Consider the following 56296-nt stretch of genomic DNA (forward strand, 5'->3'; position numbering starts at 1 on the left):
AGGTGCGGGCGGTGCTGGCGGCCTCACCGGGCCGACGGCGCACGGAAGCCTGCTGGGCGCGCTGTGCCATGTGCTCGCGCTCGGCGAGGACGGGGCCGGCGAAGGCCAAGATCTTCTCGACCGTGGTGCCGGCGACAGCGGCGACCTCCTCGGCACTCTCGCCCGAACGAATACGGGTCTGAATGTCACGGGGCCGCAGGCTGCTGCTCGGGGTCTTGTTCACGGTTTGCTCCGATCGGCGGGTCGACACAGCCTCGAGTGCTGCACGGAGACGGTCGTCGATGTCGGCGGTGTATTCACGGTCCTCGTCATCGACGAGAAGCATGCGTAAACCATCGTCACTGACCGAGATGAGCCGCAGAAGGACGGGTCCAGCCTCATCCGGTGCCTGCTCTTCGAGCTGGCCCGGAGTCAGGGGCAATCCTTCGGCTGACATCCTCTTCTCAATTCTAGATACGGGTTGTGACGACCCTACGCCACGGACCTTCATCGTATGGGGTGCCCATGCCGCGTGGCCGTGGCATTTGGGGTTTTTGGGGCGAGCGAGGCGACCATTTGGCGGTGGAACAGACGCTGACCCTCCTCGTGCTCGACTTGGTCGGGTGCTTCGTCTTCGCGCTCTCCGGCGGTCTGATGGCGGTGCGCAAGGAGCTCGACATCTTCGGCGTGATCGTCCTCGCCTGCGTCACCGGCCTCGGCGGCGGCTTCCTGCGTGACATGGCCATCGGCGCGACCCCGGTCGCCGCGCTGTCCGACTGGCGCTACCTCGTGGTGCCGATGACGGCCGGTCTGCTGACCTTCTACTTCCACCCCGCGCTGGGCCGGCTCGGGCCGATGATCAACGTCTTCGACGCCCTCGGCCTGGGGCTGTTCGTCATCGCCGGGGCGGTCAAGGGACTCGACTACGGGCTCTCCCCGATGGCGGCCGCGATCATGGGGCTGGCCACCGGCGTGGGCGGCGGGGTGATCCGCGACGTGCTCGCCGGCCAGGTGCCGATCATCCTGCGCCGCAGCGTCTTCTACGCCATCCCCGCCTTCGCCGGCGCCGCGGTCGTGGCCTTCGGCCTGTTCCTCGCGCTGCCGCAGTCGCTGGTGATGGCCGCTGCCTTCGTCGTCTGCGCCGGCTGGCGCCTGCTGGCGATGTGGCGCCACTGGGAGGCACCGCTGCCGCGAGGCTCCGCGTCGGTCTGAACCTCAGTGGTCCGAGCAGCAGGGGATCTGGTGGCGCATCTCGAACGGCACCAGACCGGTGGCGGAGCGCTGGACCAGGAGTACGCAGCGCCCCTCGCGCCACACCGGCCGCGCGAACCCGGTGAGATCGAGGGTGTCGCCGGGTTCCAGCGAGATTCCGGCCAGGCCCTCGACGGCGTCGACGATGCTGTCCGCCTCGACGGCGGCCACCGTGGTCACGGTCTCGATCGTGGTGCGTCCCGGGTAACGGGCCAGCCGCCCGGCGCTGCGCGCGGCGGCCTCGTCGATCGCGGGGGAGTCGGTGGTGACGTACGCCTCGGGGAGCCGGTCGGCGAGAAGCGCGGTCAGCTCCTCGACCGTCGGGCCGTCGGGCCAGTCCAGGACGGCGACGAGGCGGCCGGTCGGCTCGCGCACGACATGTGTGCTGATGACGTACGCGTCCTCGGGCTGCCCCGCGCCGAGCACCTCGTCCAGGCGATGGACGAGGTGCTCGGCGGTGGCGAGGTCCCGGGCGTCGGCATCGACGGCCAGGCGTCGGGTGGTCATCGAGTCGGGACGACCCAGACCGGGTTGGTGTAGAACCACAGGTCGACCCACGGGTCGGCGTCGCCGACGACGTCGATGGCGGGACCGGCAGGGTCGATGCCGGCGCCGAGGTAGCCGGGCTGGGACCGGTTGGCGTCGGTGCCGCGGACACGCACGTAGAACGCCTCCTCGACACGACCGAGGTCGTAGCGCAGCTGGAAGGTGCCGGTGCGGCCCGAGGTGTCGGTCTGCTCGATCACCTTCGTGTCGGGCGCCTTCCAGGTGTCGCGGTCGGAGACGTACGTCGGGTCGACCGCGCCCCGGATCACGTCGACCCGGTTGAGGCTCGGGACGAACTGCGACCAGTTCGGGACGTCCTGGGCGGCGATGGTGACGACCAGCGAGATCCGGCTGCCCTTCTTCGCCTTCAGGGTGCCGCCGAGGCTCTCGGAGCCACCGTCGGAGGAGACGACCCGTACGTCGACCGACTTCACCAGCGCGCCGTGGTCGACCCAGACGCGGCCGTTGCGCAGGCCCTTCATGACCGCGCCGTAGCTGCGCTCGGAGGCGCCGACGTGGGTGCGGCTGTAGTAGCCCGGCCAGAAGTCACCGGCGGTGGTGTTGAGGGAGCCGGCGTAGACCGGGTCGCCGTAGCGGCCGTTGGCGTTGAAGGAGGCCGAGTCGGATCCGTCGGGGCGGCGCGAGGTGGTGCCCCAGTTGACGTGGGAGTCGGAGTTGGCGCTGATCGACCACGGCTTGCCCTCGGCGAGCAGCGAGTCCCACAGGCCGCCGACGGTCGAGGTGAACCAGTCGAAGCCGCCCCAGGAGCGGTAGGACTCGGCGGGGTAGCCGGGGAACGAGTTCGGGCCCGCGGAGTTGCCGTAGTAGCCGCGGGCGCTGCCCGGGCCGTAGCCGGCGGGCAGTCCTGCCGCCTGGTGGCCGGGCGCGCCCTCCCAGCCGATCGCGATCCGCGGGTCGGCGTCGCGCCAGGCACGCACCTCGTGGGGGCTGTCGATGCCGTTGCGGGCGGGGTGGTTGGCCAGGAAGAGCGCGTCCGCGACGCGGCGCTTGTCGACCTGCTTGCCGAGCCACTGGATGCCGGCGACGGCGAGCGCCTCGTTCTGCGGGGAGTTGCCGCTGGCGCCCTTGACGGAGCCGTCGTAGTCGTTCTCGAACTGCTTGAGCACCGCGACCTCGTTGGCGCCCGGCGCGACGAAGACGGTGCCGTGCTCGGCGGCCGGGATGTTCCACTCCAGACCCTGGAAGATCAGGGTGTCCTTGAGCACCTTGCGCGCGGCCACGATGTCGGGGTTGACCAGGTCGACGCCGAGCTTGGCGTGGGTCGCACCGCCGTGGTCGGTGATGACCAGCCAGTCCAGGCCGTACGCGGCGCCGTGCTGTGCCTGGTCGATGACCCGGTACATCGCATCCGAGCTGTACTGGGTGTGGATGTGGTGGTCCCCGGCCAGCCAGTGCCGGATCGTGGCCCGGTTGCCGCTCTTCGCGGTGGCGGTCGTGGCGGTCTCGGCCATCGCCGGGGTCACCCCGGTCATGCCCGCCATCCCGGCGGTCACGGCGCCCGCGATGCCGGCGGCGCGGAGCAGGTTGCGCCGGGTCACCTCGGCGGGACGCAGGTCGCTGTCGGACGCGTCCGAGGAGGCGGCGAGGGTGATCTCGTCGACCTCGTGGGAGTGAGTGTGGTCGTGGCCGTGCGCGTGGGCGTGGTGGTGCCCCTCCGGCCCGTGCGAGTGGGGGTGGTGCTCGTGTGACACGTTGAATCCTCCGCTTGGATAGGGCGTCTCCCGCGTGCCCGAGCAGCGGCGCTCAGAGCAAAGCGGCGCCGGATGGCCGCCGTACGTCCACCGGTTGCCCTCACGGTGAAATTTTGCCGAGGCGTCAGCCCCGTCGGCCGAGAAGTCACTGACGCCGACCGAGGCGTCACGCATCCTTGCAAGTAAGGCTAGCCTTACTCCCGTGATGACCACCGACCGCCGCAACGAAGACGCCGAGACGCTCGCTGACCTCCTCGGAGGAGCGCGGGGTGCGATCGACGCCACCGTCCCGCCCGTCGCGTTCGCGGCCGGCTGGCTGGTCAGCGGAGAGCTGTGGATCGCGACCGTGGTGGCGCTCGCGGTGGCCGCGATCGTGGCGATCTGGCAGTGGCGCAAGGGCCGCAAGCCGCGCGCTGTGCTGCTGGGCGTGGCGGGCGTCGCGGTCGCGGCGATGATCGCGCTGCGTACCGGCCGGGCGGAGGACTTCTTCGTGGTCCAGCTCGCCGCCAATGCGGCCAGCGCTCTGGTGTGGGCCGTCAGCATCGCGTTCCGCTGGCCGCTGCTCGGCGTGGTCGTCGGCCTGGTCCTGCGCCAGCGCGGCGCCTGGCGTCGCGACCCCGTCCTGCTGCGGGGCTATGCGCTGGCGAGCTGGGTCTGGGTCTGTCAGTACGTCATCCGGGTCGCCATCTTCGGCCCACTGTGGTGGTCGGGTGACGTGGTCGCCCTGGCGATCGCCCGGGTCGCGCTCAGTTGGCCGCTGGTCGCCCTGTGCCTGCTGGTGAGCTGGGTCGTCCTGCGGCGCTCGCTGCCCGAGGACCATCCCGGGCTGCGCCATCCTCAGGTGAGCGCGGCCTGAAGCAGGCCGTAGAGCCGCCGAGTGGCGCGCTGCTGGTCACCGTCGCGGATCACGAGCGCGAGCCCGGCACGCACCTCCGCGTCGACGATCGGCGTCGCGACCAGATCCGTCCCGGCGGCCATCGACTCGGCCAGCACGCAGACGCCCAGCCCCCGGGCGGTCAGCCCGAGCAGCGTCTCCGGGTTCGACCCGGACAGGTCGACCTTCGGCTCCACCCCCGCCCGCGCGCTCGACTGCTCCAGAGCCGTGCGAATGCCCGTGCCCGGCGGGATGCAGAGGACCGTCTCCTCGTGGAGGTCGGCGAGCCTCGGCCGGGCGCCGGCGAGGCGATGGCCGACCGGCGTGATCACGGCGAGCCGCTCGTCGCTGACGGACTCGGTGGCCAGGCCGTCGATGACGGGTCCCGCGTGGGAGATCAGGCTCAGATCGAGCTCGCCGGCCAGCGTACGTCGCTGGAGGCGGTCGGAGGTGTCCTCGACGAGCTCGACGCTGACCCCGGGATGCTCCCGGTGGAAGGTGGCGACGGCGTCGAGGAAGCCGGGGATCGTGCAGCCGGCGATCATCCCGAGGCGTACCTGGCCGTGGATCAGGTCGCTCAGCTCGTCGGCGCTCTGCCGCACCCCCTCGATCGCCCGGATCGCGTCGCGGGCGCGGGGGAGGAGCGTCTCGCCGGCGTGGGTGAGACGTACGTTGCGGGGACCCCGGACGAGCAGGTCGTGGCCGAGCTCGCGCTCGAGCTTGGCCAGCTGGGCACTGATGCCCGACTGGCTGACGTGGAGGCGCTGCGCCGCGGCCGTGAACGATCCGTGGTCGACGACGGCGACGAAGTAGCGGAGCTGACCGATTTCCATCACCATTGATGCTAGCAAGCAGCAGAACTATCTGTTTGAGTGTTTGTGGGAGTGGGGTCAGGCTGGGAGAGGAAAGCCGAACCGACCTGAGGAGATCCCGATGACCGCATCCGCTGCCGAACTCGCCGAGGCGTACTTCACCGCCTGGCAGGAGCGCGACTTCATCCGTCTGCGCGCGCTGCTGGCCGACGACGTGAGCTTCGCCGGCCCGCTCGCCACGATCGAGGGTGCTGACGAGTGCGTCGCCGGACTGGAGGGCATGGCGAAGGTGCTCGACAAGATCGAGGTGAAGGAGCGGATCGCCGACGGGCCGAGCGTGATCACCTGGTTCGACCTGCACACCACCGTCGCCGAGCCCGCCCCCACCGCCAACTGGATGCGCGTCGAGGACGGGCTGATCACCGAGATCCGGGTCGCCTTCGACCCGCGCGGGATCCTCGCCGCTCGCGGCTAGGCGACCTGCTCGTCGCGTGGCTGGGTCCGGGCGGTCTCGCGGATGACCTCGGCCACCAGGTCGGGGTCGTCGTTCATCGGCACGTGGCCGCAGCCCGCCAGCCACCGGTGGTTCGCGTGCGGGAGACGCCGTGCGGCCACCTTCGCCTGGTAGGGAAGGAGCGTGAGGTCGCGCGAGGCCCAAGCGATGGTGGTCGGGACGTACCTCTGCGTCGGCCCCGGGTAGCTGTAGCGGTAGACACCGCTGAAGAAGGTCCTGATCCCCTCGCGTGAGGCGACCATGTTGGCGGTGTCGGCAGCCGCGACGGCCGGTTCGATCTGCCCTGGGCGAGCGAAGAAGCAGCCCATCGTGACCGCACGCGCCACCCGCGACTGCAGCAGCGACCCAGCCACCGGCGCCAGCGGCTGCGCGACCGCCTGGATCCCGGCGAACAGGCCCCGGACGTAGAGGTAGTCGACTCCGTTCATCCAGAACCCGGCGGGGGAGAGGGCGGTCACCGACCGCGCGTGCCCGGCGTCGGCCATCTCCAGCGCGAGCAGTCCGCCGAGGCTGTTGCCGGCGACGTGCGGCCGCTCGATCCCGAGCTCTTCGCGAAGCTCGTTCAGCTCGTGGGCCACCGCCTCCCGCACCGTACGCCCCGCCAGATCGAACGCGGGCGACTCACCGTGTCCCGGCAGATCGATTGTGATCACCTCGAAGTCGTCGGCCAGCCGCTCCACCACCCCGCCCCACGCCTGCCTGCGGTGCGCGATGCCATGGATCAGGAGCAGCGGCTCCCCGCTGCCGGTCCGTTCGTACGCGAGCATCTTCGCTCCTTCGTTGCGTCCACGTGTCCTGCCGATGGCCGGGAGCCTACGTCCCGGCATGGCCCGAATGTGGGTCCGGCGAGCGGATGCGCTAATGTTTCACCCGCAACGCGTGATTGGCGCAGTGGTAGCGCACTTCGTTCACACCGAAGGGGTCACTGGTTCGAACCCAGTATCACGCACAAGAGCGAATTCGGGCTCTGACCTGTGGAAACAGGTCAGGGCCCGAAGCGCGTTTTCGGTGTCTTGCCTACTGTGTGCCTATTAGAGTAGGCCCGGTTGTAGGTGGATCTGGCCGCGACTCTCAGCAGAAACGTGGCGTCAAGCTCCACTGTGATGCGGGCCGCCTCGTTGATGTCTCGTCCTGTGGTACCGCTGAAACGCATCCGTTGAGATCGAAGGGCAACGATGTACTACGCGATGAGTCAGGCAGGGTCTCGGGTGCGGCCACGACCAGGAGCTTCTGGTACGTGCCCCAGTTGCACTGGCGCCGTGCGCGCCAAGTGCGGCCAGGTCAACGTCTGGCACTGGGCTCATCAATCTGGCGGTGAGTGCGATTCGTGGTCGGAGGCGATGACTGACTGGCACTGGGGATATCAGTCGATCGTGCCGGCGACCCGGTGCGAGGTTGTCATGGGAAAACACCGTGCCGACGTCGTGACCCCAGACGGATACGTGGTGGAACTGCAGCACAGCAGCGTCTCGGTCGACGATATCCGCGCCCGAGAAGCCCACTACGGCCCGAAGATGTATTGGCTGTTCGATGCTCGCGAGGCACGGGCAATAGGCCGGATCAGCCTACGCCTCCGTGCGCCCGGCTACATCGAGTTCCGGTGGTCCTACGGCCGTCGCTCGATCAAGGCGTGTCGTGCGCACGTCCTCCTCGATCTCGGCGAAGGTCTCACGCTCCGCGTCAAGGAGATCGACTCGGACGGAGGGATCTCGGGCATCGGACACATCGTCGAGACGGTCGCGATCTGGAGATGGATGCGCGACGGTGTACCGCCGAAGCCGGTCGTGGGCACAGGTGCTAACCACGAGGAACTGGTCGATCGGATCGTCAGGACTACGGCGTTTCTCGACGGTGGAGGCGTCGCAATCTCGCTCCAGGAGCCCGCCGCTGCCAAAGGTCTGGTGGCACGTGCCGCTCTGTTCCCGGGCCTCGAACCAAATCCAGCTCTTGGTGCCGCGATTGTCGCCGCGGGTCCGAACGTTCAGGGGATGCTCGGCGTCTCGAGCCTGAAGGGCCGTTGGGTCAGCGACGGCAAAGGCAGGCCAGTCGTGAGTGTCGAGTGCTGTAGCGCATGTGGCGAGCCGCACACCTTTCACGCTGGACCGTCGAACTACTCCAGTATCTGGAACAACTGGGTGCGTACGAACGAGTGGCCTCAGGTGCTAGACCGCACCTGCGTTGCGGGGCCTGGAGAGAGTCCAGCCACAGTGCCGGTGGACATCCCCAAGCCGCCGCTCGTGGCGTACGGCCGTGCTGTCGCAACTGCACACGAGTAGTTCGATCGCATTGCCCGTCCGGTACATGGCGCCAGTCTCGGTCTTCAAAGGCGCCTACGCGTGGTCGGTCGTGGGGATGCGGTGGATGAGTGCCAAGACGTCGGCTTCTTCGACCCGGATGTGCTTTCTCCCGACGCGATAGGCAGGGAGATCGCCGGCAGCGATGAACCGGCGGATCGACTTCGGGTCGAACCCGAGGAGGTCGGCTGCCTTGCTGATCGAGATGAGCCGGTGGGTTGATGCGGGATCTGTCAGTGCCATGGTCACGCCTTCGGTGCGAGTCTCATTGCGACGTACCCCTTGAAGAGCAACGTTCGCGCCTCCGGGACGGACAGACGTGCGCGGCCTGCCCGGCGCCTATTCGTCGCGTTGGCGCGCTCGGTAGGCGGCTTGGCGGTGGGCGGTGGAGCAGAACTTCGGCGTTCGACCGCCGGTGGTGCGAGGCGGGATGCGGCGGTTGCAGTATTCGCACCGAGGCGCGCTGGCCCACTCGTGGGACAGGAGCGAGTAGGAACGGGAGTCGCGCCAGGCGCCGTTGGTGAAGACGTGGTCGCGGATGGTGCCCTCGTACGAGAAGCCAAGGGACTGGATGAGCCTGATGCTGGCGGTGTTGACCGGGCCGATGTTGGCCGTCAGGCGGTGCAGGCCGAGCTTGTCGAATGCGAAGTCGATCATCGCGGTTGCGGATTCTGCGGCGTACCCCTGCCTCTGGTGGGCGGTAGCGATGGTGTACCCGAGATCGGCGGCCTTCACGCCGCCGAGGCCGAGGCGGACGAAGCCGATCAGGTCCGGGCCTCCTGTCTCTAGGGTGATCGCGAAGTAGTAATCGGACCGGGGGTGGTCCTGTTGCCGCGACAGGATGCCGTCGAGCATGTCGGCGGTCGACTCGCGCGTACGTGTGTCGAACGAGAGCCACTTGGTGACTTCGGGGTCGCCGGTGATGGCGTGCATGCCGTCCAGGTCGTCGGCGGTGAAGTCGCGAATCAGCAGCCGGTCGGTATGGAGTTGGATCGGGGCGTCGAGGGTCATGGCTGAAGCACCATGGGCGCGCGAGTGAAGGCCTCGAGCTGCTCGGCGAGCTGGTCGCGGATGCCGGACGGGGGAGCGGGGGCCAGGGCGGTGGATACGTGCTGCACGCTCTTGATGATGCCGCCGATCCGCTGCTCGCGAGGAAGGTCGAGTACGCCGGCGAGTGCCTCCTGTGCGCCTTCGAGCTCGCCGCGGTGGATCCTGACGATCGCCAGGTCACAGGCGGCGCCGGCGGCATCGCCGAATGCCCATGACTCCTGGCTCGGGTCGGAGAAGGCTTCGACGGCGGCTGATGCGACCCTCTCGGCCTCGGGGTGCTCGGGCAGCCAGGCGTACGTGTCGGCGGCGTAGTAGGCGGCTCGCTCCGGGGTGAATGTGAGGATGCCGCCGTAGTCGTCGAGGTCGGATCGCTCCAGGTGCTCGACGACCGTCTCGGCTGCGTGCACCGCGGCGGTGGCCTCGTCGGCGTTGCCGAGCCGGCCCCAGGCACGGGCGGCGGAGGCGTGTAGCCAGAGGGACGCGGACGTCGACGATGAGGCGGCGAGGCCGCGCTTGGCGTAGTCCAGCGACTCCCTGGAACGGTTGTCCCAGTAGGAGATCAAGGAGAGCAGGCCGTTGAGCCATGCGGTGACCGCGGGATCGCCGAGCTGGTCGGCGAAGATCAGGGCCGTACGTGCTTGGGTGCCTGCGCTGCGGGCGTTGCCGAGGTCGTGGGACGCCTTGGCCAGCAGGCCACCAGTGATCGCGGCGATGCCATAGAGACGTTGGCCGTCGCCTGGTCGGGTGGGACTGGTGATCGCATCAGTGACGATCTCCTGCAGCGTGATCATCGGGTTGATCAGTTCGGGCAGAGCCTGGACGGGGTACGCACGAGCCAGGTCGCGCACTTCGTCGTCGAGGAGCCGGTAATCCTCCAGTGGGGTCAGGTTGAGCCCGAGCCGTCGCATCTTCTCGGTAGCCATCTCGAGTGCCTCCATGTCCGTGGGAAGACCCGGGGCAGGCATCATTGCTCCGGGATCGGGGGGTCCGAGGAGGACCTCGACCGGCTGTTGGAAGACGCGTTCCATGGCGCGTGCCAACCCTGGTGCGGGGGTGCTGTCGAGCGCTGCGGTGCCAAGGCGACGTACGTGTGCCTCACTGATCGTGTAGCCGCCATCCACACGGATCGCCCGGGCGACCTCGCCCCAGGTCAGGCCGCGATCGGCCCTGATGGCCTCGAGGGTTGTGCGCGGTGTCCTGTGCTTGCTCATCGGTCTCTCCTCGCCTCCACTTTGCCCCCAGATGGGCGGTGGTGTCTGCCGATGTACGTCGATGTGCGCTGGATGTGCGTTGGTGTCCGTCGATCTGTCCGGTGGGTGAGAGGCACGGTAGTCGTCACCATTCGCGTTACGAATCAGTTCCTGACGATCGTAACGCGGTCTCGGTGATCGGTGAAGGGGGAGACCGTGAGCAAGGATCAGGGAAAGGCACATCTGTCCGGAGTGGCCGGCGGCGCGTCCGGAGTCGCTGGACGATCGGCGCTGTCGCTGCGGCAGCGGCGCCCGGACGCACCGAAGGTGTTCGACGACGGGTTCGAGGTCGAGGGCTTCCGGCTCATCGAGGAGTCCGGGAAGTGGGCCTCGTGGGCGGCTGCGGAGCCTGACTTGGCGGCGTACGCCGATCTCGGCGAGGTCCGTCTGGCTTGGGAACGCCGTCGCCCGAACTGCTACCTCGGCGTCGCGGCTCTGACTCGACTCGGGTCCACGCGTGGTGGAGACGATCACGACGCTGCACTCGCGGTCGTGGTCCTGCTCCACCCTGGGCTCGTGCGGATGATCCACCGCCTGAGCCCGGGACTCTGCGAGATCGACGAGGCGCGGTCGATGCTGTGGGAGAAGGTCAAGGCCGCCGAGCCGAACGCTGGACCGATGACCGTGCAGTTCCTGCTCGACCGAGTACGCCAGACCGACGTCATTCGCCCGTTCCTGCCGCGCCAGGAGCACGAGCGATCCCTCGAGGGACTCATTGCTGCGGTGCTCGATGGCACTGGCGACCAGTCAGCGGTTCTGGGCGAGACCGAGGACGAGGGGGCCGCGTCTGAGCTCGGAGAGGTGCTCACCTGGTGCGTACGACGCGAGGTGATCACCGCAGACGACTCCGCGTTACTCACCGCCCTGGTCCAAGCCGCATGCGACGGGCTCGGAACTGAGGAGGCGATGACCGCGGTTGGGACGCGGCAACAGGTCTGTCTGCGTACGATCCGGCGTCGTCGGGACCGAGCCATCGCGAAGATCCGGTCGGCCGTCCCCGCCTATCTGGCGGCGGTCGCGTGAAGCGACGTGGAGCGGCCTCTGCCGCCGTCTTGTCGGTTGCAAAATGAGTCGCACGGTGCGAGAGGATGCGTTGCGCTGGACGAACGTGGTCACTTCACTCGCCGCTGGTTGTCCCAGGGTGCCTGGGACTGGATCTACAAGAACCTCTGACAGTTGAGGTCGGTACAGGCACAGGGATCGGTCGGAGCGGCGTGGTCGCGGGTTGGAGAACGCCAGCTTCCTGTATATGGAGGGTCGCCCTGAAACTGACGAATACCCGCGCTGTGTCGGTCCCATGTGATCTCATCCTGGAGTGAACCGACACGATGAGGCCGTTAGCGTTACACACGACTTGGTTCCGAGCACCGAGCTCGAGCAGTTGAAGAGGTCCGGGGTCGTTGCGAAGGCTGGTCGGAATGCTCGCCTCGATGATCACGACGATCTACAGGGCCCCGGAGACTACCTGTGAGTGGTGTCGACACCGTCCGTGGCATCAACTACCAGCACTGCCAGGCGATTCTCACAGCCCTTGACGTGGCCGCTGACAACTCAGTGCTTGGGATCCGCGTCGAGGGAACCGTCGACGCCCTCGACCTGGAGGTCATAGCGGACGGGCCCGACCAGACCGGGCATGTCGTGGTTCGCGGCTTGCAGATGAAGTCTCGTCTCCGACCCCATACGTGGGCCCGGGCCGAGCTGCTCGCCATCGTTCACCGATGGGCTGAGCTTCCGGTGAGCGCGGACTCGGAGTTCTCATTACTCACTGACGGTGTCCTCGGGCCCTCCGGGTACGCGGTCGCTGCTGCGTTGAACGAGGCCCGAGACGGTAAGTACGACGCCGTCGCCGAGCTCCTTGGGATCGACGTCACTGACCCGCTGTGCGCGGTCATGGGACGAGCGCGTGTTGTTTCGGAACCAGGGTCGGTCGAGGCGCTGCTCCTATCAGCCGAGGTGGAGGTCCGGGCCCTACGTGGAACTGGACCAACTCACCCGGATGCCGAGACGGAAGCCACAAACCGAGTCAACGAGCTCTTCCGGGTCATCTCTACCCGCTCGGGTTTGCCCGACCCCGATGACCGCTTCATCTCCAAGGACGAAATCGTAGACATTCTCGGCGGCGTCGCTCATGTTGCCGAAGCCGACCGGTGGACCGGTTCTCTGACCGCTGAGTATCTGGCGGCTGTGGCGTCGGAGAAGATCGACGATCTCGTCGTGCCCATGTTGAGTGCCGGCTGGCAGGACTCACCGATTCGGCTCGAGGACCTGGCTTCCGTCAGTGGTCCACTTCTGATGGCCGGGCGAACCGGTTCGGGTAAGTCTACTCTGGCTCTTTTGTGGCGTCGCCGTGCTGCCGGTGCCGACCGAAGCGTTGTCGTCTGTCACGCCGAGGCGTACTTGGCGCAACGGTTGGATCGCCTGGTGGCCGATGCTGTGGGGGATTCGGTGGGTCGACCGTTGCCTCGCGGGGTGGGGCGCCAAGTACTAGGCGACCCAAGTGTGACTGTGATCGTTGATGGCATCTCGGAGGTTCCGCGCCACGTGAGATCCGAGCTAGCCGCGGAGCTTCGTACATACCTAGCCGGGCAACATGGGGCAACGTTGGTTGGGGTCGGACGCGACGAGGGGGTGTGCGCGACTGTATTCCCGGCCTCACTGACCCTACAACGGCTGTATCCGCGCGCGTTCGGTCGACCGGAAAGGCTCGCCTTGACCGCGAAAGTGCTGGGCGAACCGGACAGCAGCGCCGCCTCTGAATCCGTGGCCGTCGATGGTGTCGAGCCTCCCTTTCAGGCGGGACCTGGTGGAGGTGACGAAAAGGAGATCCCGCGAAGCTCCCAGGAGGCGTTGGCGCAGGTTGAACATGCTTTGGGCGATGCTGCCGGAAATCCGATGTTGCTCGAACTGGCGCTGCAACTGGTCGCCGGTGGTGTCCCGTTCACCGACCGCGCTTCGGTGTACGAATTGACCGTCTCGCGAATGGCCGACCGGGCCAACGCCGGCGACGTGCGTATCGCAGCTGCTGTGCTCGGCGTCGTGTTCGCCGAGCTTCTCGATGAGGGGCGGCGCTACGCCAACCCACTTGAGTGGGAACGCATGGTTGCCAGTGCGGCAGCGCTCCTTGAAGAGCGCGGCATTGCGGCCGACGTCGCCGCTGTTCGCGAAGCAGTCGCTCGCAGCGGCCTGGTCAACGCCGTCATTACCGGCATTGGGTACACGACGCTCCGGGTGCCTGTTCACGACTCGTTCGCCGACTACTTCGCCGCTCGCGCACACGCAGACGGCCTGATCTCCCTGCCAGAGACACTGCTTGAGAACGACGAGAACCGTCTGTGGCTTTCATCTCAGATGCAGATGCTCGCCGACTCTGACGCATTGGTGGTAGCCAAGCAACTGCCGTTTTCCCTGGTGCGGGTCAGCGAATCGGACCATAACGTCATCGGGGAGACGACCCCCCGACTCGTGGCCACCTTGCTGAACGCTGTCCTTCCCGACAGATCGGACGTCGAGGTGACGATGTGGCGGACAGCGAACGGAAAGGCGATGGCACAAACGGGAACCCTGGCAACCGGCTGGGTGGACGCGTCGCAGGCGCCTTCCGTCTACGCGGGCCCGACAGTGGTCGCCGAGGACGGGGACGGGCCGACCGCGGTCGCAGTACGCCTCTGGCGGCTCATCCTCAAACAGCGGCTCCGTCGCGACCATAGGTTGCGACCACGAAGCCCTCGATCGCGTCAAGAAGCCTGCGACCAGCTGCGGGCACACTGCCGCGAGGTAATCACCGCAGCGACAGCAATCCTAGCCGAAGTTGCCCCATCGGGCGCAGCTGACCGTTTGAAGAAGACGGTCGGTCCGCTCGGCATGACCGGAGTCGTCTACGAACGCCGAAGGCGTGAACTCGGTCCGGACAGGTGGCCGGTCGGATATCGGAACACAGAGGCCATCGACCTGGCCGTGGCGCCCGACTCCTCCCCGCCACCCGAAGATGACTTCTCCGCGTGGAGCGACGTGGAGTCCAGGGTCTCAACGTCACCAGAAGCCGCCGCCGCCAAGGCCGTCGGCGAGGCCATCACCAAACTGACACGAAACCACTGGCTTTGAACCAGAAACTTGGAAGGCGCATCACGTGAACCACGGAGAAGACACCTCCGCTGAATTGTGGGCAGCTACTTGGAGGTTGGCCGAGACTTGGCAGCAAACTCCCCTCGTCCAAGAACTCGCGGCAACCCTCCCCCGGAACCAGCCGCTAGATAAGCAAGGCGACAGAGCTGTCGGCATCCCCGCGCTAGTGCACCACCTGACCCTTCACGCCGGCATGATGATGAAACCGCTGATGTACGCCAGTCGTATCCCGACGCTGCTCAGCCAGCCTCTGACGGCGCGCGGCATGCCCGCAGTCAGCGAGGACCAATTGCACGAATGGTTGCAGAAGGCAGCGAAGCTAGAGGGGGCTCATCGAGTGACTCTAGGCTGGCTGCGCGCTTCGCTGGCCGGGTATCCCATTCTTCGGGCGCCCCAGCTAGCGCCCGGCACGCCTCTGACGACAGAGGAGATGACGACTCGTTACATCTGGTCGAAGGAAGAGTTTGCTTCCGGCCTGAACAAGCAACCTGCACCTCCTGCAGTGCCCGGTCTTCTCGGCGCAGATTCAAAGGGGGCATCGGATCTCGACCAAGCTGCCCGAGACGTCCGTCGAGAGCTAGCGAGGTCCAGGGCATGGATCAACTTTAACGGCGCAGTGCAGGCCTTGGATGGCGACACAAAGGAAGCGCTGCGCGCATCGCGGCGTGAATTGACCCGACGCCTATCGGCCGAGTCCCTAGACGATCACGAGCCGAATCTCGCTCTCCCGCGGGCCGAGTACAGGCTGCACACTATGAACGATGTCACCGGGTCGCTCACCGGCCCGGCGCGGATCTATGCCCAAGCCTTCGGCGAGGTGGACCGACTGCTAGACCTCACCATGGGTGACATCTTTGGTGAAATCCTGCTGTTTGGTGAACCATGGCGCATACCTGTGTTCAACGTCGAAACACCAAAGCCCGGAGAACCCATTGTCGGATTCGAGACTCCGCCGATTGGGACGTTTGTGACCACCGGCCAAGTTCTCTGGCTCGAGAATGAAGCAGTGGCAGACGCGGTCAGGGTCGAGGTGCACTCGATGAAGATCGACCGAGTCGAAGGTATGCGCGACCATTTCGAAGCGCGCGTGCTCCTCAATACTGGGGAAGGATGGCCGCCCTCGACCAACGAAACAACGAGCAACGACGGCTCGCGATAATCGAAACCAAGAGGGCGCAGACACGCTCTGGGCACACTTGGGTCCCCTATAAAGAGAACCTCATATGTCGGCGATGTATGCGGCGCGGAAGCGTACGCCGTGGCGGTCAAGATTGCCGCGGGCGCGGTCGAGACTGCTGCTGGATCAGATGTCACCTGATCCTTTCAGCAGTCCCCAAGAGCGTCTTCCACGCGGCACTACCAGCTAGCGTGGTTGGAACGGCCCGACGCACGTGGGCAGGAACGAGGTGGCGGATGTCGGTCGGAATGGCGTTGAGCGCCTCGAACGGCGTCGTGGTCTTCGCCGATGGTCGTACGAGCCACGCTGTCGGTGGTGAAGCGCAGTCGGATACGACCGTAAAGCTGGTCGCGGCGCCGCACGACCTTCCGTTCGTTGTGGTTCCGCTCGGGCGGGCGTCGGTGAATGGCGTGGTTACTGCGGACCTGGTCGAGCTGGTCTTGGACGACCTCCCATACGAGGACTTGCGGATGATGAACCTTCGTACTGTCACCCAGTATCTGGTCGCTGCTCTTATGGCTGCGGATGCCGTGTGGCCACAAGAGGGCGCCGGCGAGAAGAGCGAGTCTCTGCGGACGGGATTCTCTCTCCTGGTGGCCGGCTACGGACTTGCGACGCCCCCTGGAAACGCGACGGTTTGGACGGCGACTGTCCCCACACGCGGGGTCCCGCTTCAGCGGTCTGAGGAACCGGTCACGCTGTGTGGGTCAGGCACGGACTCGGACACACTCCTCCGCGACTTGTTCGACAGCTTCAACGACGACCTCAAGGACGGGACCTTGGTCGATGGTCAGGACACATACCGGCTCAGCGGACTCTCGATGACGCAGGTGCGCGAGCGCGCTGAAGCGGTACTCCGCACCGCGGCCGGGTCGTATCCGCGCGAGTTGCTCGATGGCGGGGTCGGCGGTTGGTGGCTGTTCGCGCAGGTCGGTTCCGACGGTTCGGTTACGGTCGATTCCGCTGACATCGGACCGATGATTGTCCGTGGTTGAGTCGCTGCCTCGACCTACAATGCCGGTGTGCCAGACCGACCTGATCTAGACGCGCTGCTGCAGTCCGATGGTGAACTGGACGGGTTCGACGGGATGGGTTGGAAGGTCGTTGCGCGGTATCGCAACCCGTGGGGCCGAATCCCGATGACCGGTGGTGGGAAGTCTCTCGATGGCGGGTCGCGGGAGTACATGGATCGTCTGCTCGCGACGCAGCGGCAAACTGACCGGGAGAGCCGTCGGCACCACTACGTCCCGCGGACGTACTTGAAGCGTTGGGGGTTCGGTAAGCAGAACCGACGCATTTGGAACTTGGACACCGTCACAGGAGAGATGCGGGCCTTCTCGGTGAACGACGTGTGTGTGGAGGAGAACTTCTACCGGGTGATCGGACCGAACGGGGAGGCGCACAACCGGGTCGAGGCCATGTTCGGTGTGGTCGATGCGGAACTGGGCCGTGTTCAATCGCTGTTCGAGCGGCTCGAGGATCCTGAAGAGCTGGAGTTCGATGACCTGATCGGTCTCGGGGTGACGATCGCGGTACAGCGGATGCGGACTGCGCAACAGCGACGTCTGCGTTTGCAGCACGATGCGTGGCTGGTCGCGCAGAACCCTGAGGAGTTCAAGTCCATCATGGACACGCTGAACCCGTTCCGTGTCGCCGGCATCCACACCGAGTTGGTGTTCAAGAGCATGTGGGAGGCGGCCGACGTGATGACGACCAGGTCGATCGAGGTGTGGGACGACCCTGAGGGCAGGTTCTGGACATGCGACGCACCTGTGCTGGTGCCGTTCCGGAACAACAAGGGCCCGAACCTGATGGCGGCGCCGCACATCCTGTGGCCGGTGACCCCGCACCGAGTCGTTGCCCTGACGAACGAGCCGTCGGGGGAGAAGGCTGTCATCCGGCCGGCGACTCCAAAGGAGCGTGGTCTCGTGCGACGCGCGATCGAGCAGGGTCGGGAGCGATGGATCTTTGCCTCGCCGGCGCAGAAGGACCGGTTGCCGAAGACGAAGAAATTCGGGCGCCGAACGCAGATGCGGATGCGGTGCTCGCAGTGGACCCCGCGCGGCCGGTACGTCGAACCTCCGGGATGTTGCGTCGAGCAGGCCGACGGGTTCTCGGCAGGTCCAGACATTGTCCTGTGCAACCAGGGGCTACACGTCGAGGCGCCGACGATGTGGGACTATGTCTGATGATAGTCAGCCTGGGCGACTAAGAGGACCTGTCGCAGCGGTGCTCGGAGTTCCGGGGGACTGATCGGATTCCTCGATGCCGAACGTCTCAGAACCCTTGGCTGACCCGAGGACATGGTCGAGCAGTGGCGGTCGTGGCCACCTACCTGGAGATCGGCACCGGACACCTCGCCGGGATGAGCCTGCCACTCAATTCGGTTGAGGTGTCCTTCCCGCCGAAGCCGCTCGCCAGGAGCGTGATCGAGAATTGTGCGCGGGCACAATGGGTGCTTGGCAGGAAAGGCGACAAGGCTGAGGGCCGGCTAGCGCGGGCGTACCTGGAGGAGTTCGACAACTCGATGGTCGCTAAACGCACCGCGGGTCACCTCGGAAGGAAGGCCGACCCCGTCCATCAGGCGGCACGTGCCCGATGGAAGGAGGTCCGGGCGCGCGTGATCGCCGCGTTCTCGGATGCCACGCCAATGACCATCGACGTCGGCGAACTAGGAGGGGAGGAGCAGCCCGGGGTCGAGGAGTGCCTGAACTGGTTCCTCGAGCTGCTTCGCGAGCATGCTGGAGGCACCTTCGACGAGAAGCAGGCCCAGGCGCTAGCCAGCACGTTCAGCAACTTCGGTGCTGACCCATCGCCGGTGAAGGCGTTCGGCGACGCGATCGCGGCAGCACTCCCGGGCACGCTAGCTCCCTCTACGGCATGAGAGGAGTAGAGCGCAGGGCATCACCGAAGTGCTGCGCTCTGCAGTTGGTCCGAGCTTGTGATCAGCGGTGACGGACGCGGTAGTCTTCTACGAGCGGCTCGATGACCGACAGAAGTTCCTGTAGTCCTTGCAGTGCTCGGTTGAGCGCAGTGGCTTGGTTCACCTCATCAGCGGCGCCCTTGGTCCGTTGCCCCTCCAGTCGGTGTTCAAAGTCGCGAGGGTCTCGAGCATCTCGGTTGTGTCGGCTGGGTGGAAAGGTCCTCGTCCAGGCATAGGCCAGCGATGCCTTGATCCCACGGACCCCGCGACGCTGGTCCTCGGTGCGGCGGGTCAGCCGTCGCCCGGCCCGATGCCCCGCAACCGCACCGATCTCGGTTGCCGTCGTTTTGGTTAGGCTCCCCGGCTGCGTTCGGCAAGGTGCATTACGGCACCGTCGTCGCAGCGGCTGCGTGGGTCGGAATCAAGACCGAGCGTGCAGACTCCATCTGTCGTCAGTTCGGCAAGGGTGATCCTTCTCCACGTCCGCGTCGTTCTGGAATGATCCGCTGGGTGCCCGTCACCGCGTCCTGCACGTGCGGTTTCCGAGGCTGTCCGATCGCAGCCTGTCGGCGTTGCTGTTGGGCGTATGGCTGGAACAACCGACGACCGCCTGCGACCGGCGGAGATACCTGTGCCCGGGGACGCCGAGGAGGCGGCCGGGCTGCTGATGAGGCTGCACCGGTTCGAGACCGTCGAGTTGGTGAAGACTCTCGATCTGCTCGACCAGGTCAGTGCCGATCTGACGATCGCCTACCGGGAGGCTGAGGCCATCCGTGCTGCGCTCGCCGTAGCCGGACCGGAGTTGCGCCGCGATGGCATGCATGTACTGGCTCAGCGGTTAGTGGGGGGTCGCAAGTGGAGGGCGGTCGAATGATGGCCACGACTCCGCCGCACGGGAGCTTCACCGTGGCCGAGCTTCAGGCAACGGTCTCGGCCTCACCTCGTACGCCCGCTCCGGCCACGCTTCATCGTTTGGCGCGGGTCCGGGCGGCGAACGCCGGTGCAGGCGCCTCGACGATCGCGTTGGCACTGGCTGATGCCGCCGACGCCGGCCAGTTGCGTACGCACCTGATCGATGCCGCTGGCCCGGTCTGGTCGGGTCTCAGTGCAGCCTCAGAGGTCGAGCTGGGTGAGGCACACGGATGGCGGCGGGGCCGTCGCGGCAAGGGGATGGTCATCGACCGCGTCGCACGGCACGCTCCGAACCCCGACCTGATTCCGCTTCCTCGGGTGATCACCAGCAGCGACCTTACCGTGGTCGACACAGGCTGGACCTGTCGAGAGCTGGACGCGTCGAGCTGCTGGCTGGTGTCAGCGCCGGCCGACGCTGAGGTGGTCGTGACCAGGGCAGGTGCACACGCGCTCGGTCAGAGCGAGGCGGTGCTCGCCAAGCTCGACGCGGCCGATGCGCTCGACCGCGTACTTGTCGTGGTGACTCGAGCGCCGAGACGACTCGGCCCCTTGTACGCCGCGGCGGGGCCCCTGTTCAGAACGCTCAACGAACGCGGCGCTGTGCACGTCGCGCCGCGCCGGGTGAACGGGTGCGGGATCGGATCTGAGCCCTCGCCTGGACCGATGCTGACCCTCGGGCGGGCCCTGCTCAGACACATCGCAGTGGGCGCCAGCGCCCGGGGCGCACTTCGTATCGAATCGGAAGGTGAAGCTCGATGATCCTCGAGACCATCAACGAGGCCAGTGCGCTCGCCGCCGACCTGCACACGATCGCCGACGTCTGCGCCAAGGCGCCCGATGGGGTCGAGACGTACGTCAACGACATCCTCGGGTGGGTCAAGTACGGCGTGATCGCGATCATCATCGGCGCCGGGTTCGCTTCCATCGGGGCGCTCGTTATCGGGAAGCTCGGATCCATGGGCCGGGCTGCGCAGGTCGGCGCCTCCGGACTGATGTGGACCATCGGCGGCGCGGTGGCGTTCGTGGTCATCTACGGCATCCTGTCCGGCATCGTCGGGAACGGGTGCTGAACCATGATCACTCCAAGCCGACTTCGCGCCTCCGTCGTCGATCCGCAGACCGAGTGGACCAGACGCCGCCTCCAAGCTCTCCTTGTCGGAGGACTTGCGTTGGTCCTCGCCCTGCTCGTCGGAGGGATCTGGTCGATCGTGATGCTGTTGCAGGAGCCGGACTCCGGTCCTGCGGACGGCGGCGAGCCCGGTGGCGCGGCAGCAGCCGATACCGCCGATGCTCGGGACGAGCTGGCCGAACGTACGCTCTCTGCCTCGACTCTGGACGAGGCGAAGCCCGGAGCGCTCTCCACTGGCACCACGGGCACGATCCGGCTGCCTGTGCCCACCGGGATGGGACCGGCCGGAGTGCTCACCGGGTACCCGGCCACCCCAGAGGGTGCGCTGGCCCAGCTCGCGGCGATCGACCAGGCCGCGCTCTCGTCGCTGCGCGTCGCCGGCGCCCAAGCGGTCATCAAGGAATGGGCCGCGTCGGGCGGACCCACGACCGAGTCCTGGTCAGGGGTGAAAGCGGTCGCCGGCTTCCTCTCCTCCGCCGGCGTGGGCGCCGACGGCGCAGATCGCTTAGTGCTCAACGTGACCCCGTCGATGGGGCTCATCAAGGGCACCGTCGGTGACGACTTCGTTGTCCCGTGCCTGAACATGGTCGTCGAGGTCACCGACACCACGGCGAACCGCGCGCCGGTCCAGGTCGCCGTCGCTGACTGTCAGCGGATGGTCTGGAGCGAGGACCGCTGGATCATCGGGCCCGGTCAAGAACCCGCCGAGGCACCCTCGCTGTGGCCAGGAACCCAGGCCTCGTACGACGCCGGCTACCAGTGGCTGGAGACCACCCCATGAGCGGCGCTCCGACGATCGCCTGGAATCCGCTCGAGTGGGCGGGCGATGCGAGCAAGGAGATACTCGCCGACGGGTTCACCTCGATGATGATGAGCGTCTGGTCCGCCGCGATGTGGCTGCTCGAGGCGGCCTTCAAGATCCTCGACGCCTTTGTCACTGTCAACGTCACCGACCCCGATCTCGCCCGGCTCTACAGCGTGACCCTGTGGGTTTCGCTCGCCATCGCGCTCATCATCGGCTTTGGACAGATCGGGCTTGCCGTCGTACGCCAGGACGGCCGGGGCTTCGGCCAGCTCATCGCCGGACTGATCCAGTACGGCGCGGTCGTGGTCTGCTGGGTCGCCGTCTGTGGCGCGATCATCGCCGCGTGCGCCGGGCTCACCCATGGCATCCTGTACACGCTCCTCGACGTGAACGACTTCTCCGGCTACACCGCCGACGACGGCTTCGTCGACACAGTCTCCGGCACGGTCGACTCAGCGGTGCTCGGCATCACCGCACTCTTCGTGCTCATCCCGGCATCATTCGGCTATCTGATCATCATGCTCGTACGCGCAGCGGCACTGCTGATCCTGACGGCCACGATCCCGATCACCGCGGCAGGGGCGCTCTCGGAAGGCACCAGGTCGTGGATGTGGAAGTCGATCCGTTGGTTCCTCGCCGCCGCGCTGATGTCGCCGCTGCTCGCGCTGGTGCTCGGCATCGGCGTGCAGCTCGCCCACGCCGGGTTCCCGGATGCCGCCAGTGGCACCGGAGAGACTCTGCAAGGCTCGACAGCCACGGCCAACATCGGCATGTCCGTCGTCGGAGCGGTCATCTTGATCGTCGGCTGCTTCATGCCCTTGGCCCTGTTCCGTCTGCTCGCGTTCGTCGACCCAGGCACCGCCTCGGGGGCATCGTTCCGATCCACGATGGCCGCCAACGGCGGGGCTGCCGGGCTCTTCTCCAAGGCTGGCGGAGGGCTCTCGGGCGCTGCCGGGTCGGGTGCAGCAACCCAGACTGAGTCCGATGGGCGTACGGCGTCCGAGGCGGGCGCCGAGGCCGAGACCGCGAACAACTTCCAGTCCTATGGGGCGAAGAGCCTCGGCGGCAAGATCGGCGGAGTCGGGGGCTGGGGTCTCAGCAAGGTCGGGGCTGGGATGGCGGCTACCGGGCGGGTCGCCCAGTACGGCGCGTCGGTCAGTGTCGACACGCTTGGTCAGGCCGGGGTCGGGTCCCAGTCCCACTACGGCGCAGGGTCGACGCAGGCTCGCCCGGGACGAAAGCGTCACCGTCGCGGTGGCAGTGGCGACGCGCGTGAGCCGTCGGGGTCGCCTGACCTGAAAGCCGACACTGGCGGCGTCACCAACGACGTACCGCCCCAAGTGGCCGAAGCGGCCGAGGACGGAGCCTTCCTCGTATGACGATCTACGGTGCGTCCGCGACTCGCGATCGCCAAGGCTGGTTCCTCGGCCTCACCGGTCCGCAGCTCTTCGGCATCATCGCCGCTGCGTTCCCGTGCTGGCTGGCGATGGCTGTGGGGGAGTGGCTCTACCTACTCGTCCTGCTCCCGCTCTGGGTGGTGCTGGTAGCACTCATCTGTATCCCGATCCGAGGCTGGTCTGCTTTCGGCTGGCTCGGGGTGCTCCTGCGCTCCGCTCTCGGCGCTGGCTTCGGCTGGACCCGCTTCCAGTCCAAGGCCGCCGCCGGCGAGGTCGACCTCGAGGAAGCCGAGTCAACCGGCGAGGCCGACCTGCCCGGGATCCTTGCCGGCATCCAGATCCATGACGGTCCACCGATGGCCGGTAGGGCGACCCGCCCAGCCCTGATCCAGAACCGTGCCTTACGGACCTGGGCCGCGACCGCCAGGATCACCCATCCCGGGATCGGTATGGCCGACGAGGACCACCGCGACCTCATGGGTGCCGGTCTCGCCGAGATGCTCGAGGCCGCTACGGCATCGGGCCAGCTCGACCTCGTCGCACTCCAGGTCCGTACGGTCCCCGACGACGGCACCGAGCGAACCTCCTGGGTGCAGCAGAACTCACGGGGCGACGAACCCGAGGCCTCTGCTGCTGCCAACGCACAGCTCGACGCCATGACGGCAGGAGCGGCGGTTCGCCGCGAAGCCTTCATCACCGTTGTCGTACGCGAGGACGTCATCGTCCGCGACGCCCGCCGAGCCGGTCGCGGAATCGCCGGCCGCGCCCGCATCATCTACTCGATCATGGCCGAGACCGAAGCTCGTCTGATGGGCTCCATCGGCTGCACCCAGGTCACCTGGCTCGACTCCGCCGAGCTCGCCGTGGCGATCCGGACCGGCTTCGAACCCGGCGACGGTCCGGCCTTGGCAGATGCTGCCCTACGGGGACAGGACGACCCGGATCTCACTGTCGGCATCCCCGTCGCGGCGGCGGGGCCGAGCAATGCCCACACGTTGATGCGGACCTACCGCCACGGGGAGTGGGAGTCCGTCTCCTCCACCATCCTGCTCCCGCGCAAGGGCGCACGGATGGGAGCCCTCGCGCGCATGCTTGTCCCCTCGCGGCCCGGCGAGCGCCGTGCACTGACTGTTCTCTACCGGCCTGTCTCGCAGCAGACGGCCGAGCGAGCCACCGGCCGAGCCGAGATGTCCGCGGCGATGGGAGCGGAGATGCGTCGCAAGGTCGGTCGCGTCGAGCGAGCCCGCGACCGTACTGCCATCAACCAGCTCCACTCGCGCGACGAGAAGCTCCAGCACGGCCGATCCCTGGTCAAGGCAACCTCCGCGGTGTCCATCACGGTCCCCGCGGCCTGGGGTGCTCCCGACTACGGCCGACGCCTCGATGCATCGATTCGACTCTGCGGCTTCGTGCCGCTCCCGTTGGACGGTGCCCATGACGCCGCTTTCGCTGTTGCCACAATCCCGCTCGGTGTCGGTTTACCGAACGGTCGTGCGTGACCCTCAATGCAGCAGCTACTGCGCCTGAGGATGCTGGCCTGGGGCAGCGATCGCGACCTTCGCCGCGACCTCGATCTGGGCCTGGGGCACTCCGCAAAGTCGGAGAATGGAAGCGGCGATGGCGTGGAGTTCCTTGGCGGCGACGTTGTCACCGTCGTCACGCCTGGCGATGACGCTCTCGACGTTGCTCAGGATCAGGTTGCCCAGCTGGTGCAGGTGGATCGTGTCGGTCACGGCCTGGGATCCGCATGAGACTGCGAGCGATCCATAGGTCTCGCGTAGCTGGCCTCGCGCGCTGGCGTACTGCTGAGCCTCCGGGGTCTGAGCGACGTCAGGGCATCCAGGCAGTTTCCCGATGTTGTGCATGAGCCTGGCGAGGGACGTCGCGTCATGAAGAGCGAGGAGATAGAGGGCTGCCTCCGGCCTCTCGATCTGATCTAGCTCGGCAACCTTGTCGAGCGTGGGCCGCACGGTCATCTCGAGCAGTTCAGCGAGGATTTCCGGCTTGCCGGCGAAGTGGTAGTAGAGCGATGCCTGGCGGATCCCGACCAGTTCGGCGATGTCGCGGGTCGAGGTGCCAGCGTAGCCCCGGTCGACGAACAGGCGAGCGGCGACGGCGAGGATCTGGTCACGTGGATGGTCGCTCGTATCGGGGCCGGGAATGTGTCTCGGTCGTCCGGGTCGTCGTGGTGCCGAGTGCCTCATCGCAGTGTCTATCGTTTCGTCGTCGAAGGTGGGTCTCTGCTGGATGACCCCCGGTATCGGCGACGTGGTTGCCGGTACCGGGGTGTCCCTTCGAGACTCGCTCAGCACCGGCGTCTCTCGTAACGGCCTTCTGTGGCCCTTCTGTGGCCCATGGCCTGCCCAATCGTTCTCGAACCTGGTTCAATGCGAGAGGTGGACACGTGGACTGGGGCCGACGCGCGGTTGCTGCGCATCGTCGCGCTCCGTATGACTGTCCGCGACTTCGCCGCCGAGCTCGGCATCACTGCCCGCACCGTCTCCAAGTGGGAGCAGATCGGTGCTGCCCGCCGTCCCAGACCCCACTTTCAGGCGATGTTCGACACCTTGCTCACCCGCGCTGAGGAGCCCGATCGAGCCCGTTTCATGGAGGCGATCGCACGCCGCGGCATCGTCGGAGAAGCGGGGGTGATCCGAGAGGGTGCTGGCGTCGACCGTCGCGAGTTCAACAAGGCGGTGCTTGCGGTTGGTGGCGCCCTCGCACTTCCAGCCTGGGCGGGCCCGCAGCCTGGCACGTCGGCCGGCGCCCTCGAGGCCAAGACCGTTGGCACGGTGCACGTGGAAGCGCTGCGGGCGGCGGCCGACCAGATCCGCCAACGCGACCAGCACGTCGGCGGCGGAGCGCTGCTGAACGAGGCCGCACACTGCCTGGCCCGGGCCAAGGCCATGCTCGACACCGCGACCTACAGCGCTGAGACAGGGACGGCGCTGATGGCGGCAACCGGTGATCTCGCGATGTGTGCCGGCTGGGTGGCGTACGACGCTGACCGGGGTGACCTCGCTCGCCAGTGGTACTCCGACGCTCTTGCGCTTGCGACCGAGGCAGGCGACGACGACCTTGCCGTCCACGCGTTGCAGAACGCGGCCCTGCTCGCGATGTCACCCAGCGGCTTGGGTTCGCCCAGCCGTGCGATGCAGCTCTCTGAGCGATCGCGGATCATCGCCCGAAACATCCGCTCCAGCCGTCTCCACGCCCTCATCGCATCCCGCACCGCAGTCGCGCACGCTGCTGTTGGAGACCACGCCAACTTCGAGCGCGCGATTGGCACCGCGTGGCGCGAGGTCGAGCACGCGGAGGGCCACGAGCCGACGACGCAGACGCCGATCTGGCTGCGCTTCGTCGTCCCTGCCGAGGTTCGCTACCACGAGGCACGCGGCCGCGCCTACCTCGGCGACCTCGACGAAGCCGCAGCTGTGTTCGAAGCCGGTGCCGAGGAGCAGACTGACCCGAGGAACGCCATGAACTACCGCGCAGCGCTCGCCGCGACTCTGGCTCGCTCCGGTGACACCTCGAGCGCGATCAGCGAAGGCGTCACCGTGCTGACCTCGCTTGAGGGAACTGTGTCTTCCTGGCGCACGCTGCGGCAGCTGGAACCGGTCCGAACCGCGGCAACCACGCACAACGATGGAGAGGACTTCCACATGCGGTTCGACAAGCTGAAGGCGATCAGCAGCAGCGGTGCTGCATGAGTGACCTCCAGCTCACCTTCCAGCGGTTCGATGCAGCAGCAGCCCGCGACGCGATCGATGTTGTCGAGCAGCTCTACGTCGCATCCCATGAAGAAGCGATCGCCAGCGGCGACCCGTTCCGCACCACCGAGACGTTCCTGCACCGCTTCGACCGCTACACCAGCACGCCAGCGTTCGACATGGTCATCGCCTACGAGTCCGGCCAGGCCATCGGTCTGGCCTGGGGCTGGCCGCTGCGCGCAGGCGGCACATGGTGGGACGGGCTCCTCATCACCGATCTCGGCGACGACTTCACCATGGAGACCGGAGAGCGGACCTTCGCACTCAGCGAGATCATGGTCGCCAGCGCATGGGAGGGCCGTGGCGTCGCGCATGCCCTCCACGACGAGCTCCTCGGCGCCCGGCCGGAGCACCGCGCCACACTCCTGGTCTCCCCGACCAACGATCGCGCATACGCCGCATACAAGCGGTGGGGCTGGGAATGCGTCGGACAGCTCCGACCAGGCTGGCCCGATGCACCCACGTTCGACGTCCTCGTACGCGACCTGTAGATCATCGCTCGGGTAGTCCACAGCCTGCGCCCTAGCGTAGAACCCGTCCCGAGCCGGTCGAGACGACATTGATGATGTCGGTGCCGATTCGACGGCAAGCCCGTTGCCTTTGGGGGCATGAGCAAACGTGTCGCACCAGGCAGCGCTCGCCGGATCGATGACCTGCTGACCGACTTCGGGACCGCGCTGCCGCGTCGAAAGTCGTTCGTGCCGGATCCAACCCCTGAACGGCTGTTCCCGAAAGCCGTCCCGCCCAAGGGCGTACGTGGAAAGGGACACGGATGGGCGGCGTCGCTGCCGCCGCTGGCGGGCTACCAGACGACGTCGGAGCAGGCGGCGGTGTTGTGGCCGTTGATCGCGGGCGATGGGTTGCCGCCGTGGGGCGCCGAGATGGGGTACGACGTTCTCTCCGGTGGGCGGTTCTACTGCGATCCTATGGGGTGGGTACTGGATGACTCGATCCCGGTAACGAACCCGAACGTGTTCATCTTCGGCAAGCCCGGACGCGGGAAGTCGGCGTTGGTGAAGGCGTTCATGCTGCGCATGATCCGGTTCGGCTACCGGTCACTGGTGCTGGGGGATGTGAAGGACGAGTACGAGGATCTCGCGCGATTCCTCGGCGTCGAGCCGTTCCGGATCGGTCCGGGGCTGCCGGGACGGATCAACCCGCTCGACCTTGGGCCGCTCGCTCACGACTGGCAGCTGCAGAACCGGCAGGAGCAGCACCGGCGGGCGACGGTGACGTTCAACAGGTGGCTGTTCTTGCTGCGCGGGCTGGTCGGGTCGCAGGGGGTGACGTTCACGCCGACTGAGGAACGCGTGATCAACAAGGTGTTGCGGCACCTGACCGGGTGGATGTCGGGGGCCTCTCGGCTGGCGCCGGTGACGATCCCGAAGGTGTGGCATGCCCTGGACGTACCAACCGATCAGCTCGTTGCGGACTGTCGCTACGAGAGCAGGCAGGACTTCTTCGACGGCACTCGGCCGCTGCGTGACGCGCTGGGAGCGTTGTGCGAGGGGTCGCTGCAGGGGATGTTCGATACGGAATCGACGTACGTCCCTGACTGGCGCGCACCGATCCAGACGCTGTCGCTGCGGTCTCTGCACGACACCGGGAACAACGTGGCTGTCGGGATCGCGCTGATGTGCCTGAATTCCTGGGGCCAGGGCATGAGGGAGATCGCGGGCAGTGGAGATCGACGGATCGTGCTGCGCGACGAGGCGTGGCTACAGACTCGACTCTCGCTCGAGGCCGTGATGGCGCTCGACGCGAACCTGCGGCTGTCGCGGACCGAGGGTGACATTCAGATCGTCACGTACCACAAGCCGTCCGATCCGCTCTCGGCCGGCGATCAGGGATCGCAGGCGGCGCAGATTGCGAAGGACCTGCTCAACCTCTCCGACATACGCATCCTGATGGGGCAGGACGAGGCCGTCGCCACCGAGCTCTCCGCGCTGCTCGGGCTCACCGACATGCAGCAACAGGTCGTCACCGGGTGGGCGATGCAGGAGAAGGGCCGGGCACTGTGGATGGTCGGCGATCTCCGGTTCAAGGTGAAGACGCTGCTCACGCCCATCGAGCAGCGCCTCACATTCACGAACGAGGCGGTCTCCTGATGCGTGCGTGGCAGGCCGCGGCGATCGTGTTGATCTTTATGGTCCCGATGCTGGTGATCATCGTTCTTGGCGCCGCGGTCACCGAGCAGCGGAGCGGGGCCTGCGGCAAGGTCGGAAGTGTCGCCGGCGGTGCGGGGGACGGCGAGGTCACCGCGGAGCAGATGCAGGTTGCGAGGCAGGCGGTGGCGGCCGTACGCGCCTATCCGATGACGAGCCAGAAGCCGCACGCTGCGGTGATCGTCCTGGCGACGGGCTATCAGGAGTCGCGGTTGCGCAACCTCGACTACGGCGACCGGGACTCGCTGGGTTTCCTGCAGCAGAGGCCGTCGCAGGGGTGGGGGACGCCTGCGCAGGTGCGTGATGTCGCGCACGCGACCCGGCGTTTCCTCGACCGGCTCGTTCTGGTCCCGACGTGGGAAGCGCGGCGAGTGACTGATGTGGCAGCTGATGTGCAGCGGCCGGCGGAGAAGTACCGGGGGTTGTATCAGCAGTGGGTGCCGGTGGCGATGCAGCTCGTCGAGCGGTTGTGGGCGACGAGCGGTGGTTCAGTGAGGGCAGCGTACGAGTCGGCCGAGAGCGTGCGGCTGACTCAGGCGAACCTGTTTGCCGGGATGCGCGCCGCGGCCTTCGACCGCGACCTGGCCCAGGTCGTCCGGGACCGGCCCGACTTCGTCACGCTTAATGAGGTCTACTCGCGAAGCCGCGTCCAGCTGGAGCCCGTCGGATACGCGTCCTGGCACCCGGCTGGCGGGCCGCGGGATCAGCGGGACACCGCGGTCCTGTGGCGGAAAGAAGCCTGGCGGGTCGTCGATCGTGGCGTCGTGCTGATGCACGAGCGGCCGGTAAAGTGGGGCACGCGGTACGTCACGTGGGTGACTCTGAGGCCGGTCTCTGGTGGCGCGAGGGTGTCGGTCATCGCGGCGCACGCGTCGCCGGGTGGTGCCGGGCGCGAAGGGCTCTACGGCGAGTTCCGGACGAGGTTGGTCGCGCTGACCAAGCAGCTCCGCGTGGCCGGCCCGGTGCTGGTCGGCGGAGACCTCAACGTTGGCTATCCCCGGCTTGCCGGTGACGCAAGGACGCAGTTCGAGGAGGTGTACGCCGGGGTCGGCGCTCGCACGACCTACTCGGTCCTCGGTCAACCAGCCGGCGGGTGGGTGACCGACAAGGGCGGCGGCACAATCGACTACATTCTCACCGCCGGTGCCACGCCGACGCGCCACTGGACGGGAGATCTCGCGGGGTCGGACCATCGGACAGTCTCGGCGACGATCACGCTCGGTAAGGCGTCGGCCGGCGGGATGTCCTGCGACAGCCTAGTGCTGACGGGCGGTGCAGGTAGCAGTGAGGCTGTTTACCCGGTTCCTTCGGCATTGGCCGGGGCCGATCGCCGCAACTGGGGCGGCCACAGCGACCACTGGGACTCCTGGCACACCGGCACGGACTTTTCGCTGCCCTGCGGCACGCCCGTGCTCGCAGCGACAGCCGGCACGATCCAGGTCGACACCTCCCAGGCGTGGTCAGGCACGTGGCTGGTCAAGGTCAGCAACGGACCGGGTCGTCTGGCGACTTGGTACGCCCACATGCAGAGACTCACGGTCTCCGCAGGGCAGCGGGTCAGGGCCGGGCAACAGATCGGCGAGGTCGGTGCCCGCGGCAACGCGACCGGCTGCCACTTGCACTTCGAGGTGCATCTGACTGGCGGCAGCAACATCTACGGCTCCGACAACACGGATCCCAGCGAGTGGTTGGCATCGGAAGTCATTGGCTGACAACTCAGCGCCTTAGGACCATCCGGCCATGTACATGCTCACCGCGGGTTGTCGCGACCACAGACCAGGTTGGAGAAGTCGATGACGTGGTGCTTCTTCGGCTTCGATGGCACGTAGCAGACCTGGAGCTTGTCGCCGGGGTACGCGGCGTCATAGGTGCCGGTCGAATCCCTGTAAGTCTGTCTGCCGACCTCGTAGCGATAGTGAACGATGTCGCTCCCTGTCGTCTCCACCACCTTCGTCACGATCGCTGTTGTGTGTCCGGTGTAATCGGTCAGGTCACGGTTGTTCGGGGTGACGACGAACCAGACGTAGGCGACGACGAGCCCGAACACGATGAATGGGACTGGGGCAAACAAGGCGAATGTCAGGCAGCCTGGACCCTTCGATCGGCCCGCGGCGGGTGCTCTGGTCATGGGGCCCATCATGCGTTCCCGGCTTGGACTTCAGCTGCGTCAACTCGCTGACGTAACAGCCAGGAGGGTCCTGTCCGATCGGTGGAGCGGGTCGTTGTTCTTGTCGGCATGACGATGGAAGCCTCACGGCGGGAGCGGTTTGCGCGGCAAACGGCGCCATTGACCTGGGAGATCCCAACGCTGATCCTGAGCGGCGCGCTCGTCGTCCTCGTAGCCACGCCGTTGGTCGTCCAGGGCTGCCTGACCTGGGTGCTGACGGGGCAGTTTGCATGGCCGACGGACCTTGTCGACGCGTTGGTCGGCATCGCTCACGGGGAGTTCGGGGTCGGGCTGCGAGCTGATGTCGTACGTCGCCTTCCGGGAGCTGAGGTCATGTGGGCGCTCGTAGTCGTCGGTGAGCTGCTCGCGTTCGCCGGGGCTGTCACGCTCCGGTTGCGGTTGCGCGACCTGATTGCCGGGCGTCGAGCGCGACACGGATTGGCGACGCCGGTGCAGGCTGCCGCAGCTCTCGGGGTGACGAGACTGCGCAGGAGCTCCCGCGTCGTACGGCCTGATCATCGGTTGCCCAGGGCTCGCGGAGGCGGTTTCGGGTCGAGTGAGGTCGGTTGGCGTCTGGGGCGGGCGGGGCGTACCGGGCCGGAACTGTGGGTGCCCTATGACCGGACGACGTGCGTGATCGGGCCGCAGGGCTCGGGGAAGACCCTGGATCTGCTGGCGCCGGCGCTGTTGGAAGCCCCGGGTGCGGCGGTCGTGACGTTGACCAAACCAGATGACCTGTTCCTTACACTTGAGGCCCGGTCGCGGGACGGTCGTCCGGTGGCGGTGCTGGATCCGTTCGGGCTGGCCCCTGGCGTACCGGAGCTGGTCTGGGACCCCGTCGCAGGCTGTGAGGACGCGATGTTGGCCGAGCGGCGAGCGAAGGCGTTCGGGGCGGGCACGGTCGAGGGAGCGTCCGCGGAGACGGGGGACCAGTCGGCGCGGTTCTATGCGGGGGAGTGCGCGAAGGTGCTGCAGGCGTACTTCCACGCTGCGGCCATCGCGGGGCTCGGGCTCGATGAGGTGCTGACCTGGGTGGCCTCGCCGCGTGAGCATCCGCAGCCGGAGGAGATCCTGCGGACGCATCCCGCGGCGGAGCCGATGTGGGACGGGTTGCTGCGTGGTGCGATCAACGGTGACGAGCGGACCGCCGCGAACACGATCACCACGGTTCAGCAGGCGATGGCGCTGTTCTTCCAGGGCTCGATCCGTGAGCGGTGCGTGCCCGCGGCGGCCCGACCGGCGACGGGCATCCGGGCGCTGATCGAGGCCGGAGGCACGATCTATCTCCTCGGCCGCGAGGATCCTTATGCGAGTGCCTCGCCACTGATGACAGCGGTGACCGAGCAGATCCTCGACGCCGCCAAGCGCCTGGGGGAGACGAGCCCGTGGGGCCGGCTGTGTCCACCGTTCCTGGCGTGCCTGGACGAGCTGCCCTCGACGGCGCCGATCCCGACGCTGGCGACCCGGATGGCCAACGAGCGGGCGCTCGGGCTGAGCTTCATCCTGGCGGCGCAGACGTGGCGGCAGTTAGTGGTCTGCTACGGCGAGGACGCGGCGCGGACGATCTACGGGCTCTCCAACAACCTGGTCGTCTTCGGCGGCGGCAAGGACATCGGATTCTATCGAGAGCTCTCGGATCTGATCGGGCAGACGACCACGACCGAGACCCGCTACTCCCGCCATGGGCAGGGGTGGTTTGGGGTAGCCGAGCCCTCGTGGGAGCGGCGACGTGTGCCAGTCCTCGAGCCGGGCGAGCTGCGGCGGATTGGGGAACTGCGGGCGCTGGTGCTGGCCGAGACGCACGAACCGATCCTCGCTCATCTACATCGCTGCATCGACGGGCGGCGTGGCCGCGAGCTCCTTGCCGCGCAGGCGCATGCCCGTGGCCGGAACAGTCAGGAAGTGAAATGAGCACGTACGCGAATGTTTCGAACCCGCCGGGCGCGATGATGCCCTTGGCCGGAGTGATGGCCGAGCCGTTCCCCTCTCCGGCGGCAAGCATTCGGTCGGCGATGGAGGCGCTCCAGGCCGCGGCTGCGGACCCGCCGAAAGACGAAGAAGCATTGCGACGCCTGGTTCAGATGCCGCGGCCGTGGGATCCCGCGACCTGTCGTGGGCGGACTCGGAGGGAGATCTGGGCCTGGCTGGATGCGGTGGCGTTGTGGATCAACACGCAGCACCTCTGGAACGTCAATCGGCCGGGCATCCCAGAGTGTTGGCCCGCGCATCCGCACCTGGTCCATGACCTGGCCGTGCTGGCGTGCTCCCGCTACTACACGAGTTTCGCGGTGACCCCGGACTCGCTCGAGGACTGGCACCGCTACGCGCTGGCTGGCTTCCTCGAACGTCTGCGCGACCGGCTCGGCGACGGCTGCCAGCCTGGCCGCCATCAGCCCAGGCCGAGGCGCGAGCGCGACGTCGCCCACGGTGCCGATGCGGTGCGCTGCGGGCGGGACGAACGGTACGCCGACGATGTCATCTGCGCTGGTGGGCCCGAGCCGCACGTCACGTTCGACGGTCGGAGAGGTGGTGGGCTGACATGAGTGTCTCTGTTCGAGGCCCGAGCGCCGAGGAGGTTGTCGCGTACGTCGCGGGTGCTGACCCAGACGATGTTGCCGATCTCTTGGAGCCGCTTGCTCCGCAAGAGCTTTGCGAGCTGGTCATCGAGTTGGCCAAACAGGTCAGCATGGACCCCGCGATCTCTGGCGGAATGACCGATCTGAGCCCTGCTGGGATCTGCACGACTGCGATCAACGCTGCTGCTGCGGCGTTCGGCACGACTCCCGAGGCCGTGCTCTCCGCCGACCGTCACCGGCCCATCACCGACGCCCGGGCGGTCGCGATGGCTGCTGCGCGGCGTACCGGCCTGACTCTGCCTGCGATCGCGGCTCACTTCGGTCGTGATCACACCGTTGTCATGTACGCCGCGGCCAAGGTCGCAGACAACCCGCGCCTCGACGTCGCTTGTGGCCGCATCGTCGGCCAGATCGCTGAGCGCAGCGGGGTTGCAGGCCCGCTGGCATCCCGCTCCGGCGTGCTCCAGGACGCCGAGCTTCGACGCCATATTCCTGAAGCGGAGCCAGCCAGCCGAGGGCCAGCTGTCGCGACGCGGCGCCCCGGAGCGCCGCGTTAGGGAGCCTGTGATGGACGCACTCGCGCCGGTGCCGTTCGGCAAGTACGAGGGTCAGCCTGTCGAGGTACTGATGAGCGACCAGCGCTACTGCCAGTGGCTGGCTGCGCAGACCTGGTTCCTGGCCCGCTATCCGACACTCCACCAGACGATCATCAACTTCGGCGGTGCTCCGCAGGACAGCCCGGAGCACAACCAGATGCAGGCCACATTCCTCCACCCGGACCGCCGTCTGAGCCTCGCACGGGTTGTTGACGGTGCCCACGACTTCGAGCGCCCGGTCGCGACGGTCACCGCATGGCAAGAACTCGACGAAATCCATCGGGCACACGGCGATCGTCTGGTAGAGACCATGACCCCGGCGTACGCCGAAAGCCACCGCTTCGAAGACCACGGCTGGGACGTCACCTTTGCTGTCACCCTTCCCACTGTGGAGGTCGAACTCGCCGGCAGAGAGGACCGCTGGATCTATGGCGGCGAGCAACTCCGGTTCTGCGTCGAGCTCAAGCCTGACCTCGGCGACGACTTTCCCGAGGTCCTGCGCCAGACCAAGCGCTACCCCGACAAGGGCATCCGCATCGTCCTCGTCCGCCGAGCCGACTTCGCGTTGGTGTCGTTCGAGCAGGTCAAGCAGATGTACGCCGCCGACGGCATCACGCTCGTCCGCGAAGCAGACATGGAGAACTCCGCGTGACTCGTCGGGTTCCGGACATGGCTTATTCGGCAGCCGGGGTCATGCAAGATGATCCTGCTCCGCAGCCGAGACGCCTGCGGAGATCTACTTCCTCGATCTCGGACGTATCCGGGGCGTGGCCCGGCTCGTCGCGGGAACTGCACTCCCAGCTCGTCGTACGCTGATGCCGTGGCGGATACGACTGAGCCTTGTCCCAACTGCGGAACGATGTTGCGCTGGGAGACTTCCCACGAGCGTTGCGACGGGTGCGGCTACATCCGCCCGTGCTGCGAAGGCGCGCCCTGCCACTGGCCGGGAGTTGCCTGACGTCCATCGGGACGCGCGCCGCGTTTGGAGTGGGCAGCCGTCGCCCGCCATTCACAGATTGTCCGAGGCTTCCGCAACGATCGCCTCGAATGCCTCCGCGTCGAGTGCTCCGTTGGTGGTGGCGTTCAGCGTCGTGATGGTGCGGCCGTCGATGACGTACGCGAAGTAGGCGGTGATGGTGCCAGAGGAACTGGTCCAAGTCTGAACCAGGCCGATGCCGTTGTCTCCCTGTCCGAGGTTCTCGGCGGTGATGGTTCCGGCGTACTTAATGCCGTCTCCGGCGGCGAGGGTGTAGGTGAGACAGGCGACGATGAGGTCGTTCAGATCGTCGACGAGGTTGCCGGGGTCGAGGTCCGGATCGTGAGTGATCGTCTGCTCCAGACGTGTGTCTCCGTTGGAGGTCACGAAGTCCGTGCGCACGTTGATGGGTGCGTCATCCCACGTCCCGCTGGTCCGCTCTGACGACACTGCCGCATGGGCGCAGGTCTTGGGGTGCAGGCCAATATCGCCGAGGGTTTCGTAGTCCTCCGGCGCGGACCCGGTGGTCCATGCCTGCGGAAGGTCGTCGAGCGTGAGCAGTGCGTCGCGCGCCTTGCTCTCGGTCATCCATGCGCGGGGCGAGTGGACCGATTCGTCGGCCTCCGAGACATGGTTCAGGGCCAGCCCAGTCGCGACAGCACTGATCGTCACGCCGGTCGCGGCGAGCGCCTTCGTGATGAGCATGGAAAGTCCCCCTACGGGCCAGGAGCGCCGTTGCGGCGAGCCGACAGACTAAGAAGCAACACGGAGGACTCCACTTCGGACAGTTGCCTGCGGGCGAGTTGGCGTGAACCGCACGAGATCCCAACCCGCTATCTGGGTTTCGGTTCGCGGATCGGGACGTCGTGCATAGTGGCCGACTCCTCATGGGTCGGAGACTTTGCGGCCTGGGCCACGAACCTCTGACCGCTCTCGACCATCAGATGGATCGCGGGTGTGAAGCGACCCTTGAGGAGTTAGGAAGCCGGCGGGCCAGGGGATAGCTAGTACCGGCAGTAGGCAACTGGCGCCACAAGGTGTGAGGGCCGCAGGCTCTAGAAGAGACCGCGGCCCTCGGCTCGGGTCGGGAAGGGGGATTGGGCGGCTACTGTCGCACTTACGGTCTCGCCTAGGTGGTTGACCACGACCGTGTCGCACCTGCGGCGCTCCCGGTCTCCTTTTCCGGTCCAGCTCTCGGTCTCGACGTGCCCGACCACGACCACGCTCGACCCTTTGCTCAGCGACCCAAGCGCCTCAACCCGCCGCCTCCACGCCTTGAGGTAGTACTTGGTCGGCTCACCCTCGACCCACTCCTCGCCGTTCTTCTTCGCGTGATTGATCAGCACCACCGCCTCCGCGACCGCGGTTCCGGTGTTGGGGTCTCGGTGAGCTCCAGGGCGGCCGCGAGCTGGCCTTCGATGCAAACAACGAACGGCATGATGTCTCACTCCTTGCTGGTTGCGGCCCTACCGGGCACATGGTTTGTCTGCGTGACCTCGTCATCGCGAGCCGGGTCAGTCCTGGTCCTGTTGGCCGCTCGGACCCGTGCTCCTACTCGCTGCTCGCGCCAGAGTGGGCAAACTCGCCCGTCTGCGGTTACTGCGGTCGACGTATTTCTGCGCCCGCTTCCCCGGGCCGCACCCCGACGTTCTGCTCGACCGCCCACCGGCAAGCCGCCGACCGCGCAAGTCACGTGGCCAGCTGAGGTCAGGCGCGGCGGCTGAGCTGTCGCTGGATTGTCTGCTGAATCGCAGGGAGCGCCGGTTCGTCGAGCCCTTCCCTGCGGATCGCGATGCGGTGGACACGACGTACGTCGTGCTCGGCGCGCCGTCACTGTGCCGCATGATCTCCTCCACGTCGAGAAGAGCGAACCATTCGAGCGTCTTGCGCGCCGCCGCGTACGGATCACGGTGGATGCCGTAATGGCGCAGGCGCACCTCGCCCGGGAAGGCCCAGCCTCCCTGGTCGAAGAAGGCGCCGGCGCCACAGGCCGCCATCAGCAGCACAGTGATCTCGGAGTCCTCGAGCACATGCAGCCACCCATTGAGGATCAAGCCTCGAGGCATCGCGAAGACGCCGGACTCCCTGTCGCCGGGGATGACATATTCCTCGCGTTCGCCGTGGGCGTCGGCGCCTACCTCGTGAAGAGGAACGAAGTCCTCGAAACGGTTGCGGGCTCCTCGGCCGCACCACCCGGCTCGAGCGCCTGTGGGGCGACGCCGAGACCCAGGCCAACATCCGGGGCACCGCCTGGGCCGGCTACCAGGCGATCGTCGAGTACGTCGACGACTTCGCCCCCGTACGCGCCCGGCAGGAGAAGGACACCGCCCGCGCCGCGCGGCTCCTGACCAGCGAGGAGCCGACCCGCCTCAAGGAACGCACCTGGTCGCTCTGCGCGGCCGCCAGCTGACCCACCCACCAGGGGAGGGCCGCCAGGCCCTCTCCACCCCGCAGGAGGAGGAACACCCGATGAGCACCATCCAGACCACCGAGCCGACCGGCCAGCCGGCCGAACCGCACTGGATCCACATTGCCGGCCGAGACCGCTACCTCGGCACCGGGCCGGTCTACGTCGCCGAGGCAGACCGAGACGGAACCCACTTCACCGCCTGGATCACGCGCGGCAACTCCACCACCACTCTCGCGGCGGGCTATCAGCTCGACGTCGCCAGCAACACCGGCCCCGGCTGGTCGACCCACGCCGAAGCCCTCGCCGAGGCCCAAGCCGACTTCGCGACCTACCTCCGAGCCACCCCCGAAGACCACGACGTCGACCTGGCCGACCAGGTCGACGAGCACAACAACACCACCAAGGAGATCGACCGATGAGCACCATCACCACCACCCGCAACCGCGCCCCGCTGGCCGGAGCCTTCGACGAGATCCGAGGCCTCAACCTCGGGCTGCTGCACCCGACCAGCGGCCCCCTGGCCCGCCTCGACTGCACCAATGGCGGCATCTCCACACCCGGCCACGACAGCATCACCCTGGTCGGCTGGACCGGCCACGACATCACCAACCTCGCCCAGCCCCTCGACTACGTCGCGGCCCTGGAGCACGACAGCCAGATCTTCACCCCCCTCCACCTCGTCGTGGCCCGTCGCGCTCGAGATCCGCAACACCTACAGCGGCCCCACCGCCGCGCTCGTGCCCGTCTACGACTTCGACGGCAGCACCTGGACCCCGGTCCCCGGCACCATGGCCGGCGGCAACTACGCCACCGGCGACAGCCGACTCGTCGACCTGGTCAGCCAGCTGACCGGCCACCACTTCTACGGCGCCGTCGCCATCCACGACCGCCTCGAGTAGCGACCACCTCGAGCCGCCGGCCTCCGGGCCGGCGGTGGGGAGGGCTCCGCCCTCCCCACACCCCACCCGCACGGCACGACCCTCCGGGCCGGCCTCACCAACAACCACCGGACGATCGGCCACGCCCGGGCAGCTCCACCGGATCTCCAGACCCAGGGGCCGGCGTACACCGGCAACGACACGGCCCACAGGCCGCGACTGCTCCGAGTCAAAGCGTCTCGTTCCTTGCTCCCACAACGCCCAATCGTGATCGCTCGCTCCACGGGTCAAGGGAAGCAGTGCCCGGCATCCGCCGGCCCTTGACCCGCTACCGCTCGCGCGATCTTGGGCTGGTTGTTGGGAGCAAGGGGCACGAGGGGTCACATCCCGAGGGTCACCTGGTCAGCTCTCCGTTTCCATCCATGCACCTCATCCAAGGGAGAAGAACCATGAACACGATCACCACCTTCGCCGGCAACCTCACCGAGGACCCGGAGCTGCGCTTCACCAACGGCGGTATCCCGGTCGCAAACCTCCGCGTCGCGGTCAACCGACGCGTCAAGCTGAACGACGAGTGGGTAGACGGCACCCCGACATTCCACAGCGTGAAGGTCTGGGGAACTCAGGGCGAGAACCTGGTCGAGAGCCTCGTGCGAGGAAACCGTGTGCTCGTGCATGGCCAGGTCGAGACCGAGAGCTGGTCCGACAAGGAGACCGGCGAGCTGCGCTACAAGGACGTCGTAGTCGTCTCCGACAGGTACGGCGAGATCGCCACCAGCCTCAAGTTCGCTACCGCCCGACCCGAGAAGAGCCGCGGCAGCAAGACCACCAACCCCGACGCACCGGCACCCGCCGACAACGCCACCCAGCTCGGCCCGCGCCCCACCGAGCCGCCGTTCTGAGAACGGCACCAAGACCTCGGGGGAGGGGTCGGCCACGAGCCGGTCCCTCTTCTGCGGCATCAACACGGCTTTTCACCTTCGACCACACAGAGAGCAGGCAATGCCGAACGCGTCGAGCAGGTCGCCGAGATCTACCAACGCGAGCTCTCCGGCTTGGTCGACATCGACCGAGGCTTCCATCGCAGGGCCCCGACTCTTGCCGCGAACCGCCAGTCGCCACTCGCAGAACGCCATTCCGAAGCAGGGGGCGGATGCATATGAGACACTAGTTACATGGCTCACTCGGGTCCCGAGTTGCGCAGTATTCAGTTCAGTTCGCGCCACAAAGTGTAAGGACATGCCATGACTAGAAGAGTCGCCCCGCGCCGCGCGACCATTGCAACTGTCGCTGAGCGAGCGGGTGTCTCCACGGCCACAGTGTCACGCGTGTTGAACGGTGGCGTGACGGTGAGTGAAGCCGTCCACGAGCGCGTGCTCGCGGCGGTGGAGGCGTTGAACTACCGGCCGAGTGATCTTACTCGGGCGGTCTTCGCTGGGCGCACGAACTCCATTGGTCTGTTACTGGCGGACCTTCATAACCCCTACTACGTGGACCTCGTCGAGGGGGTTTCGAGGGTCGCGAATCCGTCTGGGACCTTGCCTTATCTAGCGCTCAGCAACCGTGACCCGGAGACTGAGCGCAAGATGCTCTCGCTTATGGACTCCCACCGTGTCCGGGGCCTCATCACAGTTGCTCGCAAGAGCGACGATCTCGTGATGTCGATGGCCGAGGCGGGAACCGAGTGCGTTCTCATGGCTCGCGACACAGAGCCGGATCACCCTCGGATTCACGTCGTTCGGCTAGATGATCGCGCAGCCGGAAGCATGGCCTGGGAGCATCTAGCTGAGACCGGACGCTCCCGAATCCTGGTGGTGAGCCAAGACACCCCGGCCGGGAGGGATCGATTCCGGGGACTCGCAGATGCGGCGAAGCGCGATGGGGTGACGCTCCCGGTCGATGCTCCCTTCATGCTGGACAACCTGGCCGCGCCGAGCGAGAAGCTCCGAGAGCTGATTGCGTCGGAGTTCAAAAACGGAACCCTGGACGCCGTCTTCGCTGCGACGGGAATCTCGACGCTCCGTACCTTCGAGGCAATCAACTCAATTGGGCTACGCATTCCAGATGACATCGCGTTCCTCGCCTTCGAGGACTTCGCATGGGCCGAGCACATGACGCCCTCGCTGTCGACGATCGTGCAGCCCGCGGTCAAGATGGGAATGGCCGCAGCCTCGATCATCCTCGACGAACCCGGCAGTGGGCAGCGGCTGCGGTTCGAGCCGAAGCTGGTGGCTCGGTCGTCAACCGCTGTCTGACCTTCCGTGGGTACCTGATGGCGAGTTCGATCGACGCTTCGACTCTTGAGCGGTCTGGGAGGAGAACAGGGTTGACGCCCTACGGGGGGCGGGTTACATTTGACGAATGTAACTAGTTGCATGGGCCGCTGGCTGGCTCGGCCGATGGCAAGGCGCCGTTTGGCGAACTCCTGCGTCGGTCGTTTGCGCCCAGAACGCGTGGCCTTGGTCCCTGCCGCCGATGGACAGCATCGGAGTGCATCGACCACAACTTGAAGACCATTCAGCACGTGAAGGAGAGATTCTGTGGCAACGCTCGCAGAGAAGGTTCGTGATGCCGGTCTAGAGCTGCCCGAGCCGCTTCAACCTGGCGGCCACTATGAGTCGTTCAGCTGGTCAGGGCAGCAGCTGTGGGTCGCGGGCCAGTTGCCGCGAGTAGGAGAGGAGGTGCAGTTCGCCGGTGCCGTTGGCGCAGACGTGACCCTCAGTGATGCTCAGGCGGCCGCCGCCCTGTGTGCCCTAAACACGCTGTCAGTCGTGACGCAGGCCGTTGAAGGGGTGTCGGATCAGCTTCGCCTGGTCAACGTGAGTGGGTTTGTGCGGTGCGCTGCCGACTTCGTCGATCATGCCAAGGTGGTCGACGGCGCCTCTGAAGTGTTTCTGCGGGTCTTGGGCGATCGGGGTAAGCACGCCCGAACTGCTGTCGGGACGTATGCCTTGCCGCGAGGCGTCCCGGTGGAGATCGCCACAGTGTGGGAGGTGGCAAGGTGAGTCTCGGCGAGTCGCCCAGCTCACCCGAGTTCGGGATCGAAGCGATCCGCCGAGCAGCGGAGCGGATTGCCCCTTATGTCGCAAACACTCCGGTGCTCAGCTCCAAAGTGCTAGACGCTGAAGCTGGCACTCATGTGCTCGCGAAGGCTGAAGCACTGCAGGTGACCGGCTCCTTCAAGTTTCGAGGCGCTCTGAACAAGGTGCTCGCTAGCGGCCCCGGTGTTCGGACCGCTGGGATCGTCGGCTACTCCGCCGGTAACCATGCCGCGGCCATCGCCGCAGTCGGGCGCATCGTCGGCTGTCGCGCGGTCGTCGTCATCCCGACCACTGCTCCGGCCGCCAAGGTCCAGAACTGCCGGTCCTGGGGTGCCGAGGTCGTCTTCTATGACCCGGCGACCCAAGACCGGGCGGAGGTGGCCGAAAGCATCCTTGCCGAAGGCAACATGGAGTTCATTCCCCCCTTCGACGACTACGACATCATGGCTGGCGCGGGCACGGTCGGACTCGAGCTCGCCTCGGAGCTCGATGCTGCTGGTGTCACCCCGGACGCTGTGGTCGTTGGCTGTAGCGGGGGAGGCCTCGCCTCCGGGGTCCTGACGGCTATGGAGCACCACTTCCCGGGCATTGAGAAGTACATCGTCGAACCGGCCGGCTACAACAAGATGGCGCGGTCTCTCGCGGCAGGAGAGGTTTGCACGAACCCGGCCCCCGGGGCGACCGTGATGGACGGCATAAGTGGCCCAGTCGTAGGCGATCGCTGTCTCAGCGTGCTGGGCCGCTTAGGTGTTACACCTCTTTCGGTCGACGACGACGAGGCGCTCGAGGCTGTCGCTGCGGCATTCCGGTACCTCCGCGTTGTCGTTGAGCCGGCGGGCGCAGCGTCATTGGCTGCTGTCATGTCGCGCCAACTCCATCGCTCTCGAACCTACGCCAACGTCGCCCTGGTTCTCTCTGGCGGCAATGTCGATCCTGCCCTCTACGGGGGCACTATTTCCGGCTCAGGGAGGCCATTCCGAGGCGCGCTCGGCCGTTAACGACGATTCGATCGAGACGGCATAGTCGGTTGACCAAAAAGGTCGCCGATGTTCTAATGAAACTAGTTACATTCATTTGTGACTGTTCCAAACCAGGAGGAGAAACATGCGGACGCTCGTTTTGCAGAACTGCGATCTAATCGATGGGACCGGCAGCGATCTACAGCGTGGCGTAGACGTCGTGGTGGAGGGGGACACCATCCGCGAGGTCGTGCCTACCAAGCCTGGGGTGACCTACGAGAGGGTCGACGAGCTCGTTGACGTCAACGGCGGACTCGTGATTCCCGGGCTGATCAACAACCACACGCACGGCACGGCCTATGGCCCGCTGAATCCCAGCGCCATGGCCCCGCTGTCCGATGAGCAGGTACGGGCCAATCTGGATCGGCATCTGCTGGAGGGCACAACCACCCTGCTGTGCGTCGACGGCTTCAAGACCCCAGACGCCGCTGCCAGAACGAATGATGATCATCCGATCTCCGTCCGGCTCGCATCTGCGAACACGCCCGCATGCCAAGAGGCGGCGTCGATCGCTGATGGCAAGGGCCTGACCGAAGAGATCCGAGCATTCACCGCGCGTCAGGCAGTGACCGAGGGCGCCGTTGCCCTCGGCGAGATCGGCGCCGGGCACACTCTGGGCGGAGGCGGGGCGAGCTACGCATACATTCCGGCAGAGGTGGCCAAGCGGACGGGCGTCTCGATTACGCCCAGGCAGGCGGACGCGCTGAAGATCGCGGTGCTCGGTCGGCACATCTCGCAGAGCAACTTCGATCGTGACACGACCGAAGAGAAGCTCGTGGATGCCGGGCTCGCCGGCAAACTGTCGGTGGACGAGATCCGCGAAATCATCCACGGCATCATCCTGCCGTCCTTTGATATCGCGCTGCACGGGCTGAGCGAAGCCGCTGACATCGCGCTCAAGTGTGACGTACCTGTGCTGGTGCATAACGCGGCCGCGTCGATGAGCCAGGTCGCGAAGATCGCCAAGACGGACGTTGCGTTGATCGCGGGACATTCCAACCACTCGACCTTCGCGATTCCGGAGGCCCTCCAGCACGCCGAACGACTGAAGGAGTCCGGCGCCACGGTGGACGTTTCTACCTTCGACACGTTTGGCGCCCAACGGATGATCACCGGTCCGGAACTGCTGTACGCCATGTTCGCCGCCGGCCTGGTCGACACCATCTCGACCGACTATGCGGGCGGCTTCCACGACCCCATCCTGCTCGCGATCGACCACGCGGCGAAGGAGGGAGTCGTGAGCCTGCCCGCGGCGATCCAGATGGCCACCGCGAACGTGGCAGATGCTATTCCCGGCCTGGCGCCGCGTCGAGGCCGCGTCGTTCCGGGTGCCATTGCCGATATCGCAGTAACCGACCCGGGGGAGCTGGCCCGCGTGCGCACCGTGATCGTCGGTGGGCAGGTCGTCGCCCAGGCCGGCAAGCGCGTCGTCGCCTAAACAGTTTCAAACCAGACACCACGGGATGAAAGAGAGAAACAAATGAAGGTCATCGTTATCGGCGCCGGCATCTTGGGTGCTTCCGTCACGTATCAGCTCGCGAAGCGGGGATGCGATGTCACAGTCATCGAGAAGGGCATCCCCGGGGGCGCGGCCAGCGCAGCGAGCTTCGCGTGGCTGAACTCCAACAACAAGCAGCCTCAGCACTACCACAATCTTAACGCCGCTTCGATCAACGAGTGGGCCATCATCGCACGGGAGTTGCGCAGCTCGGCGTGGCTGCGCCGCGAGGGGAACGTTCATGTAGCGAGCGGCGAGGCCGAGACGAAGACTCTTGAAGAGAGAGTCGATCGCCTGCACTCATGGGGCTACGCCGCGGTCAAGATGGCACCGAGCGAACTGCCCCGCCTCGACCCGATGATCCGAGTGCGTGACGGGTATTCTCTCGCCGCGTTCTTTCCAGGCGAGGGATTCATCACCGTTCCGCTACTCATCCATGACCTGCTGAACGCAGCGAAGAGCATGGGCGCCCTCCTGCTAGAAGGCACGGGCGTCGCCGAGCTCATCGGCGACGGCGGGCGAGTCACCGGGGTAGCGCTCGAGGATGGTCGCCGCATCGCCGGCGATCTGGTCGTTGTCGCCGCAGGCGCGGGCATCGGTCCGCTTATGGCGACGCAGGGGGTCAGTGTCAACACCGAAGGAAAGCTCGGTGTGACCGTCACCACCTCGCCTGGTGCATCGGGACTGACGACGATGCTCCACCTGCCTGGCATCAGCATTCGTCCAGACACCGGCGGCCGGCTCGTAGTCCGGTCCCCGGAGAGCGACACTCACATCGACCCGGACAACTGGACTCTGCCGGACGCAGAGGTGCGGCGACTGCTCGAGGTGGCGGCGTCTGGTGTCACCGATATTGACCCGGAGAGGGTCCGCGGAGAGCGGATCTGCATTGCGGTGCGCCCCTACCCGATCGACGGATTGCCGGTCGTGGGGGCGTGGGACGGAATCGACGGCCTCTATGTCATGACGATGCACAGCGGCGTCACGCAAGGAGCCATCGTGGGACGCCTCGCGGCAGAAGAGATCACGACCGAGAACCCGTCCGATCTTCTGGCGCCGTTCCGGCCGAAGCGTGTCATCGACACGAACAAGGATTCGTCCTTCGATCCCCACGCCATCGAAGGGGAGAGCGCGCCCGTCTCTTCGTGAGCCGGCGCAGGGGCGCCGGCGTCGGGGATCTACCACGCTTAATCGTAGTAGATCGAGCCGACGTCGGCGCCCTTTCGGGCACCAACCTCCACCCGAGCTCTGGAGCGGCGGTCACGCGCAACCTTGTGAACTGTTCTAAAGGGGGCATGTCATGACCGACTGGCCAGCAAACGGACACGCGCTTGGCGATGCGAACTGTGAAGGGGTGCCGGAAGTGTTCACTCTGCACAACTTCGACGAAAGGGCATCGCAATGAGCAGCGCGATCGAGATCCCCCTCAGCCTCAGGCCGAGTGACGGACGGTTTGGTGCCGGCCCATCCAAGGTCCCGACTCGACACCTGGTCGCGCTCGCGGCGACGGCCGAGCACCTCATGGGTACATCCCATCGACAGGCAGCGGTCAAGCACACCGTTCACCGGGTCCGCGAAGGGGTGCGGGACCTGTTCGGACTTCCCGACGGTTATGAGGTCGTCCTTGGCAATGGCGGGGCTACCGCGTTCTGGGACATCGCGGCGTTCGGACTGATTCGGAACAAGAGCCAACATCTCAGCCTCGGCGAGTTCTCCTCGAAGTTCGCCAAAGTTGTTGAGCGGGCGCCGTTCCTTGCCGCGCCGTCGGTTATCGAATCTGAGCCCGGGTCGCGGCCCGCGCCACGGGCCGAGGTCGGCGTAGATGTCTACGCGTGGCCGCACAACGAGACCTCGACTGCAGTGATGGCCCCGGTCCTTCGAGTCGATGGTGCCGATGACGGTTCACTGGTGCTGATCGACGCGACCTCGGGAGCTGGCGGTCTACCCGTGGACATCACACAGGCCGACGTCTACTACTTCGCGCCGCAGAAAAGCTTCGCGGCTGACGGCGGCCTCTGGGTCGCGGTGATGTCGCCGGCGGCGCTGGAGCGCACCGCCGAGATTGCCGCAAGCGACAGGTGGGTGCCGGCATTCTTTGACCTAACCACCGCGATCGAGAGCTCCACGAAGAACGAGACCCACAACACGCCGTCGATTGCGACGCTGTTCTTGATGGCGGAGCAGTTGGACTGGATGAACGGTCAAGGGGGGCTCCCGGCGATGGTGGCCCGGACGACCGCGTCCTCAGAGGTCCTCTACCGCTGGGCTGAGAAGACGTCGTACACCACGCCGTACGTCGCTGACCCGGACCACCGTTCCCTGGTGATCGGTACCATCGACTTCGACGAATCGATCGATGCTGCGCAGGTCGCGAAGGTGTTGCGCTCCAACGGAATCGTCGACGTCGAGCGATTCCGCAAACTCGGCAGAAATCAGCTGCGCATCGCGATGTACCCCGCGATCGACCCCGCAGACGTCGAGGCGCTCACGTCGTGCATCGACTACGTGGTCCAGGCGCTCTAGGAGTAGCCAGTCCTGTTGGACTGTACGGCGACGCTCTGACGGTCACCAGGCGTTTCGGCCACCCAGTGCCAGGGAACGACCGGTCCTCACCCTGTTTACGCGAGCACTCCTGGGCCGATCTCGTCAGATTCGACGTGCTGTCCGCAGCCTTGCGACCACTCTTGGCCTCCTCCAGGCGACTCCTCACCCCAGCAGGCGTCGAGGAGCTTGAGGCCCACCACCGCGAGCCTCGTCGTGATCTGCGCTTGCGTCCCTCCTGACACGCGGCAGTGGGCGCAGCGTCGCCTTCCCTAAGGGACCCGGTGAACCGCAAGAAGTTCCGCACAATCTCTGACTTGCATGCCTTGATATGTGGTTCGCGTCACGTTACAGTCGTGATCATTGCAACTAGTTACATCACCATTAACGGAGGCCCCAAATGAGACGAACGATCGGAGCAGCTGCGGCAACATTGCTTGCTGCGTCCCTTCTGTCGGCATGCGCCGGCACATCCGCGGACGACTCCACTCTCGTGGTGGCGGGCTATGGCGCCGAGTACAAGGAGGCCTTCAACAAGGTGATTGCTGAGGCATTCACTAAAGAGACAGGCATCGAGATCGAGTACCAGGACGCGGGATCGGCATCGCAGTACTACGCGCAGACGCGGGCTTCGCGCGGGCAGCCTGGGTTCGACATCGCCGTTGGTACACAGGTCGAGACGTACCAAGGCGCAGAGGAGGGGATGCTAGCCCCAGTGACGGAGGAGGAGGTCCCGAACATCGCGAACCTTCCTGAAAGCCTCCGCAAGGCCACCCACGGCGCGGGCATCGTCCAGGACGTCCAGTACCTCGCGCTGATGTACAACGAGAAGACGTTCTCGCGGCCGCCGACCAGCTGGAACGTCATGTGGGACCCTCGCTACCGCTCGGGCACCATCATCGTCAACCCCTCGAACCTCTCTGGCGTATACCAGATCGTTCTCGCCGCCCAACTCGCAGGCGGAGGTGTCGACGACATCGAGCCAGGGTTCAAGCGGATCGCTGAGCTAGCGCCGCACGCGGCTGGCACGATCACCTCATCCTCGGAAGCTCTCCCGTACATGGAACGGGGGACGGCCACGGCATTCCCCTATCTGGACGGACGTGCCGGGATCTACGCGGAGTCGACCAACTTCGACTACACGCTCCCGCAAGAGGGCGCGATCGGGCTCCTCGGTACGCTGCAAATCCCGTCTGAGGCGTCGAACAAAGAGGCAGCATACGAGTTGATGGACTTCTGGCTCAGGCCGGAGATTCAGAAGCAGTGGGCCGAGGCGTACCACGTTGGCCCCGCAATCACCGGTCTCGATTTTGACGCTGACTTCGCCGCGAAGCATGTCACCACGGAGGAACGGCTCGCGGATCTCCAGATGCTGGATCCGCAGGTTGTGATCGAAAACCGCACTGACTGGTCACGTCGCTGGGCCGAGGCTGTGGACTGACATGGCACTTTCCTCAGAAACCCGACGCACGTCTGCTGGTCCTTCAACGACAAGGACGCCCAGGTCGGCCCGGAGTGCCGGGCTCCCAACGCTGGCGCTCCCGGCAACCGTGTGGGTCCTCGTCGTGTTCGCACTCCCCACAGGCGTGCTCTTGGCAGGCAGCTTTCTTGCATACGACGGCGCGCGAGTGACCGCGTCGATCACCGCTGATAACTACACCGCGCTCCTCGGCGATGGATACTTCCGTTTGGTGCTGTGGCGGACTCTGTGGATGTCCGGTGCCGTTGGTGCGGTTTGCGTGATGCTGGGGCTCCTTGTGGCTCACTACTTGGTGCGATCCCACTCGCGATTCCGAGGACTTGTCCTTCTTATCGTGATCTCACCGCTGGTATCCAGCGTCGTTGTCCGCACCTACGGCTGGCTGGTGCTGCTCGAGCGCGAGGGCTTGGTCAACTCGACCTTGGAGCAGCTTGGTGCCATCGACCAGCCGATGAAGCTGATCGGCAGCCAGTTCGCCATCGTCATCGGCTTGGCTCATGTCTTGCTACCGTTTGCTGTCTTCACGGTGATGTCTAGCCTGCAAGGTGTCGATCCCAGCCTTGAGCGCGCCTCTCGGGATCTGGGGGCCGGCCCGGTGACCACATTCCGCAAGGTCACCCTCCCGCTCATATCGCCGGGCCTCATCAGTGGATTCATCCTGACCTTTGCGATCAGCCTTGGCGCCTACGCCACGCCTAGGATCTTGGGAGGCGGTCAATTGCAGACCCTGGCCACTCTGGTGCAAGAACGAATGATCAGCAGCTTGGAGTGGGGACAGGCTGCGGGTATTGCTGTCATCATCCTCGCTATCGGTGGCACGGTGGTGGCATTCCTGCTGCTCATTGGCCGCCGGGCACAGGCACAGGGGGCGGCTCAATGAGTACTTCACTCCGCGACCTGCAGCGAAGCACAAGGCCATGGGTGATCCTTCGTGGCCTAGCCCTGATCCTGACACTGTGCTTCATCGTCCTCCCCATGCTTGTAGTGCTGTGGACTTCGATCCAGCCTGATGTCTATCCCACACTCCCCCCGGACGGCTTCTCGTTGAGATGGTGGCGTCAAGCACTCACCGACGAGTGGCTCGTGCCCATGGCGCTATCTGCTCAAATCGCGTTCATCGCCGCAGCGATCGCAGTCGTCATGGGTACCGCAGCGGCCTACTCGCTGGCCCGCTCAACTGGCCGTGGCCGCGGTGTACTCGAGGCGTTCTTGGCCACACCCCTCCTGGTGCCAGAAATCATCATCAGTCTTTCGGTCGTCCAGGTCGTCTCCATGGCTGACGTTAGATTCCTCCTGGGCCCGGTCATGCTGATCGCCACGCACGCCGTTATCGGTGTCCCGTTCGTCCTCCGCACGGTCGGGGTGAGCCTCGTCACGATCGACCCGGCTTGGGAGAAGGCAGCCCAAGATCTAGGCGCCTCACGGGCCCGGACGTTTGTAACCATCACGCTTCCGCTAATGAGCTCAGGAATTTTCGCGGGTGCATTGTTCGCGTTCATCCAGTCGTTCAACAACGTTGAGCTCTCACTTTTCCTCACCTCCGCGTCGGCATCGACGTTGCCGATTCAAATCCTGACCTACATGGAGTCGCAGTACTCGCCCACCTTGGCCAGTGTTGCTACTACGAGTGTCATTGGGCTTTGCCTGATTACCGCCATCGCCTCGCGGTTTGCGCGTTTGAGCGATTTCATTCAAGGAGGACGTCAATGAACAACACACTTGCACCGAAGTACGGGTCGAGCGTCTCCCTGCGCGGGATTCGGAAGGATCTAGGCGGTGCGACCGTCGTTCAGGACCTTTCGCTTGACGTCGAACCAAGCGAGTTCCTCACCCTTCTCGGCCCATCGGGTTGCGGCAAGACGACCACGCTCAACATGATCGCTGGGTTCACCGTTCCTGACGCCGGTCAAGTCCTCCTTGGGGGCAAGGACGTCACTCGCGAGCCACCGAACCGCCGTGACAGCGCGATGGTCTTCCAGCAATACGCGCTGTTCCCGCATATGACCGTCGAGGAGAACGTCGCCTACGGCCTCAAGATGCACAAGGAACCCAAGAGCGAGATCCGGGCCCGGGTAGCCGAGGCGCTGGAGCGGGTAGGACTGCAGGGCCGTGGGGGGCGCCGGCCTCTGCAGCTCTCCGGTGGGCAACAGCAGCGTGTCGCGCTGGCACGCGCCATCGTGGTGCGGCCAAAGGTGCTGCTGTTGGACGAGCCACTCTCCAACCTTGACCTCAAGCTGCGCGAGCACCTTCGCCTCGAGATCAAGCACCTTCAGCGCGATCTGGGTCTGACGACGATCTTTGTGACCCACGACCAGACTGAAGCGCTGGTGATGAGCGACCGGATCGCCGTCATGCAGGGAGGGCGAATCGAGCAGCTTGCCAGCCCTGCGGAGATTTACAGCGCTCCAGTCAGCGAGTTCGTCGCAGGATTTGTGGGGCAGTCCAACCTGCTGGAGGCGACGGTCATTGATACCTCGGGGGACAGATGCGCTGTCAAGCTGTCATCCGGTGTTGCCTTGTCGACCAGGTGCGTCGCAGGGGAACGCCCGACGGCTAACGCTCGTGTTCGGGTCTTGCTCCGTCCGGAGTCGTTGCGCCTGCTCGACTCGAGGAGCGAGGTGCAGGATCCCGTTGTCGAGGGATCCGTTGCGGAGGTAGTGAACGAGGGTGATGTCGCCACCGTCGATCTGACGCTGGGTGATGGGAGCAGGCTCCAGGTGAGTGTGCCGGATCCTGTCAGCCGCGCGTTGCCGGGAGTAGGCGATCGCGTCCGCGTTGCGGTCCCTGATGCCGCGGGTCTTGTCCTACTCCGCTGACTGTGATTCCCGTCTCCGCCGCGACCCGTCGAGGCTCGGAGGCGGTGCCTGTGCGCTTCAGACCCAGCGCTGCCGCGATGACCGGTGCTCAGGGACGGCGGCGGGCCGGCGATCCGCGGGGGAGTGGCGCCGTCATGTTGTGCTCGTTACCTGTGACGGAGCATGGCCGACCGATGACATTCGCGATCGCATCGCCTTTGGTAGGTGTCGGGCGTGACTATCCAGCGCCGAGACGTCATCTACTTGTGCGTAGTGCGTAGTCGGCTTTCCTGCGGGTCTAGGCCGTCTGCTGTGGTCTGGCGTATCCGTGGGAGTCACGCGGAACTATCTGCCGTTCATCTCTTGACGTGTGTGCTGAGTCACGACTACCTTCATGAAGACGTGTAACTAGTTACAGGCTTGGAGAGTTGGGCATGAATCGAACGATCGGAGCGCTTGTCGGCATGATGCGGCGCGACCGTTTAAGGGCGTCGTCGCGGTACGCCGAGCCAGCGGTAGCCGCGTTGCTGCTCGCATGGTCAGTGTGGATGCTTCTGATGTCCTTCCAGCTTGGCTGGTCCGATGACAGTGGCCCGGGAGCGGGTCTGTTCCCCGGCCTCATCACCGTCATGCTGGCGGTGCTGGCCGCCCTGTGGGCTGTTCAGAGCATGCGGCCGCCACGCTCTGGGCGGGACGATCCCGGGCCGGTGACCGAGGCGGGGGTCGACGACCGGTCGTCGGCGGCAGCCGCCAGCAGCGAGGCCGAGGCTGGAAGCCGCCGGACGATTTTGCTGGTGCTTCTGTGGTCGCTGATCCCGATCCTGCTGCTGAATGTCCTCGGATTCACGCTCACGGTGCTCATTTACGTGGGCGGAATGTTGATCGGCATCGGTAAGTGCCGGCCGCAGGTAGCCCTTCCCCTGACGCTTGGTGGCGCCATCGCCTTTGCCGTCCTCGCCGATCTCGTGGGGATCTATCTTCCCGACCGGATCGACTACGTAACGCTGATGGGGATGTGACCATGGAGTTCTTCTCTGACCTCCTGCTCGGCTTCGACAAGATCCTCACCCCGTCGATCCTGCTTGTGGCCGTGCTTGGTTGCGCTCTCGGCATGCTGACAGGGGTGCTGCCAGGTTTCGGCCCGCCCGCGGCCACCGCGCTCCTGCTTCCCCTGACCTTCATCCTCGAGCCCACAGCATCGATCGTGATGATCGCCGCTATCTACTACGGAACGATGTACGGCGGGACGATTACCTCGGTCCTGTTCAACGTGCCCGGCGAGGTCTCCTCCGTGGTCACCGGGATCGACGGCCACGCGATGGCGAAGCAAGGACAGGCTGGGAAGGCCCTCGCGATCGCTGCCATCGGGTCGTTCGTGGGCGGGACGCTCGCCATGTTCGGGATGGCCTTCGCAGTCCGTTTCGCCGACCTGGCGCTCAAGCTCACCTTCATCGACATCTTCGGCCTGTCGGTGCTCGCCCTGATGTTGGTGATCGCGCTAGCGGGACAATCCCTCGTGAAGGGGCTCATCTCCGGAGGAATCGGACTATTCGTCGGCACCGTTGGACTCGACCAGTTCACGGGTTCACCACGGTACGTGTTCGGAATCCCCGACTTGATGGCTGGCATCTCCTACATCGCGGTCGTCATGGGACTCTTCGGGCTATCCGAGATTCTCGGCAGCCTCAACGCCAAGCAGCCAGTCGGCACAACCTCGACCATGGGCTCTCTGCGACTCAAGTGGCAGGACCTCCGAGCGTCGTTCGGCTCGATGCTCCGGGGGACCGGAGTGGGCTTCTTCTTCGGACTCCTCCCGGGCTCCCCGTCGGCCGCCGCCGCCTTTACCTCTTATGCGGTGGAGAAACGCGTCTCGAAGTCGCCCGAGCGCTTCGGCCACGGCGCGATCCAGGGAGTGGCGGGACCGGAGACGGCCAACAACGCCCTGGCCATCTCCAACTTCATCCCACTGCTCACCCTAGGGATTCCCTCGTCGAGCACGATGGCGATGATTATGGGGGCCCTCCTCATCAATGGTCTGCAGCCGGGCCCCTTGCTCTTCGAAGATCATCCAGAAGTGGCCTGGGGACTGATCGCCAGTCTGATCCTGTCCAACTTCATCCTCCTGATCATGGCCCTCCCCATGGTGCGGATGTGGGTCAGCGTCCTGCGGGTGCCGAGCCGCATCCTGAGCCCGATCATTCTCGGGCTTATGACCGTCGGTGCGTTCGTGATGAACAGCAGCACCTTCGATGTCGCGGTGATGTGGATCGCCGGAGTGGTTGGCCTTGGTTTCCGCCACTTCCACATTCCCTTGGCCCCCGCCGCGTTGACGCTGGTGCTCGGGCCGATGCTGGAGGAGAACCTTCGCAGGGCTCTGACCCTCAACGAGAGTCTGCCCCAGACGCTGGTAGTCAACCCGGTCGCTCTCATCGCCATCGGGCTGACTGTTCTGCTGATCGTCCTCAAGACGGGCGCCGGGATCTTCCAGGCATCCAGGTCTCGGCTCGCCACGCGGGACCGGCCCGAGTCATCTGATGAATCGCCATCCGTGCGCCAAACCCTGCCGTAGCCCCCTCGGGATAGTTCCAATCACTCACTGAAAGACCGGTTAAAACGATGAACCACCTAGGAACCGCGGTAGCCGCAGCGGCACTGACGATGATGCTGTCGCTTACGGCCTGCTCATCCATCGATGCGGCCGAGGACTCGGCCAAGGAATACCCAAGCGAGTGCCAGAAGATCGAGCTCCTGGTTGGGTACGCACCCGGAGGGTCCACCGATCTCGCCTATCGGGTGCTCGCCGAGTCGCTGGAGTCGAAGCTGGACAAGGACGTTCAGGTGCTTAACCTGGATGGCGCGGCGGGCATGCAGATGATCAACAAGCTGCTCTCCGCACCCACCGATGGCTGCACGATCGCCCACTCCAGTGTCCCAGGGCACCTGCAGTACCTGTTCCCTGAGCTGAAGCTGGACTACAAGAAGGACGATTTCTCCTTCGCCGGTGCCTTCGCCAAGAGCCCCCAGCTGCTCACGGTTGCCGCCGACTCGCCCTACAAGACAGTTGATGACCTCGTGGCCAGTGCCGGTCCAGATGGTTTGACGGTGGCGGCGGACGGGCCGAAGGGCGGGGACGCTGCTCTCAACGCCCAGTTCTCGGAAAGCGCCGGCGTGAAGATCAAGCAGGTGGTTCTCGACGGAGGAAGCGACAAGCTCGCCGCGCTTCTCGGGGGCCAGGTGGACTACCAGAACGGATCGATTGGCTCGGTCGGTCCGTCGATCAAGTCTGGAGACCTCCGTGCCCTGGCGGTCTGGGGGACAGAGCGGATCGAGGCGCTGCCTGACGTCCCGACGGGTGAGGAGCTAGGCCTCGACGTCGAGCTCACTCCGACGTACGGGCTGATGGTGTCCGCGGAGACACCCGAGGCCATTCGGAAGGAGCTGGAGACAACGCTCCACGAGATCACGGAGGATCCTGAGTTCCTTGAGGGGATGAAGAAGCTCGGACTGCCCGTCGAGTTCCTGGACGGCGAGGAGTACTCCCAGCGCTGGGACGAGACAGGTGACCAGGTGACGAGTGTCGACTACAGCTCACTGCGGTAGTAACTAGTTCTATCGAGCACTTGTGATCGGTGCGACCGATCCAAGAGGACCGAAGACCTCCGGGAGAAGTGGCTGTCCCCCAACCTTCGCCCGGAGGTCTTCTTCGTGCTCGTTATGACCCGGGTTGGCTGCCGCGGGTGGTTGGTATGACTGGCGACGTGGTGTCGGATGGTGGCAGGGGAGCGGGCGCGACGACCGGTCAGCGCATCTGACCCCACACCCTGGGCGGCAGTGCCGTCACCGCCGGTGGTAGCCCTGCGGGCTTCCAGGACTTGGGTCGTGATCGCTGCCGTCTGGTCTGCGGACCCGGGGTCGCCGCCGCTACGGCATCGCCGGCAGCCTCAGCGGCCAACCGTGGAACCAACGCGGTCCCGAGATGCAGCTGACCAGAGGCAGGTCGACGTGGATCAGTCGGGGAGCTGGCCTCCGAGCTGTACCCAGTGGTCAGCGAGTGCCGGGTCGACCGGCGCTGCCAGTACCTTCGCCAAGCGGGCTTCAGACTCCCGAACGGCACGCTCGGTGGTTGCGCGAACTTCGTCGTCAAGTTGCTCGCCGGCCTTGGTCCATCCCGGAAGCCGCGCCTCGTTGCGGGCACCGCTCTGCCGTCGATTCTGCGCGTGGAGCTCGTCGGCCTGCTGCTGTACGAGTTTGAGTTCATCAGCGCGGCCGAGGTCGGTGATGTGCATTGGGGTGAGGACGATGCCGGCGGCCGAGGGCACCCCGTGCCGCAGGGCGATGCGGAGGATGTCGGAGCTGAAGACCCGATCTTTGGCTCGCTGCCACTCAAGCCTGTCGAAGTCGGCGCCTTGCTCGAGGGCCGTCTTGAAGCTCTTCGCGCCACTCGGGAAGTCGGCCGACTCAAGCTGTCCGGGTGGAGTAAGTCGGTAGAGCACGGGGAGGGTCACCTTCCAGGTCGGGCTGTGGGCACATCTTCGTGAGCACGAGGCTAGTCGCGAGCACCGACACGTCGCCGTCGAACGTCGGCGCAGCAGCGCACTACCTACCTTGCGACTCAGCGCGCGTTCAGGAGCGCCGGCTCGTCATGAGCAGTACTTTTGCTTGAGGGCGCGCACGTGGGTGCAGGGCTGCGTCTCTCCGCAGGCGTTAGATCGTGGTGGCTCGGTTGCCGGGATGGGCCGGGGAAGGTGCGCCCAGTGGGCGCGGAGAAGGGTGCGGTCGGTCTCCAACTGCGTCAGCTCTGCGGCGAGGTCTTTCTCGGTCCGGGCACCGCCGCCTGGCGCAGACGTCAGGGCTCCCGACTGCAGGGTGTTGATCTGGGCCTGGATCGCGTCTAGGACGACTTCGTGGATGTCCGGGTTCGGTGCGTTCATGGTTCCCGACGCTAGGGCATCGGAGTCGTCCAAGGAGGAAGGTTCCGGCCAACAATGGCGACGCTGAGTTCAGTGCCCGGCTTCACTGGACGGGGACGTGGTCCCAGGTCGCGCCATATGCATCTGGTGACTTCTTCATGTCCTGATAGAAGTCCCATCCCTGATCTCTGCTGGTGAATAACCGCTCGCGGGTCTTCCCGCTGCCGTCCATGGGCCTCCACGTGACGCGATAGTTGAGGTCGGGGTCCTCGTATCCGCTGGTCGGTTCGTGCCTCACGGCTTCATCGTCCCAGGGACTCTGCCCGGCCGCCAGGTCATCGCCTCCGTCAATCTCCTAGAGAAGGCGGTTGATGGCTGCGAAGAGCGTCGTTGCCCGGTCACGTTCCGCCTTGGTCGCCTTCCGGCTGCGCGTGCGGAGGAGAGCTCCCGCGGGTGCGAAATGACTGAACTTGCCGCCGTTGATGCCACGGTCCTTGAAGACGCCCGCGACGTCGCGGACCACGCGGTCTGACCCAGCGAGATCGCTGGGATCAAGCGGGCCGCCGGCGGCCAGGGCTCCCGCGTACGCGTTGTTGACGAGCTCGAGATAGGTCTTCGGGTCGAAGAGATCTTCGACATCTGCCTCAGGCCGGCCCAGGGCATCACCGACCTGGACAAGGCCTCCCGCATAGAGCTTTTCCGCCTTGCGGAGCTCAGTGATCGCCGC

General features: G+C 66.0%; 57 protein-coding genes and 1 tRNA gene (2 of these 58 running past the window's edge). 42 read left to right on the forward strand and 16 right to left on the reverse strand.

The features are described from left to right. On the reverse strand, positions 1–490 hold the beginning of the coding sequence (sepH, locus tag ACIO3S_RS24300; RefSeq protein WP_400468272.1) for a septation protein SepH. It extends 671 nt beyond the left edge of the window; the window shows 490 of its 1161 coding nt (coding positions 1–490); its start codon is at positions 488–490; its stop codon lies beyond the left edge, outside the window. Positions 491–561: 71 nt separating this feature from the next. On the opposite strand from sepH, the gene ACIO3S_RS24305 reads away from it, so the two are divergent. Beyond that, positions 562–1191, forward strand: coding sequence for a trimeric intracellular cation channel family protein (locus ACIO3S_RS24305; protein ID WP_400468274.1), 630 nt, complete (start codon positions 562–564; stop codon positions 1189–1191). Between the two features lie 3 nt (positions 1192–1194). Here ACIO3S_RS24305 and ACIO3S_RS24310 read toward each other — a convergent pair whose 3' ends face one another. After that, complete coding sequence (locus ACIO3S_RS24310; protein ID WP_400468276.1) at positions 1195–1737, reverse strand: hypothetical protein; 543 nt, start codon at positions 1735–1737, stop codon at positions 1195–1197. After that, the gene (locus ACIO3S_RS24315; protein ID WP_350718036.1) at positions 1734–3488 is read right to left on the reverse strand and encodes a histidinol-phosphatase; all 1755 of its coding nucleotides are present in this window, start codon (positions 3486–3488) and stop codon (positions 1734–1736) included. Before ACIO3S_RS24315 ends, ACIO3S_RS24310 begins: the two co-directional genes overlap by 4 nt. A 205-nt stretch (positions 3489–3693) precedes the next feature. Between ACIO3S_RS24315 and ACIO3S_RS24320 the strand changes: the two genes are divergently transcribed. Beyond that, positions 3694–4344: a DUF3159 domain-containing protein gene (locus ACIO3S_RS24320; protein WP_400468470.1), complete on the forward strand. Its 651-nt coding sequence runs from the start codon at positions 3694–3696 to the stop codon at positions 4342–4344. On the opposite strand, the gene ACIO3S_RS24325 is transcribed toward ACIO3S_RS24320, so the two are convergent. After that, positions 4326–5195 carry a LysR family transcriptional regulator gene (locus ACIO3S_RS24325; protein ID WP_400468278.1) on the reverse strand — a complete coding sequence of 290 codons (870 nt, stop codon included), beginning with the start codon at positions 5193–5195 and terminating at the stop codon, positions 4326–4328. The two genes, ACIO3S_RS24320 and ACIO3S_RS24325, sit on opposite strands and share 19 nt — an antisense overlap. A 100-nt stretch (positions 5196–5295) precedes the next feature. On the opposite strand from ACIO3S_RS24325, the gene ACIO3S_RS24330 reads away from it, so the two are divergent. Beyond that, positions 5296–5649 carry a nuclear transport factor 2 family protein gene (locus ACIO3S_RS24330; protein ID WP_400468280.1) on the forward strand — a complete coding sequence of 118 codons (354 nt, stop codon included), beginning with the start codon at positions 5296–5298 and terminating at the stop codon, positions 5647–5649. On the opposite strand, the gene ACIO3S_RS24335 is transcribed toward ACIO3S_RS24330, so the two are convergent. Beyond that, the gene (locus ACIO3S_RS24335) at positions 5646–6455 is read right to left on the reverse strand and encodes an alpha/beta fold hydrolase (RefSeq protein WP_400468282.1); all 810 of its coding nucleotides are present in this window, start codon (positions 6453–6455) and stop codon (positions 5646–5648) included. The two genes, ACIO3S_RS24330 and ACIO3S_RS24335, sit on opposite strands and share 4 nt — an antisense overlap. A gap of 110 nt (positions 6456–6565) precedes the next feature. On the opposite strand from ACIO3S_RS24335, the gene ACIO3S_RS24340 reads away from it, so the two are divergent. Together ACIO3S_RS24340 and ACIO3S_RS24345 are read left to right on the forward strand one after the other, a co-directional pair. Then, positions 6566–6637, forward strand: a tRNA-Val gene (locus ACIO3S_RS24340). A gap of 238 nt (positions 6638–6875) precedes the next feature. Beyond that, entirely contained in the window at positions 6876–7964 is a 1089-nt protein-coding gene (locus ACIO3S_RS24345) for a competence protein CoiA family protein (RefSeq protein WP_400468471.1), read from the forward strand. 54 nt (positions 7965–8018) lie between these two features. Here the strand turns inward: ACIO3S_RS24345 and ACIO3S_RS24350 are convergent, their stop codons facing one another. The 3 genes from ACIO3S_RS24350 to ACIO3S_RS24360 form a co-directional block, all read right to left on the reverse strand. After that, positions 8019–8225: a helix-turn-helix domain-containing protein gene (locus tag ACIO3S_RS24350; RefSeq protein WP_400468284.1), complete on the reverse strand. Its 207-nt coding sequence runs from the start codon at positions 8223–8225 to the stop codon at positions 8019–8021. A gap of 96 nt (positions 8226–8321) precedes the next feature. Continuing rightward, on the reverse strand, positions 8322–8993 hold the full coding sequence (locus tag ACIO3S_RS24355) for a GNAT family N-acetyltransferase (protein WP_400468286.1): 672 nt from the start codon (positions 8991–8993) through the stop codon (positions 8322–8324). Beyond that, on the reverse strand, positions 8990–10243 hold the full coding sequence (locus ACIO3S_RS24360) for an XRE family transcriptional regulator (protein ID WP_400468288.1): 1254 nt from the start codon (positions 10241–10243) through the stop codon (positions 8990–8992). Before ACIO3S_RS24360 ends, ACIO3S_RS24355 begins: the two co-directional genes overlap by 4 nt. Before the next feature lie 195 nt (positions 10244–10438). On the opposite strand from ACIO3S_RS24360, the gene ACIO3S_RS24365 reads away from it, so the two are divergent. The 12 genes from ACIO3S_RS24365 to ACIO3S_RS24420 all read left to right on the forward strand — a co-directional run bounded on the left by ACIO3S_RS24365 (position 10439) and on the right by ACIO3S_RS24420 (position 24246). Beyond that, positions 10439–11305, forward strand: a complete 867-nt coding sequence (locus tag ACIO3S_RS24365) for a hypothetical protein (RefSeq protein WP_400468290.1) — start codon at positions 10439–10441, stop codon at positions 11303–11305. 444 nt (positions 11306–11749) lie between these two features. Then, positions 11750–14383: a hypothetical protein gene (locus ACIO3S_RS24370; RefSeq protein ID WP_400468292.1), complete on the forward strand. Its 2634-nt coding sequence runs from the start codon at positions 11750–11752 to the stop codon at positions 14381–14383. A 25-nt stretch (positions 14384–14408) separates the two neighbouring features. Continuing rightward, a complete protein-coding gene (locus ACIO3S_RS24375) occupies positions 14409–15563 on the forward strand; it encodes a hypothetical protein (RefSeq protein ID WP_400468294.1) in 1155 nt (384 codons plus the stop codon). Between the two features lie 254 nt (positions 15564–15817). Further along, positions 15818–16576, forward strand: a complete 759-nt coding sequence (locus tag ACIO3S_RS24380; RefSeq protein ID WP_400468296.1) for a hypothetical protein — start codon at positions 15818–15820, stop codon at positions 16574–16576. 27 nt (positions 16577–16603) lie between these two features. After that, positions 16604–17770 carry a DUF4238 domain-containing protein gene (locus ACIO3S_RS24385; RefSeq protein WP_400468298.1) on the forward strand — a complete coding sequence of 389 codons (1167 nt, stop codon included), beginning with the start codon at positions 16604–16606 and terminating at the stop codon, positions 17768–17770. Positions 17771–17904: 134 nt separating this feature from the next. Then, a complete protein-coding gene (locus tag ACIO3S_RS24390; RefSeq protein ID WP_400468299.1) occupies positions 17905–18465 on the forward strand; it encodes a hypothetical protein in 561 nt (186 codons plus the stop codon). 625 nt (positions 18466–19090) lie between these two features. Continuing rightward, positions 19091–19378, forward strand: coding sequence for a hypothetical protein (locus tag ACIO3S_RS24395; RefSeq protein ID WP_400468301.1), 288 nt, complete (start codon positions 19091–19093; stop codon positions 19376–19378). Continuing rightward, complete coding sequence (locus tag ACIO3S_RS24400) at positions 19378–20175, forward strand: hypothetical protein (RefSeq protein ID WP_400468303.1); 798 nt, start codon at positions 19378–19380, stop codon at positions 20173–20175. The genes ACIO3S_RS24395 and ACIO3S_RS24400 overlap by 1 nt, the downstream gene beginning before the upstream one ends. Continuing rightward, positions 20172–20486: a hypothetical protein gene (locus ACIO3S_RS24405; protein ID WP_400468305.1), complete on the forward strand. Its 315-nt coding sequence runs from the start codon at positions 20172–20174 to the stop codon at positions 20484–20486. The genes ACIO3S_RS24400 and ACIO3S_RS24405 overlap by 4 nt, the downstream gene beginning before the upstream one ends. Positions 20487–20489: 3 nt before the next feature. Beyond that, a complete protein-coding gene (locus tag ACIO3S_RS24410) occupies positions 20490–21326 on the forward strand; it encodes a hypothetical protein (protein ID WP_400468307.1) in 837 nt (278 codons plus the stop codon). Beyond that, positions 21323–22729, forward strand: a complete 1407-nt coding sequence (locus ACIO3S_RS24415) for a type IV secretion system protein (protein WP_400468309.1) — start codon at positions 21323–21325, stop codon at positions 22727–22729. Before ACIO3S_RS24410 ends, ACIO3S_RS24415 begins: the two co-directional genes overlap by 4 nt. After that, positions 22726–24246 (forward strand): SCO6880 family protein, encoded by a 1521-nt coding sequence (locus tag ACIO3S_RS24420; protein WP_400468311.1) that lies wholly within the window; start codon positions 22726–22728, stop codon positions 24244–24246. Before ACIO3S_RS24415 ends, ACIO3S_RS24420 begins: the two co-directional genes overlap by 4 nt. Positions 24247–24261: 15 nt before the next feature. Here the strand turns inward: ACIO3S_RS24420 and ACIO3S_RS24425 are convergent, their stop codons facing one another. Continuing rightward, the gene (locus tag ACIO3S_RS24425) at positions 24262–25059 is read right to left on the reverse strand and encodes a TetR/AcrR family transcriptional regulator (protein WP_400468313.1); all 798 of its coding nucleotides are present in this window, start codon (positions 25057–25059) and stop codon (positions 24262–24264) included. Positions 25060–25143: 84 nt separating this feature from the next. On the opposite strand from ACIO3S_RS24425, the gene ACIO3S_RS24430 reads away from it, so the two are divergent. The 4 genes from ACIO3S_RS24430 (at position 25144) to ACIO3S_RS24445 (ending at position 30394) form a co-directional block, all read left to right on the forward strand. Then, the gene (locus ACIO3S_RS24430) at positions 25144–26457 is read left to right on the forward strand and encodes a helix-turn-helix domain-containing protein (protein WP_400468315.1); all 1314 of its coding nucleotides are present in this window, start codon (positions 25144–25146) and stop codon (positions 26455–26457) included. Then, positions 26454–27008 (forward strand): GNAT family N-acetyltransferase, encoded by a 555-nt coding sequence (locus ACIO3S_RS24435; RefSeq protein ID WP_400468317.1) that lies wholly within the window; start codon positions 26454–26456, stop codon positions 27006–27008. The genes ACIO3S_RS24430 and ACIO3S_RS24435 overlap by 4 nt, the downstream gene beginning before the upstream one ends. Positions 27009–27125: 117 nt before the next feature. After that, entirely contained in the window at positions 27126–28625 is a 1500-nt protein-coding gene (locus tag ACIO3S_RS24440; protein WP_400468319.1) for an ATP-binding protein, read from the forward strand. A gap of 611 nt (positions 28626–29236) precedes the next feature. Beyond that, the gene (locus tag ACIO3S_RS24445) at positions 29237–30394 is read left to right on the forward strand and encodes a peptidoglycan DD-metalloendopeptidase family protein (RefSeq protein WP_400468473.1); all 1158 of its coding nucleotides are present in this window, start codon (positions 29237–29239) and stop codon (positions 30392–30394) included. A gap of 38 nt (positions 30395–30432) precedes the next feature. On the opposite strand, the gene ACIO3S_RS24450 is transcribed toward ACIO3S_RS24445, so the two are convergent. Continuing rightward, positions 30433–30810 carry a DUF3592 domain-containing protein gene (locus ACIO3S_RS24450; protein WP_400468321.1) on the reverse strand — a complete coding sequence of 126 codons (378 nt, stop codon included), beginning with the start codon at positions 30808–30810 and terminating at the stop codon, positions 30433–30435. A 159-nt stretch (positions 30811–30969) separates the two neighbouring features. On the opposite strand from ACIO3S_RS24450, the gene ACIO3S_RS24455 reads away from it, so the two are divergent. From ACIO3S_RS24455 to ACIO3S_RS24470, 4 genes are read left to right on the forward strand one after another with little or no spacing between them, the layout of a single operon-like run. Continuing rightward, complete coding sequence (locus ACIO3S_RS24455) at positions 30970–32760, forward strand: type IV secretory system conjugative DNA transfer family protein (protein WP_400468323.1); 1791 nt, start codon at positions 30970–30972, stop codon at positions 32758–32760. Beyond that, positions 32757–33392: a hypothetical protein gene (locus tag ACIO3S_RS24460; protein WP_400468325.1), complete on the forward strand. Its 636-nt coding sequence runs from the start codon at positions 32757–32759 to the stop codon at positions 33390–33392. The genes ACIO3S_RS24455 and ACIO3S_RS24460 overlap by 4 nt, the downstream gene beginning before the upstream one ends. Continuing rightward, positions 33389–33982, forward strand: a complete 594-nt coding sequence (locus ACIO3S_RS24465) for a helix-turn-helix domain-containing protein (RefSeq protein WP_400468327.1) — start codon at positions 33389–33391, stop codon at positions 33980–33982. The genes ACIO3S_RS24460 and ACIO3S_RS24465 overlap by 4 nt, the downstream gene beginning before the upstream one ends. 10 nt (positions 33983–33992) lie before the next feature. Beyond that, positions 33993–34673, forward strand: a complete 681-nt coding sequence (locus tag ACIO3S_RS24470; protein WP_400468329.1) for a hypothetical protein — start codon at positions 33993–33995, stop codon at positions 34671–34673. A gap of 357 nt (positions 34674–35030) precedes the next feature. Here ACIO3S_RS24470 and ACIO3S_RS24475 read toward each other — a convergent pair whose 3' ends face one another. The 3 genes from ACIO3S_RS24475 to ACIO3S_RS24485 form a co-directional block, all read right to left on the reverse strand. Beyond that, positions 35031–35702, reverse strand: a complete 672-nt coding sequence (locus ACIO3S_RS24475; protein WP_400468331.1) for a hypothetical protein — start codon at positions 35700–35702, stop codon at positions 35031–35033. Between the two features lie 350 nt (positions 35703–36052). Continuing rightward, complete coding sequence (locus ACIO3S_RS24480; RefSeq protein WP_400468333.1) at positions 36053–36445, reverse strand: single-stranded DNA-binding protein; 393 nt, start codon at positions 36443–36445, stop codon at positions 36053–36055. A gap of 66 nt (positions 36446–36511) precedes the next feature. Then, positions 36512–37027, reverse strand: coding sequence for a hypothetical protein (locus ACIO3S_RS24485; protein WP_400468335.1), 516 nt, complete (start codon positions 37025–37027; stop codon positions 36512–36514). Positions 37028–37203: 176 nt separating this feature from the next. On the opposite strand from ACIO3S_RS24485, the gene ACIO3S_RS24490 reads away from it, so the two are divergent. The 17 genes from ACIO3S_RS24490 (at position 37204) to ACIO3S_RS24570 (ending at position 54259) form a co-directional block, all read left to right on the forward strand. Then, positions 37204–37407 carry a DUF932 domain-containing protein gene (locus ACIO3S_RS24490; RefSeq protein ID WP_400468475.1) on the forward strand — a complete coding sequence of 68 codons (204 nt, stop codon included), beginning with the start codon at positions 37204–37206 and terminating at the stop codon, positions 37405–37407. A gap of 59 nt (positions 37408–37466) precedes the next feature. Then, entirely contained in the window at positions 37467–37826 is a 360-nt protein-coding gene (locus ACIO3S_RS24495) for a hypothetical protein (RefSeq protein ID WP_400468337.1), read from the forward strand. A 318-nt stretch (positions 37827–38144) separates the two neighbouring features. After that, a complete protein-coding gene (locus ACIO3S_RS24500; protein ID WP_400468339.1) occupies positions 38145–38306 on the forward strand; it encodes a hypothetical protein in 162 nt (53 codons plus the stop codon). Between the two features lie 428 nt (positions 38307–38734). Then, entirely contained in the window at positions 38735–39187 is a 453-nt protein-coding gene (locus ACIO3S_RS24505; protein ID WP_400468341.1) for a single-stranded DNA-binding protein, read from the forward strand. A gap of 342 nt (positions 39188–39529) precedes the next feature. Then, positions 39530–40540, forward strand: a complete 1011-nt coding sequence (locus tag ACIO3S_RS24510) for a LacI family DNA-binding transcriptional regulator (protein WP_400468343.1) — start codon at positions 39530–39532, stop codon at positions 40538–40540. A gap of 285 nt (positions 40541–40825) precedes the next feature. Further along, positions 40826–41290, forward strand: a complete 465-nt coding sequence (locus tag ACIO3S_RS24515; RefSeq protein WP_400468345.1) for a RidA family protein — start codon at positions 40826–40828, stop codon at positions 41288–41290. Next, positions 41287–42324, forward strand: a complete 1038-nt coding sequence (locus tag ACIO3S_RS24520) for a threonine/serine dehydratase (protein WP_400468347.1) — start codon at positions 41287–41289, stop codon at positions 42322–42324. The genes ACIO3S_RS24515 and ACIO3S_RS24520 overlap by 4 nt, the downstream gene beginning before the upstream one ends. A 106-nt stretch (positions 42325–42430) precedes the next feature. After that, positions 42431–43783: an amidohydrolase family protein gene (locus ACIO3S_RS24525; RefSeq protein WP_400468349.1), complete on the forward strand. Its 1353-nt coding sequence runs from the start codon at positions 42431–42433 to the stop codon at positions 43781–43783. A gap of 42 nt (positions 43784–43825) precedes the next feature. Then, positions 43826–44992 carry an NAD(P)/FAD-dependent oxidoreductase gene (locus tag ACIO3S_RS24530; protein WP_400468351.1) on the forward strand — a complete coding sequence of 389 codons (1167 nt, stop codon included), beginning with the start codon at positions 43826–43828 and terminating at the stop codon, positions 44990–44992. A 252-nt stretch (positions 44993–45244) separates the two neighbouring features. Next, entirely contained in the window at positions 45245–46366 is a 1122-nt protein-coding gene (serC, locus tag ACIO3S_RS24535; RefSeq protein WP_400468353.1) for a phosphoserine transaminase, read from the forward strand. 418 nt (positions 46367–46784) lie between these two features. Continuing rightward, a complete protein-coding gene (locus ACIO3S_RS24540; RefSeq protein WP_400468355.1) occupies positions 46785–47825 on the forward strand; it encodes an extracellular solute-binding protein in 1041 nt (346 codons plus the stop codon). A 124-nt stretch (positions 47826–47949) separates the two neighbouring features. Next, positions 47950–48744, forward strand: a complete 795-nt coding sequence (locus ACIO3S_RS24545; protein ID WP_400468357.1) for an ABC transporter permease — start codon at positions 47950–47952, stop codon at positions 48742–48744. Positions 48745–48839: 95 nt separating this feature from the next. Beyond that, the gene (locus tag ACIO3S_RS24550) at positions 48840–49574 is read left to right on the forward strand and encodes an ABC transporter permease (protein WP_400468359.1); all 735 of its coding nucleotides are present in this window, start codon (positions 48840–48842) and stop codon (positions 49572–49574) included. Further along, on the forward strand, positions 49571–50680 hold the full coding sequence (locus ACIO3S_RS24555; RefSeq protein WP_400468361.1) for an ABC transporter ATP-binding protein: 1110 nt from the start codon (positions 49571–49573) through the stop codon (positions 50678–50680). The genes ACIO3S_RS24550 and ACIO3S_RS24555 overlap by 4 nt, the downstream gene beginning before the upstream one ends. Positions 50681–51093: 413 nt before the next feature. Continuing rightward, the gene (locus tag ACIO3S_RS24560; protein WP_400468363.1) at positions 51094–51678 is read left to right on the forward strand and encodes a tripartite tricarboxylate transporter TctB family protein; all 585 of its coding nucleotides are present in this window, start codon (positions 51094–51096) and stop codon (positions 51676–51678) included. A 2-nt stretch (positions 51679–51680) separates the two neighbouring features. Beyond that, positions 51681–53228: a tripartite tricarboxylate transporter permease gene (locus ACIO3S_RS24565; RefSeq protein ID WP_400468365.1), complete on the forward strand. Its 1548-nt coding sequence runs from the start codon at positions 51681–51683 to the stop codon at positions 53226–53228. A gap of 224 nt (positions 53229–53452) precedes the next feature. Next, positions 53453–54259, forward strand: a complete 807-nt coding sequence (locus ACIO3S_RS24570) for a tripartite tricarboxylate transporter substrate binding protein (protein ID WP_400468367.1) — start codon at positions 53453–53455, stop codon at positions 54257–54259. 407 nt (positions 54260–54666) lie between these two features. Here ACIO3S_RS24570 and ACIO3S_RS24575 read toward each other — a convergent pair whose 3' ends face one another. The 3 genes from ACIO3S_RS24575 to ACIO3S_RS24585 form a co-directional block, all read right to left on the reverse strand. Further along, positions 54667–55152 carry a hypothetical protein gene (locus ACIO3S_RS24575; RefSeq protein WP_400468369.1) on the reverse strand — a complete coding sequence of 162 codons (486 nt, stop codon included), beginning with the start codon at positions 55150–55152 and terminating at the stop codon, positions 54667–54669. Positions 55153–55299: 147 nt separating this feature from the next. Beyond that, complete coding sequence (locus ACIO3S_RS24580; RefSeq protein WP_400468371.1) at positions 55300–55590, reverse strand: hypothetical protein; 291 nt, start codon at positions 55588–55590, stop codon at positions 55300–55302. A gap of 334 nt (positions 55591–55924) precedes the next feature. Continuing rightward, a protein-coding gene (locus tag ACIO3S_RS24585; protein ID WP_400468372.1) for an ATP-dependent nuclease crosses the window boundary here: on the reverse strand, positions 55925–56296 show its 3' portion. The gene runs 1272 nt beyond the window's last position; only the last 372 of its 1644 coding nucleotides appear in the window; its start codon lies off the right edge, out of view — the gene reads right to left on this strand; its stop codon occupies positions 55925–55927.

It is taken from the genome of Nocardioides sp. NPDC087217, assembly GCF_044744805.1.
GTDB lineage: Bacteria > Actinomycetota > Actinomycetes > Propionibacteriales > Nocardioidaceae > Nocardioides.

Bases quoted from the DNA above. Each gene is read 5' to 3' on its own strand.
- ACIO3S_RS24310 (WP_400468276.1), bottom strand. From the start codon at position 1,737: ATGACCACCCGACGCCTGGCCGTCGATGCCGACGCCCGGGACCTCGCC.
- ACIO3S_RS24320 (WP_400468470.1), top strand. From the start codon at position 3,694: ATGACCACCGACCGCCGCAACGAAGACGCCGAGACGCTCGCTGACCTC.
- ACIO3S_RS24325 (WP_400468278.1), bottom strand. From the start codon at position 5,195: ATGGAAATCGGTCAGCTCCGCTACTTCGTCGCCGTCGTCGACCACGGA.
- ACIO3S_RS24330 (WP_400468280.1), top strand. From the start codon at position 5,296: ATGACCGCATCCGCTGCCGAACTCGCCGAGGCGTACTTCACCGCCTGG.
- ACIO3S_RS24335 (WP_400468282.1), bottom strand. From the start codon at position 6,455: ATGCTCGCGTACGAACGGACCGGCAGCGGGGAGCCGCTGCTCCTGATC.
- ACIO3S_RS24345 (WP_400468471.1), top strand. From the start codon at position 6,876: ATGAGTCAGGCAGGGTCTCGGGTGCGGCCACGACCAGGAGCTTCTGGT.
- ACIO3S_RS24350 (WP_400468284.1), bottom strand. From the start codon at position 8,225: ATGGCACTGACAGATCCCGCATCAACCCACCGGCTCATCTCGATCAGC.
- ACIO3S_RS24355 (WP_400468286.1), bottom strand. From the start codon at position 8,993: ATGACCCTCGACGCCCCGATCCAACTCCATACCGACCGGCTGCTGATT.
- ACIO3S_RS24360 (WP_400468288.1), bottom strand. From the start codon at position 10,243: ATGAGCAAGCACAGGACACCGCGCACAACCCTCGAGGCCATCAGGGCC.
- ACIO3S_RS24380 (WP_400468296.1), top strand. From the start codon at position 15,818: ATGTCGGTCGGAATGGCGTTGAGCGCCTCGAACGGCGTCGTGGTCTTC.
- ACIO3S_RS24395 (WP_400468301.1), top strand. From the start codon at position 19,091: ATGGCTGGAACAACCGACGACCGCCTGCGACCGGCGGAGATACCTGTG.
- ACIO3S_RS24400 (WP_400468303.1), top strand. From the start codon at position 19,378: ATGGCCACGACTCCGCCGCACGGGAGCTTCACCGTGGCCGAGCTTCAG.
- ACIO3S_RS24405 (WP_400468305.1), top strand. From the start codon at position 20,172: ATGATCCTCGAGACCATCAACGAGGCCAGTGCGCTCGCCGCCGACCTG.
- ACIO3S_RS24410 (WP_400468307.1), top strand. From the start codon at position 20,490: ATGATCACTCCAAGCCGACTTCGCGCCTCCGTCGTCGATCCGCAGACC.
- ACIO3S_RS24415 (WP_400468309.1), top strand. From the start codon at position 21,323: ATGAGCGGCGCTCCGACGATCGCCTGGAATCCGCTCGAGTGGGCGGGC.
- ACIO3S_RS24420 (WP_400468311.1), top strand. From the start codon at position 22,726: ATGACGATCTACGGTGCGTCCGCGACTCGCGATCGCCAAGGCTGGTTC.
- ACIO3S_RS24435 (WP_400468317.1), top strand. From the start codon at position 26,454: ATGAGTGACCTCCAGCTCACCTTCCAGCGGTTCGATGCAGCAGCAGCC.
- ACIO3S_RS24440 (WP_400468319.1), top strand. From the start codon at position 27,126: ATGAGCAAACGTGTCGCACCAGGCAGCGCTCGCCGGATCGATGACCTG.
- ACIO3S_RS24445 (WP_400468473.1), top strand. From the start codon at position 29,237: ATGCGCGCCGCGGCCTTCGACCGCGACCTGGCCCAGGTCGTCCGGGAC.
- ACIO3S_RS24450 (WP_400468321.1), bottom strand. From the start codon at position 30,810: ATGACCAGAGCACCCGCCGCGGGCCGATCGAAGGGTCCAGGCTGCCTG.
- ACIO3S_RS24460 (WP_400468325.1), top strand. From the start codon at position 32,757: ATGAGCACGTACGCGAATGTTTCGAACCCGCCGGGCGCGATGATGCCC.
- ACIO3S_RS24465 (WP_400468327.1), top strand. From the start codon at position 33,389: ATGAGTGTCTCTGTTCGAGGCCCGAGCGCCGAGGAGGTTGTCGCGTAC.
- ACIO3S_RS24470 (WP_400468329.1), top strand. From the start codon at position 33,993: ATGGACGCACTCGCGCCGGTGCCGTTCGGCAAGTACGAGGGTCAGCCT.
- ACIO3S_RS24475 (WP_400468331.1), bottom strand. From the start codon at position 35,702: ATGCTCATCACGAAGGCGCTCGCCGCGACCGGCGTGACGATCAGTGCT.
- ACIO3S_RS24495 (WP_400468337.1), top strand. From the start codon at position 37,467: ATGAGCACCATCCAGACCACCGAGCCGACCGGCCAGCCGGCCGAACCG.
- ACIO3S_RS24505 (WP_400468341.1), top strand. From the start codon at position 38,735: ATGAACACGATCACCACCTTCGCCGGCAACCTCACCGAGGACCCGGAG.
- ACIO3S_RS24510 (WP_400468343.1), top strand. From the start codon at position 39,530: ATGACTAGAAGAGTCGCCCCGCGCCGCGCGACCATTGCAACTGTCGCT.
- ACIO3S_RS24525 (WP_400468349.1), top strand. From the start codon at position 42,431: ATGCGGACGCTCGTTTTGCAGAACTGCGATCTAATCGATGGGACCGGC.
- ACIO3S_RS24530 (WP_400468351.1), top strand. From the start codon at position 43,826: ATGAAGGTCATCGTTATCGGCGCCGGCATCTTGGGTGCTTCCGTCACG.
- serC (WP_400468353.1), top strand. From the start codon at position 45,245: ATGAGCAGCGCGATCGAGATCCCCCTCAGCCTCAGGCCGAGTGACGGA.
- ACIO3S_RS24540 (WP_400468355.1), top strand. From the start codon at position 46,785: ATGAGACGAACGATCGGAGCAGCTGCGGCAACATTGCTTGCTGCGTCC.
- ACIO3S_RS24550 (WP_400468359.1), top strand. From the start codon at position 48,840: ATGCTTGTAGTGCTGTGGACTTCGATCCAGCCTGATGTCTATCCCACA.
- ACIO3S_RS24555 (WP_400468361.1), top strand. From the start codon at position 49,571: ATGAACAACACACTTGCACCGAAGTACGGGTCGAGCGTCTCCCTGCGC.
- ACIO3S_RS24560 (WP_400468363.1), top strand. From the start codon at position 51,094: ATGAATCGAACGATCGGAGCGCTTGTCGGCATGATGCGGCGCGACCGT.
- ACIO3S_RS24565 (WP_400468365.1), top strand. From the start codon at position 51,681: ATGGAGTTCTTCTCTGACCTCCTGCTCGGCTTCGACAAGATCCTCACC.
- ACIO3S_RS24580 (WP_400468371.1), bottom strand. From the start codon at position 55,590: ATGAACGCACCGAACCCGGACATCCACGAAGTCGTCCTAGACGCGATC.